Consider the following 41,959-nt stretch of genomic DNA (forward strand, 5'->3'; position numbering starts at 1 on the left):
TATCTACCACTTCTGGCAGATTGCTGCGCTGACGGATGCTCAACTGGCTACCCTCGAAGAGGAAGTTGGTACGTCCGGCAAAGGCGCTGAGTGGAAGGCCCAGTCGGAAGAACTGGCCAACGCCTGAGGCGGCTGATCCGGTCTCCGGATCAGTATTCTAAAATTGATGAAATGTTTGCGGCGGGGGCCTAGCGCTCCCGCCGCAAATGCGTTTAATATCAACGACATGCTGAAGTCCGAATTGATTGCAAAACTCGCTGTCGAATACAGTCACCTGCGCCAGGAAGATCTGGAGCGGGTGGTCAATGTTATTCTTGACGAGATCGGCTCTGCGCTCGCACGAGGGGATCGTGTCGAGCTCAGGGGCTTCGGTGCATTCTCGGTCCGGCAACGAGAGGCCCGCAAGGGGCGTAATCCCCGCACGGGTGAGTCTGTCGAAGTGCCGGCGAAATCGGTCCCGTTCTTCAAGGCTGGCAAGGAGCTTCGCGCCCGCGTGAATGGCGGCGAGGACCCCGAAGCGCGCTAAGCCCCATAGCAGCGTTAACTGAGTGTGGCGTCTTGACGCGCCCGGCAAATTCTCTGCCTATTTGCGTCTACGCTGAAATATCCAAGGCAAGGGAAAGGGGCGCACAATGCTTAAGGAATTCAAAGAGTTTGCCATGAAAGGCAATCTGGTCGACATGGCGGTTGGCTTCGTCATGGGCGGTGCATTCGCTACGGTTGTCACAGCTTTCATTCAGGGCGTGTTTCTGCCGATTCTGGCGCCGGTCATGGGCGGCATCGACCTGTCGGCTCTGACCTACACGATTTCCCCGGCCGAGCTGAACGAAGCTGGCGAAGTGGTCAAAGAGGCCGCGATCGTTGAGCTGGGCGCATTCATCGCCGCGCTGATCTCGTTCATCATCGTTGCGTTCGTCATGTTCCTTATTATCAAGGGCATGAACAGCATGCAGAAAAAGGAAGAGGAAGCTGCACCGGCTGCGCCACCGCGCCAGGAAGTGCTTCTGGAAGAAATTCGCAACCTGCTCGCCAAACAGAGCTAAGGGTTCGCGTTATCTCATTCATGAAGGGTTAAGCTCAGTATGCTTATCTTCATGGATAGTAGAGTACAGGTAGAGTAGTGAAGGGCGGCCTGATTGGTCGCCCTTCTTTTTTGCCTCCACGCCTTCGCACTCTAGATCCGACTGCATGAACGCAATTGTATTCGGATCGAATGGCGGGATCGGCCGCGCCCTGACAGAACAGCTTGTTCATCGAGGTCAGCACGACACGGTATTCGGCGTGTCCCGCACAGGCACCGCGCCGGATGGGGCGCTCGGGGTGACGGCTGACGCGCTGGACGAAGGCTCCCTGAGGACAGCCCTCAAGGAAATTGCAGGCGCAGGTGACATTCGACTCTGTATTGTCGCGATTGGCCTGCTTCATGCCGGGGAGGGGCTTCAGCCTGAAAAATCCTACCGCCATCAAAGCCGCGATGCGTTCGAGAAGATATTCGCCGCAAACACGATTGCGCCAGCGCTCATCGCCAAGCATGTGCTGGGCGAGATGCCGCGGTCGGGGCGATGGGTGTTTGCGCCCTTGTCTGCACGCGTCGGCTCCATCAGCGATAATCGCCTGGGAGGCTGGCATGCCTATCGTGCGTCGAAAGCGGCTCTGAACATGCTGATCCGGAACTATGCGATCGAGAGCGCCCGAAAGAATGACGAGTCCATCTGTGTCGGGCTGCATCCGGGTACGGTCGATACCGGACTTTCCGAACCGTTCCAGTCGAACGTGCCGGACACGCAACTATTTTCACCGGAACAGTGCGCAAGCTATTTGCTTAATGTCATCGAAGGCTTGCGCGCGCGTGACAGCGGGCATGTGTTCGACTGGGCGGGGAAGCGCATCGAGCCCTGAAGGGCGTCTCCCCCGCGAAAGGCAAAGTTAAGATCGTGCGGTCACACTGCTCCTATGGAAACGCTTGCTGCCTTCGTCGCCTATCTCACGGATGAACGCCGGATGGCTGACAAGACCGTCGAAGCCTACCAAAGCGACCTTGCAGGCTTTTTCGGCTTTCTGACGCAACATCTTGGGGAGCCGCCAACGCCGCAGCGGCTGGACAAATTGCGGGCGCGCGATGTGCGGTCGTTTCTGGCGCATCGCCGCCGGGATGGTCTGTCAGATGCCTCCATTGCGCGGCTGCTGTCGTCTATCAAGGCGCTCTATCGCTGGCTCGGCAGAACGTATGACATCGAGAATGCGGAGATCGCCTATCTGCAAGGTCCGAAACGTCCGCAGCGCCTGCCCCGTCCGGTGTCGGTTGAGGCGGCTAAGGACCTGATCGCAGAGGCGGGAACTGATCCGGATTCCGAAGCCTGGATCAATGCGCGTGATGCGGCCGTGCTGTCTCTGCTTTACGGGGCCGGGCTCCGCATCTCTGAGGCCCTCAGCCTGACGGGTGCAGACATTCCTCTGCCGGAGCGTTTGAGGATCACAGGCAAGGGCGGAAAGGTGCGTATCGTGCCGCTTATTCCAGCCGTGCGGGAAGCCGTGGACGCGTATGCCGGTTTGTGTCCCTACAATCTGGGTCGCAGCGATGCTCTGTTTCGCGGCGCGAAGGGAGGTGCGCTCAATCCACGTCTCATTCAGGGACTGGTCCAGAAGCTTCGCGCTGTTCTCGGGCTGCCATCGACGGCGACCCCGCATGCCCTGCGTCACGCTTTCGCGACACACCTGCTTGCGGCGGGGGCGGACCTTCGCGCGATCCAGACGCTGCTCGGGCACGCGTCGCTGTCTACCACGCAAGTGTATACGGGTGTGGATGCGACCCGCTTGAGGGATGTGCACTCTGCGGCGCACCCCCGGGCCTGAATAGCCTTAGTAAACTCATTCAAATTGCCCATTCCCGCCTTAATTCGCGGTAATCCTGTTCGTGTAGTGTGGGGAGGTATGCGGAAAGGATTGGCGCCATGGGTGTCAAAGGAAATGCAATTCTCGGCCTGATTACGCTTGCAGCGTTCATTGGCTGTGGGCTGATGGCACAAGCACAGGAAAGCCAGGTCGACTATGACGGTTTCCTCGGCCTGACTGCTGAGGTCTCCGAGTACCGCGCCTCGCGTCTGGTTGATCTCCATACGTTCAATGAGATGAAGACCGATCAGGACACAATCATTCTGGACACGCGCAGCGCTGACGCGTTCGAAATGGGTCACATCGACGGCGCGATCCACCTGAACTTTTCTGATTTTACGGACGACAAGCTCGCCAAGGTTATTCCATCCAGGGACACGCGCATCCTGATCTATTGCAATAACAACTTCACCGACAATGTGGCGCCCGTTCCTGTGAAGCGGATCGAACTTGCACTGAATGTTCCCACATTCATCAACCTCTACGGCTACGGGTATCAAGATATCTATGAGCTTGAGGGTGCGTATTCGCTGTCTGATCCAAAGATCGCGTGGGTCGCTGGTGACACACCATTCCAGACATCGCAGCGCTGAGACTCTTCAGTAAAACTCAATAGTTCATGTGCAGCATTGCATTCTTCGCAACCACACGTCATGTGACGCTGCGAACGAAATGCAAGAGCGAGATGCCCTGATATGACTGCAGATGCGACGCCTGTTGCCGCCAAAAAGGTAAGCCCCAACGCCCCGACCGAAGAAACGGTTCTGGAGGTGAAGCACTATACCGACCGGCTGTTCCGGTTCCGGCTGACCCGTCCGTCGAGCTTCCGTTTCCGGTCTGGTGAGTTTGTCATGATTGGGCTTTACAAGGATGACGGCCGTCCGCTTCTGCGCGCCTATTCAATCGCCAGCCCGAGCTGGGATGAAGAATTGGAGTTCTATTCGATCAAAGTGCCGGATGGTCCTCTGACGTCGCGCCTTCAGGCCATTCAACCGGGAGACAAGGTTCTGCTCGGCAAAAAGCCGACTGGCACGCTGGTGCATGACGCACTGGTACCAGGCAAACGGCTTTATTGTTTCTCCACCGGTACAGGCTTCGCGCCGTTTGCCAGCGTTGTGCGCGACCCGGAAACCTATGAGAAATTCGACGAAGTCATCGTCACACACACCTGCCGTGAAGCTGCTGAACTCGATTATTCCAAGGAGATTGTCGAAGAGACGCTGAACCACGAATTCCTCGGCGAACTCGCTCAAGGCAAGCTGCGCCGCTATGGCAGCTGCACGCGGGAAGACTATGAGTACAAGGGCCGCATCACGGATCTGATCGAAAGCGGGAAACTGTTCGAGGATCTCGGCGTGCCACCGCTGAATCCGGAAACGGATCGCGTCATGATCTGTGGCTCCATGGAAATGATCCAGGACGTGAAAGATCTGATGCTGAAGGCAGGCCTGACCGAAGGGTCGAATGCATCGCCGGCACAATTCGTGATCGAGAAGGCGTTCGCCGGCTAGCTCTTCCGAAAGCCGCATCTTGGCGGTTTCGCGCAGGCATGGTTAATCTTCCCACACGGGAGGACGTGACATGTTGCGTAGAGTTTCCAGTATCGTTGCGGGCAGTTTCGCCCTCTCTCTGGCATGCGGCCTCACCGCCACAGCCCAGGAGCGGGTGTGCCGCGTTGAGGACACGCCCACTGGCGCGAAAGTGGTTGGCGGCGTAAATGCCCACCTCGCAAACTGGCCCGGAATCGCGTCTATTCAGCTGCGCATGCAGCGCGGTACGTTCCACGTCTGTGGGGGCGCGGCCATTTCGAAGGAATGGGTGCTGACGGCAGCCCATTGTGTCGAAGGCTTTCGCGTATCCGAAGAGAGTGGGCGGGTCTTCGCCTATGAACCGGCTGGGGATGGCGGATCAGAGCGGAAAGTCGCTGCCATTCGCGTTCAGTTGGGAACGGGAGACCTGGGGCGCACGCCGGACGGTTCACAGGCCGCTTTTGTCACCGAGGTCATCACCCACCCCGCCTATGAAGGCGCGGAAGAGATCTACAAGGGCGCCGACATTGCACTGTTGAAGCTCGACACGCCTTGGGAGGGGCCGCACGCGACACTGTCCGCGGATGCGACGACAGATCGCCTGTCACAGGCCGGCGAAGAGGCATGGGTTGCAGGATTCGGCAATCTTGCAGAGCTCGAGCCCGGTCAGCGCACCAAGTGGCAGAATGCGCGCAATTTCGCCCTCGCCGCGCCAAGTCTCGTTCTGCAGGAGACATCAGCGCCGACCGTGAACGCATCGGTGTGTGAATCCCGCTTGCGGCGGGCGTCGATGCTGGAAGGCTATCCGGCGGAGTACCAGTCGCTGATCGTCGACGAAACATTGGTGTGTGCCGGTCTGGAAGAAGGCGGCCAGGATGCCTGTCAGGGTGATAGCGGCGGCCCGTTGGTCAAGTACGACAAGAATGGCTGCGCCTACCAGATCGGTGTTGTCAGCTGGGGCGTAGGTTGCGGTCGCTCCGCCAGTCCGGGCGCATACACACGCGTCTCTGCCTATGCCGACTGGGTACGCTCTTACGTGCCGGACGCGAACTTCATCGCCTACGCAGATGTTCCGCCGCCTACTCGCGGTGTCCCAGATCTGGTCTCGAGCGTTCAGCATGATTTCGACACGTTGGTGAAAGATATGCCCATCTCACTGGTCACACCGGCGGGGGACACTGTCAGCGTGGTGGAAAACGGCCAGATGGTGGATCTGAAAGTCACGCTGCCAGTGCGCGGCAAGCTCGTCCTGTTTGACTACAATGCCGACCAGATCCTTACCCAGCTTTATCCCAATCCGATTGAGGCCGCGGGACGCTGGCCGGTCCGAGAGGCAGGTGAGACGGTGTTGTTGGCCCGGGACATATTCGGCGAACCGGGTCTTAAGGCTGGCCCGCCGCTCGGCCCTCAATCCATGATCGCGATGGTCGTACCCGAGGATGCGAGACTGCCGGTTTCTCCGCAGCAGGGATTTCAACAGATAGATGCGCCGGTGGACTACATCACGCGACTCGTGCGCACCGCCTTGCGACAACAGCAACCCGTGCGCGGCTTGTTCCGGATCGCTGCGGCCACTGCCGCGCCAGAGGCCGAGCCGTCCGAGGTTGAAGAAATCGATGAACAGCCGCCGATCGAATCCCATCTGGCCATGGGCGTTTTGAACTATTGTATCGACTCCCGCATTTGCGGCAGCGACAGCGAGTAGACACCGGGCGACACACTGCGACAATAATCGATGAAATTTGCAACAACGTGTTCAGCGGGCGGTTACCGTACGCGTGCTACGCGAAGGAATGCTTCGCCGACTTATCGCAATCCTGCTGACAGTTTACGCGATCGCCTTTGCGTTTGGCGCGCTGACGGCTGTGCGCTGGCCTTCGATCATGATGGCGATGAGCTGGATTGTTCAGGATGACATTGCGGGCGGTCTGGAAAGCGTCGACTGGCGAGAGCTTGGTATCGCGCATGGAGGGCCTTACCTGCTGGCCGCGCTCTGTTTCTACTGTTCAGCTGCAATGATCGCCGCGAAACGCCCCGGCGGTGTGCTCTGGTATGTCATGGGCCTGTTTGCGGGCATCCCGTGCCTGTACCTCGTGACCTTTGAGCCGGGCTGGTGGAATGACCCGAGCGCCGCCGAAGGCGCAATTGCAGGTGTGTGTGCGGGGGCGTTCCTTTTGATGCTCGCAGTTTGGGAATTGAGATTGCGCCGAGTGCGCCCACAGGATGCCGCGGCAGAGAGTGCGCCCGTGCTTCTGTCTCAACCGATCCTGGTGAGCGATCCGACACCACAGGCAATCCAGAGGCCTGTGCCGATGAAACCCGCGCGTGTTCCCGCCGCAATAGCTCGCCAACGCGCCAGTTTTGCACTGCATGGCCGCAAGATTCAGGAAAAGCGGCGGCGCGCGGCTGAGCACTAATCATTTGCTGCAGCGTCCTGCCCGCCATACCCTCTGTTGAAAACAGAATGGGAGGAAATGGGATGAGCGTGAGGCGTGCTATTGGATTGATACTGGCACTGATTGGCGGTTGGCTATTCTGGGGCGGCGTGTCCGCAGTCAATATCTTGGTGAATCGGGGCAGCAGCCTGTCGGATGCCTTGATGCAGCCCCCCACCAGCCTGTTGAGGCTGCTGGCGACGGGTTTGGTTTTGATTGGCGGGTTGGCGGTTCTGGCGGGCAAGGGCATGGGGCGCTGGATCGCCCTGATCGGCATCTTGTTATTCAGCCTTCTGGGCGGCCTTATGATCCTTGCGGGTGCGGATTCGGTGATGTGGGCCGATGAGGCCGTGATCAGCGGGGTGCTGTGGGCGCTCTTTCTGGGCCTTGTGATAACGAAACGCAGCTAAACCAAACTTGCAGACCCCGCCGCATTGATTTCAGGGGCAAAATGCCTAGTTTGGCGGCTCATTCCTACTGGGCCCTCTAAGCAAGGCAGAATTCCCCATGGCTGAGACATACGACGTCGTCATTATCGGTGGCGGCCCCGGCGGCTACAATTGCGCAATCCGCGCTGGCCAACTTGGCCTGAAAACGGTCTGCATCGAAGATCGCGGTGTTCTGGGCGGTACATGCCTGAACGTTGGATGCATCCCGTCGAAGGCGCTGCTTCACGCGTCTGAACTCTACGCCACAGCGCAGAATGAATTCGAAGCGATGGGAATCAAGACCGGCAAGCTGGAAATCGATCTCGACAAGATGATGGCCCAGAAAACCGAGGCTGTGGACGGTCTGACGAAGGGTATCGAATTCCTCTTCAAGAAGAACAAGGTCGACTACATCAAGGGCCGCGGCAAGATCCTTGGAAAAGGCAAGGTCGAGGTCAAAGGTCTTGATGGCAAGATCCAGACGCTGGACACGAAGAACATCGTAATTGCGACCGGGTCTGAGCCGACCAATCTGCCGGGCATCGAGATTGATGAAGAGCGTGTTGTTACCAATACCGGCGCGCTGTCGCTGACCTCCATTCCGAAGCGCCTGGTTCTGATTGGCGCCGGTGTGATCGGCCTCGAAATGGGGTCCGTCTGGGCGCGTTTGGGCTCTGAGGTGACAGTTGTCGAATATCTGGATCGCATCATGCCCGGCGCCGATGCCGATGTGGCAAAGGAAGCGCAGAAGATCTTCAAGAAACAGGGTCTCAATTTCCGACTTGGCATGAAAGTGACTGGCGTTGAAAAGCTGAAGTCCAAGCTGAAGCTCAGCATGGAGCCTGCAGCAGGTGGCGACAGCGAGACGCTGGATGCGGACGTTGTAATCGTCGCAATTGGTCGCAAGCCATATACCGAAGGCCTGGGCCTGGAGGCAGTCGGTGGAACAACTGACAAGCGCGGTGTGGTGCAAACCACAGACGGCCATTTCAAGGTGGCTGACGGCGTTTGGGCGGTTGGTGACTGTATCCACGGACCAATGCTGGCCCACAAGGCAGAAGATGACGGTGTCGCGGTTGCCGAGCTGATCGCTGGCAAGGCCGGTCATGTGAATTACGAGCTTGTTCCAAGCGTGGTCTACACGAAACCTGAGATGGCCTGGGTCGGTCAGACCGAGGAACAGCTGAAAGAGGCTGGCGTGGACTATGTGAAAAGCAAGTTCCCCTTCATGGCCAATTCGCGCGCGCGGACGAACCACGAGACGGACGGTTTCGTCAAAATGCTGGCCGACAAGAAAACCGACAAGATCCTCGGTGTTCACATGGTTGGCGTGGGTGTCGGCGAATTGATCGCCGAGGTTTGCGTTGCGATGGAATTCGGCGCGGCGTCCGAGGACATCGCCCGCACCTGTCATGCGCACCCCACCCTGTCCGAAGCGGTCCGTCAGGCTGCAATGGGCATTGAGGGCTGGACGATGCAAATGTAGGCAACTGGCATTTCGTCAGATTGGATCTGAATTAAAGGGTGGACCCGGCTGCTGTTCGGGCCCACCCTTTTTTGCATGTACACACATTCTGGAGCTGGCTGGCATATCCGCGACTTCGAGCGCAGGGACTATCGTCCGTGCTATCAGGTGTTTCGGGAGTGTTTGAGGGAGTTCCCGTGGCGCGGGCCTGCCGCGCCCTATTTACGACAATTGTTCAATGCCCTGCCGACGGCCATGGCCCTTGTCGCGGAAGAGCCGCAAGCTGGCGTGATCGGGTTCATGACATTGCGTCCGGATACTGGCTATGTGGACCATTTGTTCGTCGCGAATGACTGGCGCTTGTGCGGTGTCGCGCGAGGCTTGCTACATGTTGGCCGCGACAGGATGGGGCAGGCATTGATCCTGGATGTGGACGCCCAGAACACAGCGGCGCGGGACGCGTATGAAAAGCTGGGCTGGAAAGTCTTCGCCCGCGCGGGTGAGGCAAGCGCAGAACAGATCCGCCTGATCGGGCCGTAGGACCTATTCCGCCGCCCGCATCAGGGCTTGCATCCTGTCGAGCCAGGCAAGCCATGCGGCTCGGCCGGACTTCGTCAGATGAATACGGGTCTGCGGCCTCCGGCCGACGAAACGCTTTTCCAGTTCGATGTATCCCGCCTCTTCCAGCTTCCGCAGATGTGTAGAGAGGTTTCCATCTGTCGCGCCGACCTTGTCGCGAAGTTCGCCAAAGATCGCCGGATTTACACTTGAGAGGTAGGCCATGATGCCAAGCCGCAAACGGCCGTGAATGACGTCATCAATGTCATTATGATCGAAGGGGTTTTCGCCTGACATTGCGTTTACACCGTCTCCGACGGTTCATTCCGCATCAGCAACATGCCTGGCAGGAACACACAGATGGCGGCAACGGCTGAGCCAAGCAGCACGATGTAAGGCGTATTCATAAGCAGGACGGCCGGCACCGTACTCGCGATGGCTGCGGTGCCGCTGATGGACAGAACCCTGTTCTGCGCCATCTCGCCAGACACGAATTGCGCAAGCCCATATAGACCAATCACCATTGGAACGGACCACATGAAGGCGCCAGTCCCTTGCCCCAGCAGAGCGGCGAGAAATGCACCTGTGAAGTACGCGCCGAGAAAGCATCCCGACGCCTGCCATACAATACGCGACACCTGATTCCCGACCGAAGCGGCGCCTGGCTTATGGCCGGAGAACCGCATTTGCATCAGGAACATGCCCCCCATACCGATCACGATATAGCCGACCCAGAGCGCGGCGAAGGCGACGGGTTGCAAACCGAACATGCCCGTCGAAATCGCGTAGTGACCCAAGTAAGCGAACGTCGTCAGGCCGCCCCACCACGCCAGGAAACGTCCGCCCAGCAGAGGGGCTTTCTGGCCCGCTTCGGCAAGGTCGCGCACGTAAGCGAGATCATCAGTCAGGGATTGAGGGCTCATTTTTTGTCTCCACAAATAACTTTGAAATACAAAGTATATTGATAAACAGAAAAGTCAAGCAGGCCATGATAGCTTCCGGCTTTAATGATTATCCTGTGGCAGAACTGGTGGGATCAGCTCTCGGCGAGGCGAGCAACTTCCGCTTCGGACAGTTCCGAATTGTCGTAAACGTTGGCGACATCATCAAGATCGTCGAGCACGTCCAACAGCTTCATCAGCGTGTCAGCGGCCTGTCCTTCGACCGGGATGGTATTCTGCGGTTTCCAGATCAGTTTGGTCGACTTGGCTTCGACCTCTTCCCCGAAATGTTCGACGAGTGCGTCCGCGACCGTCTGCAGGTCTTCGCGAGCAGTGTAGATCCAGTGGCCTTCATCATCGGACTCAACGTCCTGCGCGCCAGCCATGATGGCCGCTTCCATGATTTCATCGTCGGAGCCGGCCTCTGGCGAATAGTGGATCTCGCCAACCTGATCAAAGCTGAAAGAGACTGATCCCGTCTCACCGAGATTGCCGCCATTCTTGGAGAAAGCTGTACGGACTTCGGTTGCCGCCCGATTCTTGTTGTCGGTAGAGGCCTCGACAATGATGCCGACACCGCCAGGACCAAACCCTTCATAACGAATGTCGACATAATCTTCGCCGCCGCCGCCCTGGCCCTTATCGACCGCGCGCTGGATATTGTCCTTGGGCATCGACTGGCCCTTGGCGTTCTGAATGGCCAGGCGCAGGCGTGGATTGGCGTCCGGATCTGGCCCGCCCATTTTGGATGCGATCGTGATTTCCTTGGACAGTCGGGAAAACAGCGCGGCGCGCTTCTTGTCCTGTGCGCCTTTGCGGTGCTGGATGTTTGCCCATTTACTGTGGCCTGCCATGGCGCCCTCGTCGAATTTGGTCTGGTTCAGGAGAAGGGAGGCGTTTAGCGCAGGTTTGCATTTCGGCCAAGCTCCCCTTGTGCAGAGGGTGATCCAGGGCAAAGATTTGCGGTGCGGCGACGGAACACAGAGGCTTTTGCAAATTTTTCCGCGCCAAATTGACACTTACGTCAACGTCAACCTTGCGTCTTTGATTTGTCGGCGTTAGGCACACCCCACGCTAGTTTAATTCCAACAAATGTCTGGAGCGGTTGTATGAAGGTCCTGGTGCCCGTCAAACGCGTGATCGACTATAACGTCAAGGTTCGGGTGAAGCCCGATCAGACGGGCGTCGATCTCGCCAATGTCAAAATGTCGATGAACCCATTCGACGAAATTTCGGTCGAAGAAGCGGTTCGCATGAAGGAAGCCGGAACGGCAACTGAAGTCGTTATCGTGTCCATCGGCCCGAAACAGGCTCAGGAGACTATCCGCACCGCACTGGCCATGGGCGGCGACCGCGGAATCCTGATCAACACCGACGAAACCGTTGAGCCGCTGGCTGTCGCGAAAATTCTTGCAAAAGTCGTTGCCGACGAGAGCCCGGATCTCGTTCTTCTTGGCAAGCAAGCCATTGACGACGATTCCAACCAGACAGGCCAGATGCTGGCCGCTCTGCTGGATTGGCCGCAAGGCACCTTCGCTTACAAGATCGAGAAGGACGGCGACGCCCTTACGGTGACTCGTGAGGTCGATGGTGGTCTGCAGACAGTGAAGCTGGCAACGCCAGCGATTGTCACGGTAGACCTTCGTCTGAACGAACCGCGCTATGCATCGCTGCCAAACATCATGAAGGCCAAGAAGAAGCCGATCGATGAGAAGGCGCCTGGTGATTATGGCGTCGATATCTCGCCACGTCTGTCGGTTGTGAAAGTCACCGAGCCGCCGGTCCGTGAAGCCGGTGAAAAGGTCGAAGACGTTGCGACGCTTGTTTCGAAACTCAAATCAGCAGGAGCGATCTAATGGCTGTTCTGGTTATTGCTGAACATGACAATGCGGCCCTGAACGACGCAACCCATAAGGTGGTGACGGCTGCTGCCAAATTTGGCGGCGACGTTGATGTCCTGGTTGCCGGCGAAGGCGCTGGCGATGTTGCGGCTTCGGCTGCGAAAATCTCCGGTGTCCGCAAGGTGGTCCACGCTGATGGTGCGTCGGTTGCCAAACAACTGGCGGAAGCCATGGAAGCACTCGTGGTTCCGATGATGGATGGCTATGACGCCGTGTTCATTCCCGCCACGACGATGGGCAAGAACGTCGCGCCACGCATCGCTGCAAAGCTGGATGTGATGCAATTGTCCGACATCACCGACGTGATCGACTCTGAGACATTCGAGCGTCCAATCTATGCCGGCAACGCGATCCTGACCGTGAAGTCTTCCGACGCAAAGAAAGTCGTTACCGTTCGCGGAACGGCGTTTGACGCGGCAGGCGAAGATGGTTCCGCACCGGTGGAAACGGCCGAAGCGCCAGCTGGTCCTTTCAAATCCGAATTCGTGTCGGAGCAAATGGTCAAATCTGACCGTCCGGAACTGGCAGGCGCCAAGCGCGTCGTGTCCGGTGGCCGCGCTCTCGGATCGAAGGAAGAGTTTGATCGCCTGATTGTGCCACTGGCTGACAAGCTGGAAGCGGCTGTGGGTGCCTCCCGCGCTGCAGTGGATGCTGGTTACGCACCAAACGATTATCAGGTCGGCCAGACGGGCAAGATCGTTGCTCCGGAACTTTATGTTGCCGTCGGAATCTCCGGCGCGATCCAGCACCTTGCTGGCATGAAGGACTCCAAGATCATCGTGGCGATCAACAAGGATGAAGAGGCCCCGATCTTCCAGGTTGCCGATTACGGCCTGGTCGCAGACCTTTTCTCGGCTGTGCCCGAACTGACAGACGCCCTCTAGGCGCTCGTCTCACTCATGACAACAAGCCCGCAGTTCCGAGATGGATCTGCGGGCTTTTTCATGTCTGGTGCCGAGGCCGAACCGCTCTATAGACGTGTGATGAGTGCGGTGGGCGTGCCGCACGCGTATCGGACAATCGCTCGAGGGGCATCGTGACACCGGCTGAGCAAGAAACATCGTCAACGGCGAAAGCAGGCGTCAGATATTTTCTGGCCAGCCTCGTTGCGCTGGTGATTGACTATCTCGCTACGCTTTTCCTGCATCATGGGCTCGGCCTCGCTCTGTCAGTCGCTGCCGGATTGTCGCTTCTTGTCGTCGGTCTGATTTTCTACTTCGTGCATGAGTTCTGGACCTTCCAGCGGAGTACTTCCGCTCTGTCCGTAAGGCGGCTGGTGGCAAATCTGGTCGTACTGGTGATATCGGGGGCCCTGAGGGTCGCAGTTATCTTCGCGTTGGAGATATGGCGCGCCCCAGAGGGGATCTGGGTGACGCTCTACTTCTTGGCCGGTGTCGCTTGCTCTTTCACTGCCAATTTCGTGCTCAACAGGTTCGTTGTTTTTCGAGATTAGCAAGGTTCGTGTTTTGCAGCGGCGTTGGAGAAGCGCCGGAAATCCATGTTAGTCTGACTGCGTGTCGCACTTGTGTTTGACGCACTGCACAAACAGGATATGACTGCAGACTTTTACGACGTTCCGGACGAGATAGATGACAGACCTGAAGACGATTGGTGTGATTGGCGCGGGCCAGATGGGCAACGGTATTGCCCATGTCAGTGCGCTTGCAGGCTATAATGTTGTCCTGAGCGACATTTCGGAAGACGCGCTGGCAAACGGCATGCAGGCCATTGAGCGCAACATGGCCCGCCAAGTCAGTCGTGGGCAATTCGAGCCGGACGCAATGACTGCTGCAATCGCGCGCATCAAGCCAACAACTGTTCTCAAGGATCATGAAGCTGCAGACTTGGTCATCGAGGCCGCGACCGAGCGCCGTGAAGTCAAGGAACAGATTTTCAAGTCTCTCTGCGAGATCGTGCCAGCCAGCACATTTCTCGCGACCAACACGTCCTCCATTTCCATTACACGACTTGCTTCTGTCACGGATCGCCCCGAGCGCTTCATCGGCCTGCACTTCATGAATCCAGTGCCACTGATGAAGTTGGTCGAGGTTATTCGCGGTCTGGCCACAGATCAGCAGACCTATGACATGGCCATTGGATTTGCTGAGCGCCTGGAAAAAACCACGACGAATGCCGAAGACTATCCGGCTTTCATTGTGAACCGCATTCTCGTGCCAATGATCAACGAAGCCGTTTATGCGCTGTATGAGGGCGTAGGCACTGTCGAGAGCATTGATACGGCCATGCGCCTGGGGGCGAACCACCCGATGGGGCCGCTGACCCTCGCGGACTTCATTGGTCTGGATACGTGTTTGTCGATCATGCAGGTGCTGCATGATGGTCTGGCTGACACGAAGTATCGCCCGTGCCCACTTCTCGTGAAATATGTCGAGGCGGGTTGGGTCGGCAAGAAGGTCGGTAAGGGCTTCTACGACTATTCCGGCGATGTGCCGGTCCCGACGCGTTAACCGCCTGAAGGTTGAGTTCTGTAGCAAATACTGCAGGCCAGGGGACATCAAGGCGCTGTTTAGTACCTTGAAAAATGAGATATCTATTTTCGTTTCCTTAACCCCGGAGTGCTTTACTCTAGGGGAAGTATCCCGTCTTGGGATGAGGGGACACGTTCATGGTTTATTATGCAGCTGACGGGATAAACGCTTCCCATGAGCTCGAAACCTTCGAAACGTCGGCGAGACCGCAAGCCTTTATCGCCAGGCGGCAGGTCGGCTCACGTCTTCGGACAACAGCTGCGCGGTCTCTACTCCGATGTGCTCTCAGAGCCGGTGCCGCTGAGGCTGCAGCACTTGATAGAGACAATGCGACAAGCGGAAAAATCCAGAAAGAAATAATCGCGCGGGTGGGACTACGCTAATGACAGAGACAATCAACGAATCCTGGTCTTTCGTGGATGAGCTGGAAGCGCTCTTGCCGCAGATGCGAGCCTTCGCGCGTAGCCTGTGCAATGATGCAACGCTTGCCGATGACATTGTACAATCGGCCTGTCTAAAGGCGTGGAGCGCTGCGGATACGTTCGACCGCACTGCGCAGATGAGGCCCTGGATTCTGCGGATCGTCAGAAATGAATACCTTCAGCATTGTCGCCGTGCGTGGCGGAATGTGGACGTGGAGTCTGAATTCCTGGAAGAGACGCTCGTGGACTACACGTCTGCCGAACTTCAAAGCGAAGCGTCTCATGCAATTCAGGCTATCTACGCGCTACCGCTGAAGCAACGGGATGCCGTCATTCTGGTTCTCGCGGCTGGTCTCACCTATGAGGAAGCCGGCGCGATCATGAATTGTTCTCCGGGCACGATCAAAAGCCGGGTGAACAGAGCTCGTGCTGTACTGATGGACGGTCTCAATGGTCTCATACCGGTCATTTCCAATGATGGGGGCCAAGATGATATGGATCGCTCGACGCTCAACGGGTTGGTAATGTATGCTGAAGGCCTGATGGCTCGTGCGGCCTAGTGAGCTCAAGCGAGTAGCAAGAAGACGCTGACCGAATAAAGTGCCATGAGCGCCCCGGTCTTTATGCCGGCCGAAATCAGGAACGGACGCAAATCCGACCAGGTAGTATTCCGCGCAATTGCGGCGACTGAGCTTGCAATATCCTGCTCCAGACCTTCTCGCGATTGCCCTGCCAGCATCAGCATTATTTTCGAAGTGCGAGTCGCGGGCGCGGCTTGGGCTTCTGTGAGTACTCGTTGAAATACATGTCCCGCGACAACCTCGCTCAAGGCCAGCTTGGGGCGCCATCCATAGCGCGCTAACTCCGTAAGGCCCAGACGAACAAACGGCCACGACACCCAGATGTCCCTGATAAGGAACAGCCCGAGCACGACCGAGACGCTCAAGACAAAGTGCTGACGCTCCAGCGCTCCATAGTGCGCGAGCCCCCACAGTGCGATCAGCAGCGTGAGCTTGATACCTGTGGCAATTGCGAATGCCCGAAAGCTCCTCTTCAGGAAGTCGTCAGCATGACGCTTGATGCGTCGGCGTGTTTCGATTGCGGCAGCTTCGATTGCCTGATTTTTCTGCGACGACACTCCTTTTTCAAGGTAGCGGCGTCCGAATGCCAAGCCTGCGCCAACGGCAGAAGCTATGAGGAAGAATGATCTCATCTCTCCAATATAGGAAGAATTCGACAGCTTGTCTGAGTTTTATGTGAGCGATCTTTTATAGCAATCCGAGCAGAAGTCGTTGCGCATGCCGCGTCGCTGTTTTTGGATCTCTTACAAGGGTGTACCCAAGCAGCATTGCGCCAGCCGACACGGATACGGGATACTTTTGAACGAGTGACTTCAAGGTGTCGAATGGAAGATCTGCCAGGGCGTTTGCTGTCGTCTCTTCCAGATCATCGATCTCCTCGGAGGATTTCCGGTATGGCAGGAGAAAGATGTACAGCATGAGGGCGGCTATGCCGATCAGAAGGGCCGCGACCGTAAAGCAAGCCGCGATCAGTCCGATGACGGAAGATAAGGCGAGCACGCCTGCAACGGAAAGTGCAAGCATGCCGCCGAAACCGCTGACGATTCCGGCGACTGCCGCGAACAGCCTGAGCTTGGTCGCATCCATAGATTATTTGCCTCGCATCATCGCGAGGATCAGTCCAGCACCGAAGGCGATTCCAACAGCAGCAAACGGGTTCTTGCGAATTTCAGCTTCAACTTCGCCCCGTGTCTCCTTGAATTGTCCAGATGCCTTCTCGGCAAACTCCTTGCCTTTCTCCACTCCTGCTTGAGCTTTGACTTTTGCAAGTCCACGGACGTCTTCCATGACATTTTTGAGGTCACTGCGCAGCATCGCGATGTCGTCTTTTAGGGCTGCGTAGTCATTTTCGGTTTCAGCTTTGAGCGTACTCGCCGTCTTGGTGTTCACGATTAATCTCCTGTATTGGGATACATAACCCAAACGACCAGACGCCGAGTTTGTTCCTCTAACTGGGTCAGTTTTGTGAAGAGGAACAATTACACCACATCTACGTTCTGATCACATGGATGCTTTCAGAAACAGATTGTCGCGGTACGTTACCCTCCCGCCTGATGTGTGGGAGCAGTTTGACCATCTTGACCTGCGGTCGCGCGTCTTCCACGCGAATGAGGACATCATTCGCGTTGGGGAGAAACCCCGCAACATGTACTTCGTGAAAGATGGCTGGGCGATCCGGTACCGAACCCTGGACGACGGTCGCCGGCAAATTGTCAATTTCATGCTGCCTGGAGATGTCTTTGACTTGCAGGTTGTGGCGGGTGTGGAAGCCGATCATTCCGTGACTGCCTTGACTCGGATGGCGGTGCAGGCCGTAAGCGCAGAGCAATTTATTCACTGTCTGAGAAGCAATGCGGATATAGCATCCGCTTTCTGGTGGGCATCGGTCCAGGAGGAGTCGATCCTCAGGGAGCAGATTGTCCGCATCGGTCGCCGATCAGCCAAAGAACGCATTGCGCATCTCCTGCTGGAGCTACAGCGGCGCATGCATGCGGCGATGGGCGGTTCCGAAGTTCACTTGCCGATGCCCCTTACGCGCACGGACATGGCAGATGCACTGGGACTGACACCTGTGCATGTATCCCGAACCATGTCTGCGCTCCGCCGCGTGGGGCTGATCGATGAATCGCGGGGACAAATAACGATTTTGGACCGGGATCGCCTCACCGCCCTGTCGCAGTTCGACACAGACTATCTGCACATGCGGAAGCTGGATTTTGCTGCTCAACCTGAGCTGGCGGAACGCGCGTTGAATGGAACTCGAACGGAGAATGGTGTCGTCCGCTGAAGATTCAAAAGCCCTACTCGACGCCATTAGTCCTGATTTCAATTACTGGAGAATAAGATGCAAACCACTCACAACGAAAAAGAAGTATCAACAACAGAAGCCCGTCAGGGCCGCCGCCGAACCGGCTTGTTGAATGTCATGGCGATCGGCATCGTGATCGCTCTTATCGGAATGTTGCTCGCCTTCGCTATTACGGCCTAGACGATCTCCAATCACATACAAAAAAGGCCGCTCCNGACTTGTCNGGAGCGGCCTTTTATTGATCGCNAGATGTTGGGATCAAGCNTCTACCTTGTTGTGNGCAGGATGGAAAAAGAGCGCCTGNCCGATCGCGGCCTTCACNGTATTCTCCTGGAACGGCTTTGGAATCAGATAGGTTGGTTCTGGACGTTCGCCGGTGAGCAGTCGCTCGGGGAAGGCTGTAATGAAGATGATTGGAACATCGTGGTCGGCAAGAATATCGTGGGCCGCATCAATGCCTGAGGACCCATCGGCCAATTGGATGTCGCAAAGCACGAGCCCAGGCAGGTCGGCGCCGAAGAGAGAAAGCGCCTCACGGTGGGTCGTGGCAATGCCGGTGACGGTGTGACCGAGATCTTCGACAAGGCTTTCTAGGTCTGCCGCAATGATCGGCTCATCCTCGATGATGAGGACCTTCGTGGCCAGTTCGCTTTCGATCTCTTTTTGCGCGTCTTGCTCAAGCATGCGCTGCTCATCATCGGAAATTCCGAGAATGTAGGCCGCTTCGGAGGCAGAAAAGCCTTCGAGTGCTGTCAGCAGGAAAGCCTGACGCTGAATTGGGGCTAGCGATTGAAGGCGTGTGTCCGCCGGGTCGCTGGACGCAGCAGCTTTGCCTTCCAATTGTGCGCCTGTCGTTCCCCAGATAACATGGAAGAAACGATACAGGGAAAGTCGCGGATCTTCAGAATCCTCAACAATATCAGGATTTTCGACGAGTGCCTGCAGAGATGCGCGAATGTAAGCGTCGCCGCTATCTTGACTGCCGGTTAGTGCCCGCGCGTATCGCCGAAGAAACGGCAAATGGGGGGCGAAGGATTGTACCAAACTCATGGGAACCTCTCTTCTGGGACCNCATTAATAATTCCTGAAACCCGTCTAGGTTCCACCATAGTGCAAAAAACTGCACTTTGTTGGAACTTTTACGCTGCCTGTAGGTTTATGGATTAGACTCATATAGTAGGTATTTGGATCGTGAATCAGGATAGTTTAGACGGAATGGACAAGACCGGACGCACAAACGCCGTCAAATCCGACCTCGGAAGCAAGAGGCGGACGCAGCGCATTGGTGAACAATTGCGGCGCGTGTACGACGAAGTTGCGCAAGAAGATGTTCCGGACGAGTTCCTTCGGCTTCTCGAAGAAGCTGACAAGGCTCGCCCATCTTCAACCTCAGACAAATCCTGAGGGGGCGGCCATGACAGACAATAAGGAAAAGCTNAGCGACGCGGAATTCAAGCGCGAGCTNGCCGAGCTGATCCCGCACTTGCGCGCATTTGCNCGCAGCCTGTGCGGTGATGCAACCCTCGCCGACGACTTGGCCCAGGATGCAATGCTGAAAGCGTGGAATGCGCGTGAATCCTTCCAGGCCGGGACGAACATGAAGGCGTGGGCCTTCACCATTCTTCGCAACGTGTTTTATTCCGAAAAGCGCCGTTCCTGGCGGCGAACGCCGCTCGACCCCGAAGTTGCAGAAGCTACACTGGTCTCCAATAGCAATCCTTCAGACTCGATAGACCTTTTGGCCATGCGCAATGCGCTGGGCATGTTGCCGATCGACCAGCGTGAGGCGCTGATTCTCGTTGGAGCGGGCGGGCTGCCTTACGAAGAGGCTGCGGAAATTTGTGGTGTTGCTGTCGGAACTATCAAGAGCCGTGTTTCTCGTGCGCGCAAGGCGATCGTCGAGATCCTTGAGACGAATGGCGCAGGTTTCAGCGATGATTCCAACATGAAGGCAGAGGACGCATTCAACGACATCATGCGGCAGGCGGACGATATTGCCGGTGTCGGATGATCAAGAAGTAATAGAGTCAGATAGCGCACCCCCAAGTGCAGCGCCGCTCCGGAACAAGCTCGTCCTGACGCTTGCCGCGGCGCTAACGCCTGTCCTGCTCTTGTCCGCCTTTAAAGCCTACATCGACGCCAGCGACGTACGGGAGAGCCAGGCTCAGAACCTGGTGATCGTGGCTGGCGCAGCAATTGATGGCGTGAATCAATCGCTTCAGCAGGCGGAGTTGTTGCTATCTCTCTACGAGCCGCGGCTATCAGCCGGAGAATGTAGTGGGGTGTATAACGAGCTGATCGAGTATATTCCGTCTCTCACGAATGTTGTCGCATTCGACGAAAAGAGTGACGTGATCTGCGCCGCCGTCGGTTCTCCCAAACTTAGTCGTGAGAATCAGGTCTTGCATGATCGTCTCCGCTCTGGCGGAGATTCTTTTGCGCGAAGTGATGCCTTCTTTGGATCCGCAAGTGAAGAATGGTTGTTCGCCTTGAACAAGCGCGTCGAAAACGAAACGGGCGAGTTCACTGGAATAAACACATTTGCGCTGGGTGCAGTCGATCTGGCAAACCTTGTCCGCACGGGGTATTTGCCAGAATCCGTTTCGCTCGCGATTGCCGACGAAACAGGACGTGTGTTCGGAGATACGCCCATTACGTCCATTCCGGAAGAATGGATCGAAGCGGTGAACGAAACCCGCGATGCACAATTGTTCCGGGCGGACGAGACTGACGGAAGCACCGTTGACGTAGCCCTTCGACCCGTCGGAGACTCGAACATCTACGCGGTGATAGCGAGACCGTCATATGGCTTATGGAATGACCTTTTTGTACGCCCTGCAACATCCTTCGGTTTGCCCCTTCTGGCCTTTGCCGTAACGCTCTTGTCGGCGTGGCTGGCGATTGACGGGCTTGTACTTCGCTGGATTTCCAGACTGACGCGCACGGTCCGTATATACGGTGCGGGTAGATATCAGTTCAAAGCGGGCAACTCGTTCTCTGATGCGCCCTCTGAAATCCGAAGCCTGGCCCGCGCAATGGAAGTGATGGCGCAGGATATCGATCACCGGGACCGGGATCTGAAAGAAGCGATTGCGACCCGCGATGCAGCGGTGAAAGAGATTCACCATCGGGTGAAAAACAACCTCCAGATCGTAACGAGTTTCTTGAACCTTCAAGGGCGCCAGCTAAAAGATCCGCAAGCCAAAGAAGCCATTTCGGCAACGCGACATAGAATTGATGCCTTGGCAATTGTGCATCAGACACTTTACCAGAACGAGCGACTGGAGAGCGTGGACATGCGCCCATTCTTGACCGGGCTGCTGAACCATCTTTCGGATGCGTTGGGAATGACCGAATCTGGTATCAATCTTGTTCAGACCTATGATGATATTCAGCGTGACGCAGATGATGCAATTCCGATGGCTTTGTTCATTGTCGAGGCGGTCACAAATGCGATGAAGTATGCATTTGAGGAAGATGGCGGCGAAGTTGCAGTAAATCTGACCGCTGATTCTGAAACTGTTACTCTTGAGATAAGGGATACAGGGCTCGGATATGAGGTGAAGGATGGGAGCTCTGGTCTTGGGTCAAAGCTGATGGTTGCTTTTGCGAGACAGCTTTCGGCGGAGTTCACGACGGAAGCCAAACCAGGTCAAGGATGTTCCCACCGTTTGGTGATGGACCTTTAAGATCTTAACAAAAAGCCCGGACCATGTCCGGGCTTCGATTTTGGCGGTAGTTCGAAACTATTGTGGAATATCGGTAGATTCAGTCATCGATTCACCAGCGTCGTTGACCGCATTCTCAGCTTCTTCGCTGGCTGCTTCGATCTCCTCGGCTGCATTATCTGCAGCGTCCCGCAGGCTTTCGCCTGTCTCTTGCATTTCTTCCTCAACTGGGTTCGATACCTCTGCGCCTGGTGTTTCCACACCATCTGATTGGCTATCGTAATCGCATGCACTTAACATGCTTGCTGATAGAGCGGCGGCGGCAAAAATGGAGTTTCTCATATTTCTTCATCCTCGGTAGCTGAGGGTTCAACGCAGTAGTTGATCGCATGTTCCGTCGAGCTGAGATGGGAACCGTCAGCGAAGGGCGGCGTTTAAAGGGTATGAATTCCAATACGCCCCGCCCGATAATTGATGCTCCTTGTGCCAATCAAGGCCTTTCTGCGAATGTGAAAGTGTTGTTCCGACTCATTGGGATCGGTAAGGTAAGCGCGGTGTTGTCTATGGTGATCGTGGCGCTCAGTCAGGTTTGTTCCTGTGCCTGGAACAAATGCGGCCGGCTTCAGTGNCGNAGAGCATCCCGCGTCCTATTGCTGCCGTCTGGCAAGTAACGCCCATTGNCGGANAANTTCGGTTCAGGATTCTTATGAAAGTACGAAAAAAGCGCGCCCCTNGGAGCGCGCTTANTCAGGNAGTTAAGAACCAACTTAGTCGTTGATGTCTTCTTTAACTTCATTGGAAGCATCTTGGATCACTTCTCCACCTGCTTCAACGTCTTTGCCAACCCCGTCGACCGTGTTGCAAGCTGCAAGGAGGGTTGCGAGTGCGCCGAGAGCGCCGACGCTAGCGATTTTCATTGTATTTCTCATAATCTGTGTCCTTTCTAATTCGAACAGTCAAACAACGTCGATTTGCGATACGGGTTCCGCATCCGGTCGAAAAAATAGTGTGGAACTTATCTCGCGCTTTCCAAGTTGGTTAGGCATCGTATCGGCAACGCGCCGATCTGTTTCTACAAAGAAGGAGTAGTCATCATGCTCGGTTGGGCTATAGCATTTTTCGTTCTGGCACTTATTGCTGCTGTTCTGGGATTCGGCGGAATTGCCGGCGCTTCAGCAGGTATCGCCAAAATNCTGTTCTTCGTATTCCTTGTGCTTCTCGTGCTGTCATTCGTTGCAAGGGCTGTGCGTGGTCGAAACGTAACCTGATGGAGTGCGAGATAGAGTAGAAAGGCGTCACAGTTGTGGCGCCTTTTTTTATATGTCGCTCAGCTGAGGAACTTTGGCAGGCATTGACGCGTAGCTTATTCGTATCCCGAGGAGACGCGAGTGCCGGCAAACGACAACAAACTCGACCGGTCTGGCGCCGATGGCAAACACGACGTTGTTCGCAATTGGGCTGTTACCGGAATTTTTTGGATTCTTGCGCTCGGAACCCTCAGCGTAGCGCAAGGCGTCTTTGTGCCGATCATCACCGCATTGGTCTTGGCCTTGACGTTCTCTCCCGTGAGGAGAGCCTTAGGAGGGATTGGTATTCCGCCGAGCGCTGCGGCGGGNATCATCATGATAAGTCTCATGATCATACTCGGAACGCTGTTTTTCTTTATATCCGAAGCCTTGCAAGAATATGTCAGCGATGCGCCGACGTTCGCGGAAGAAGTTCGTCGAGAGCTTAGTGGTCTTTTCGGAACGATAGAGCCGGTGTTGAAAGCCGGAGATCAGATTGAGGCCCTGACAAAGCAGGGAGAGCAGCAGACTGTTGCGTTGCGCGAACCTGGGTTCGTCAGTGTAATGACGCAGGCGACTCCAGCAGTAATCAGTCAGCTGGTCATTACCATAACGCTGTGCTTCTTTTTCATCGCGTCAGGCGACATGTTCTACGAAAAGCTGGTTCAGGTGATGCCAAAGCTGAAGGATAAACGTAGAGCTCTTGCGGCGGCGCGTACAATAGAGAACCAGCTTTCAACTTATCTATTCACAATAACAGCCATTAACGCCGCTCTCGGAGTTCTCATTGGCTGCGTTATGTGGGCTCTTGGAATGCCGAACGCGGTATTATTCGGTCTCGGTGCATTCTTGCTGAACTACATTCCGTACATTGGTTCAATCGGTGGCATCGCAGTGACGCTCGTGACGGGACTTGTAACTTTCGACAACACCGCTCAAGCTCTGCTGCCAGCATTTATGTATTGGGTCCTCAATACAATCGAAGGCCAGTTGCTTACTCCCATACTGGTCGGAAAGCGTCTGAAACTCAACGCGGTTGTTGTATTCATTTCATTTGCGTTGTGGGCGTGGGTCTGGTCTTTCATGGGCATGCTGCTGTCGACGCCAATACTTCTCATGGCGAAAGTTGTGTCAGACAACGTCGAGGGGCTGGAGAGCTTCGGAAAGTTTCTCGGCGACCGGGATGATCTATCCAGTTCGGATTCTCGTTTGATGAAATTTGTGTTCAGGCAGAAGAAGGACTCCGTACCAGACCAGAGCTAACTTCTGGCGTCAGGTCCGCGGCATTTCTACGGCTAAATGGAGCATGGTCAATTGTGCGCCATCGCGTCCTGAGAATGCCAAAGCCTGCAAGCAAGTTAAATCTGTGCCGGCCTTTTGAAGATGCTGAAGCAATATTTCGAATACGATAAGTGTTTCATCGTCAGACCAGACCATGAGTTCGCCCAATGGGCCGATGTCAGACCATCTATCTCCAGACAAGGCTAGAAGTCTAATACTCTCATAATTAGTCGAGTCGCGCGATGCGATCAGAGTGAAGCCAAACCCTGCATTCAATTCACGTGAGAGATCCAGCGGTAAATGATAGAATGACAGGCAGGATTCGAACCCGTGCCACGTGCAATTGATGGCATTTTCCTGTTGTCCAACATCTGTGGTCTTTGCTGTTAGGGATTGATCTTCACTTGTTCTTCCGCCGCCGGTCCACGCTTGGGCTGGCCCGTCCTTTCCGAGTTTGATAGACCAATTCGGACCTGTTACGCCTTTCTGAAACACAGTCAGGTCATCGGCGGTGGAGAGCCCGCTGTGTTCATTCAAACTCGGGATGTCGCCGGGTTCACGCAGGCCGAGGCCGTAGCCCCAAGGGAACGTGAAAGATGAGCCCTTCTGACCATCGCGAGTCGCAGGCAGATTGGTGTCAGTAGGCCACGCAAAGGGTAGCTTTCCTGTGAAGTCGAGAACGCCATTGGAGAAAATGAGATCGGCCAAGGCGCCAGCCTGTGTGCCTGGGAGAAATCCGGCGATAAACGCATCAGAAGCGTTCAGATGAGGATTGGTCCAGAGCGGGCGCCCGGAAATGAACACCGATACCACGGGTATGCCGTCTTGGTTCAACTGTCTCAGGATCTCTAACTCTCGACTATCAGGCGCAGAGTATTCCAGACTATTCCTGTCGCCCCGAAACTCAGCATAGGGAGATTCACCGAAAACGAATATCGCAACATCCGGGCGCTCTGAAAATTCCCCACCGGTTGCATAGGTAACGTGTCCTCCAGCGGCCTTTGCAACCCGCCGAATGCCGTTGAGCAGAGTTTCAGCGTGAGGGTAATCGGATTGTTGAAGGCGTCCACCTTGCCATGACTGTGTCCAGCCGCCGCAAAGTGTTCCCAAGTCGTCTGCAGCTTCGCCGACAACCAGAACATGTTTCACGGGATTCAGTGGAAGTGTTTGGTGCCGGTTCTTCAGGAGCACGGCAGACTTCTGAACGGCCTCGGCAGCAAGCTTTGCGTGGTTCGCCAATGTTGGGCGACGTCCCATCGCAGCGCCGGGTCGTGCGCTGGGTTTAGGGGCCGAGAAAATGCCAGCCCGAAACTTGAGTCGGAGAACTCTCCGAACAGCATCGTCCAGTCTCTCCATGCTGATCTCACCGGAATTCAGCTGGCGCAGAAGCGATGCATGAAGTTCCTTCCAGCTGTCAGGCGCCATGTAGATATCGAGGCCAGCCATTAATGCGTCGGGACAATTGGTGGGAGTTGCTCCGACAATCTGTCCGTGACCGTTCCAGTCACCTATGATGACTCCATCGAAGCCCAGATGCGCTTTTAGTAGGTCGCTTAGAAGGGGCTTGTGGCCATGCATCTTCCGTCCGCCCCAACTGGAGAACGATGCCATGATTGTTTGCACACCCGCCTCAAGCGCAGAATAGTAGGCCCTGGCATGCACATCTCTCAGCTCTGCTTCCGTTGCTATTGTTTCGCCTTGATCCGTCCCATTCCGAGTGCCGCCATCTCCCAGAAAGTGCTTTGCTGTCGCAATGACTTTCTCAGGACCGAGAAATTCAGATTGATTGGGCAGACCCTGAAGTCCGCGCACAAGAGCAGCCCCCAAGTCGGCACAAAGCTGGGGACATTCAGAATAGGCCTCATACGTTCGTCCCCACCGGATATCTTGAGCCACCGCGATGGAAGGCGCAAAGGTCCAGTCCATGCCGGACGCGCGAATATCCAATGCGGTGGCGGCACCAATTCTTTCAACAAGGTCCGGATCTCTAGCCGCACCAAGATTGACGTTGTGAGGGAATATGGTCGCCCCTGCAATGTTGTTGTGTCCGTGAACGGCGTCGGTTCCCCATAGAATCGGTATTCTAGGGCCGTCGGCGCTCATGGAAGCTTCCCAGAATTCATCGGCCAGATTGAGCCAATCCGAAAGGGGCGTGTTCTGCCTTCGACCGGGTGCGGAGTTTCCGCCGTTCAGTACTGACCCCAGATGATACTTTGCCACATCGTCCGGTGAGACTGACGCGATGTCGGCCTGAATGATTTGACCCACTTTCTGGGCTGGAGTCAGCCATTCAACAATACTTGTTATCAGTCGTTCGGTTCGTGGACATTTCAGATTCGGNGCTCTGGATAACGGCCAGAGAGAGAGATCCAGCGATGCGGGATGAGCATCCGTCATGCTTGAGCCTCAGAGAGTGAAGTTGCCGGGCTTTCTGGGGGCGTAGCGTCGTCTTCCAGCCGATCGTACCAGTTTACTTTCAGGATTAAGCTGGTCGCAATGACGATGAGGGCTGAGATGGAGAGTTTCGTCCAATCCTGAATCACCAGGAATATCGGTGTGCAGATCAACGCTGTTTGCCAGATTATGCCAATGGCTACGTTCAGAAGGTCTCTTCCCATGTTCGAGTTCTCGGGTACGGACTGGCCCTTGGCGGCAAGTGAATCTGAAACGGGTTTCCAGAGACCCCAAGGGCGGGTCTTTCGATAAAACTCTTCCAGAGTTTCCATATTGGTTGCAGGTGTCATTAAGGATCCGACGATCACAGCAACCAAGCAGGCGGCAAAGAAGAATGGGAAGGCGTGGAGCGGGTTAATGTCGATCTGAGGAAGGCCCAACGCGAGCGCAGCAATAATTCCGGTCAGCATTCCCCAGAAATAGCCGTACCCGTTCATTCGCCACCAATACCATTTGACGACATTTGCAGCGGTGTACCCGCCATACAGGCCAGCGGTGATCCATTTGATGGACATATCTATGCTGGTTAGAAAGAGGCCGAAAACTGTCCCGAAAATGACGAATATCGTGGACGTGATATAGCTCATCCTCAGATAAGCCTTCTCCGGGGCGTTCGGACGGAAGTACTTTTTGTAAATGTCGTTGACGATGTATGCGGGAGCAGCGTTCAGCGGCGCCGCGAAGCTGGACATAAACGCCGCGAGGAGGCCGGCAAGCGTTAGGCCTAACAGACCAGCCGGGATAAACTCTTTCAGAGCAAAGGGCAGGACAGATTCGAAATCTGCATCTGGCCCCATTTCTCTCAGATACGGACTGAAATACACAAGCGCGAGAACCGTTAGGCCGGTGACGAAAAGATATCGAGGCAAGTTCAGGACCACACTTACGAGCGCGCTCATTTTGGCTGCATCGACGGGAGAGCGTGCGGATAGAATTCTTTGCATGTCGTAGTTTGGCGCAGGCCCTGCGAGCGATGTGAAGACGCCTTTCAGCAAAACCAGCATGAAGAATATTCCAAAAAGGGAGTAGCCTTCCGTTGCGATCTTCGCGTTCGCTGATGGCATCAACTCTGCCCAGTCCAGGCCAAGTTCCCAACCAAAGAACGGACTCGTCCAGCCTTCGGGAATGGCGGCTGCCAGCGTATCTGGCGAAACATGCATCATCGCGATCACCGCAACGCCGATACTCGCCAGTGTCATCACGACGAACTGAAGAACCTCTGTGAAGACCACCGAATACATCCCCCCCTTGATGACATAGAGTGAGGTCAGGATGATGAAGCAGACGCCGTAGGCTTTCTCGTTCAGCCCGCTCATCATGGCGTTTCGCTGGAGCAAGTCGTCGCCGGAAAGTCCCGCTACCCGAAGAGACCGTGGCAAAAAGACATCGAGATGCAGCGTGGTGGCTAGATCAAACGGGATGAATTGGGCGGCGAGCTTTCCGATGCCCAGAAATCCGTACGCCATGTAAGCCAAAACCAGAATAAGAGCGAAGAGGACGATGATGAGGTGGCTAAGCCGCGCGGCAGTTCCGTCTCCGAAGCGAAACGTAATCCATTCTGCCCCCGTCATGGCGCCCGAGCGCCTGAGCCATATCGACAGGAAGACCATCAGGAAGATCTGATTGAAAACTGGCCACAGCCAGGGGATCCATATGCTCTTGAGGCCATATACAAACAGGATGGAGACGAGCCACATTGTGCCAGCGACATCGAACATTCCTGAGGCGTTCGATAAGCCGAGCGCATACCAGGGCAGGCGGTTTCCCCCGAGAAAATAGCTCCGCATGCCAGCCTTGGCGCGGCTGGAAATCCAGAATCCGAGGATCAATGTCAAACCGATATAGGCCGCAATTACAGCGATATCGATCGCATGCAGAGCCATCTGTTGCTCCCCCGAGTGCAGACCAGCCCCGCTTTCTTTCAGGGCAGACACCGCGATCTCTTTCTTTCTTCCAGTCCGATGGACTGCCTACGGCATCATTCTGTGAACACCTTTACGACAGAGCATTCTATACAACCGGTTTCATTGCAAGGATCGATAGTGTTTGATGGAGGCTGGCTCTGCACGCGGCACGCCAGTTTCCGCGGTAGAGCGTGGTTAATTGAATGGTGTCCGGGGGAGGGCGCGCATGGCACAGATTCGAGATGTGGCCCGACGTGCAGGGGTTTCCCCGGCGACGGTATCGCGGGCGTTTTCTGATCCGGCAAAACTGTCAAAGGATACATTGGCGCGCGTATTGGCGGCAGCAACCGATCTCAAATACAAACCAAGTTCACTAGCGCAGCTGTTCCGAGAAAAGCGGACCAACACAGTTTTGGTCATGGTACCAGACATTGCCAACGTGTTTTTCGCGCGAGTGGTATCCGGAATCGAACGTGGCGCGGTCGAGTCAAAGCTCAATCTTGTCGTCTCTGACACTGGAGACGATATGGATATTGAGCGGGTCGGAATCGAAATGGTGCAGACCTATCGCGCCGATGGCGTGATCCAGTTGGGGGAGCGACCATTGAACGAACTTCTACCCAATGAAGAGCATGCTCAGATACCATTTGTGCAGGCGATTAGCGCTGATCCCCGTGGCGCGTATCCGACCGTGGGAATTGATGACCGATCATCCTCTGCCATGATGGCACGTCATCTCATCGCACAAGGACATCGTCGCATTGGGGTGATTGCTGGTCTTCAAAACCGCCTCGTCACGCAAGAGCGATTGAAGGGGATTAAGGATGCTATCGCAGATGCGGGCCTGGATTTCGATGATACGATCGTTGAGTACGCGCCATACTCCATGGGCGGGGGAGAGCAGGCGGCGCAGCGATTGCTCTCTCGAGCGCGACACCTGACGGCATTGTTCTGCATGAGCGACGAGATAGCGATTGGGGCGATCCGCGCAGCCCATGACCTCGGCTATGATTTGCCAGGAGACCTTTCGATTTCCGGGTTCGACAACATCGAGTTCGGGAAATACTGCACACCGCCGCTGACGACAGTGATGCAGCCGGCCGAAAAGATTGGAGAGGTTGCCATGGCTCTGATGTCGGACATGCTGACGGGACAGGACATGCCTGTTGTCCACGAGATGCTGCCAACCGAATTGGTTGTTCGAAGCAGTGTTCAGAACATTTGCGGCGAATAGACTTAGAACAAATTTGGCAGGGCCAGTGAGATCGCGGGAATGAATGTGATGATCATCAGCGCCAGCAGTAACGCGCCATAAAATGGCCAGATCGTTTTGACGGCCTCTTCTACCGGTACTTTGCCAACTGCGGATCCGACAAAGAGGACTGATCCCACGGGCGGTGTCACCAAGCCAATCCCCAAATTCAGCATCATGACGATACCAAAGTGAACGGGATCCACGCCCACTTCCATAACGACAGGCAACAGGATCGGGGTCGTTATGATGATTAGAGGCGACATATCCATGAATGTGCCGAGTACGAGCAGGATTACGTTGACGATCAACAGTACGAGGATCGGGTTACTAGTCGCTGATGTGATCATGTCGGCGAGCTGTGCGGGCGCTTCAAGGATTGCAAGCGCATAGCCAAAAGCTGTCGCCGCGCCGATTATCAACAATACCATGGCCGTAATCTTCACAGACTGCATCGCAGCCTCTGAAAATCGTTGCCAGCCCAGAGTGCGATAGACGAATGCGCCGACCGCAATTGTGTAGATTACCGCGATTGCAGACGATTCTGTTGCAGTGAAGATGCCAGACAGAATTCCACCCATGATGATAATGGCGGTGAGCAATCCTGGTACAGCAAACAAGAGGGCTCGCAAGAAACTGCGCCAGCCCGGAAACGCGCCGCTGGCATAGCCGCGTTTTACAGCCACGCGCCATGCAACAAACATCAGCANGGCTGCTGTCATGATGCCGGGNATGATGCCCGCAAGGAACAGGTCGCCGATAGAGACACCTATTCCACTCGCTGCGGAGTAGATGATCATGTTGTGCGATGGCGGAACAAGGAGGCCAACGATTGCGGCTGTGACCGTTACGTTCACGGTGTAGTCACCATCATAACCACGCTCGCGCATTAGCGGCATGAGAGTTGAGCCCATCGCGGATGCGCTGGCGATCGCAGACCCGGAAACAGCTCCGAACATGGTGGACGCNCCAACGTTGACGAGCCCAAGTCCGCCTCGNGTTCGTCCAAATGCGCCTTCTGCCACCTCTACCAGTCGCTTCGCGATGCCTGATCGGTACATCAGGTCTCCTGCGAAAATGAAGAAGGGGATTGCCATCAGTGTGAAAACACTGACGCCCGCCGCCATGCGCTGGAATACGACGACAAGGGGAATATCCAGTGCCAGGAACGTCGCCATAGCGGACCCCAGTAGCGAATAGGCCACTGGCACACCAAGCGCGAGCAGGACAACAAGTACACTGACCAGAATAATCAGCTCCATCTCGGATCCTCCTCGTCTTCGATTTTCTCGCCGGATATCTCTTCCAGCACCCGTTCCACCGAGAAGAGGGCCATCAACGCCCCCGCGATGGGAAGNCCCAGATAGGCCAAACCACGTGGAATGCCGAGCGATGGTATGACGTGCCCCCAAGTCTTGGTGACGAGCTGACCACCCCAGACCAGCATCGCAACCCCGCAGGCGCCGACGACGATGTTGGACGCGATACGCATCCACAGACGCGTTCTGGGGCCGACAGCATTTTCGAGGGCGACGATGCGTATGTGGAATCCCTCGCGCACGCCGGCCGCTGCGGCAAGTGAGACATACCAGATCATCAAGGCAAGCGATGCCTGTTCAGACCAGGAGGGCGTAGAGTTGAGGACGTAACGCCCGAACACCTGCCAGCCGATAATCAGTGTCATGAGGACAAGGCCCACAGCCGCAATGCGTACCAACCAGTCGGCTGCAATGTGAGTGGTTTTGGTCAAAAGGTGTATCACGAGGCTGGCCTCATCTTCTCGATTGCTGCGACCAGTTCCTTTTGCGCATCAGTTTTGACAAAACGGTCCCACACGGGGCGCATCTGTTCCTGAAAAGCGCTTAGATCCGAGACTTCGTTTACTTCAACGCCGGACGCCAAGATCGTGGCGCGGGATTGTTCGACGCGTGCGTCCCATAGCTGGCGCATGTAGGGNACGGAGTCNCGGGCNGCTTGTTTCACAAGGGTCTTGTCAGCGTCTGACAGTTTTCTCCAGCGGCTCGCCGACATTACCAAAACTTCCGGCGCGATGATGTGCCGGGTCAAACTGTAGTAGGGCGCCGCTTCGAAGTGGCGCCCGCTTTCAAATGATGGCCAGTTATTTTCAGCGCCGTCGATCACCCCNTGCACGAGCGCNTGGTAGACTTCGCCAAGCGACATNGGCGTGGCATCTGCGCCCAGCGCTTTGATCATTGCGACGTACAAGTCTGAGTTCGGCACCCGTATTTTCAGGCCGAGCATATCGTCCGGCGTCAGGATTGGTTTTCGAGTATTGTAAAAGCTGCGCTCCCCGGAATCATAAAAACACAGTCCGATCAGGTCGTGGGGAGCGAGGGAGTCTAGAATGCGATCCCCCACTGGTCCATCGAGCGCTGTTCGCATGTGCGCGGTCGAAGAAAACAGGAAGGGGAGGGCAGGAACGGTCGTCAGTGGCTCGATTGAGTTNAGCGGTGCAAGGTTGACNCGATTCAAGTCCAANCCGCCAAACGTCGTGATTTCCAGAGTATCCCGCTCTGACCCCAACTGACCGCCAGCATACATTTTGATGCGGAGGCGACCGCCACTGCGCTCATTCAGCAGGCGGCCCATTTCCCGTACGGCTTCGACAGTTGGATAACCGTCCGGATGAGAATCTGCGCTGAGCAGATCCCTGCCAGAGCGTTCGCCACATGCGGTGAGTGCGGCAGTGGCTCCGATAGCAAGCAGAGACTGCCTACGCGTCATATGGAACGTCGTTCCGCTCATCCGGCGCACCGGTCCGGCTGTGTGTTCGCCACTCGAACGCGTCTCATCATCTTCCTCCCCGCGGCAATTATCTCGCCCACATTCAATGGGGCAGCTCGCGCAACATTTGTCTATGGTAACCGGTGTCATTTATTCCGCAAGAGGGCACCGCCGGATTTAGTGGGGCCAGCGTTCCGCCAATACCTCTACCTGCCCGTCCGAAGTTTTGACCTCCATGGCCGGGTNACTTGGCTGGCCTTCGGCGAATAGTTCATAAATGATGCTTCCATCGGTCTGGACGCTTTCGATGATCCGGACCGGCTCGCCTGCGCCCGCTGACTGCGCGGCTTCGCGTACAGTCGCTGGAACATCAGGCCAGGCGAGGTCGCGCTGGATTTCTACCACTTCCGCCACGCCATCTGCGTACAAGATGTCGAGTTCAATTTCCGATCCGTCCGCGCGTTCACCTTCGACGTCGAAGTACACGCGTTCGTCTCGTTCCTTCCGCAGCACTTCCTGAACGGTCATGTCTGGCATGGCGGCTGACACGGCTGCCTGGACTGGTCCGGGCAGGTCATCCGGGGCGAATTCCGTCACGATGTCGCCTTGGCTCTGCAGGGTTTGAGCGGGCTCTTGAGAACAGGCGGCTAGGAGACCCGCAGCGATGGTGATGTAGATAACTGGTTTCATGGATCAGGTTCCCCATTGAGTGAAAGGTACTTTGGCGAAGAGTTCCCGCTCGCCTTGGCGAGGATCGCTCTCCTGACGAGTTGTCGTATCGAAGATCATGGTCTTGCGATCGGGCAGTGTGTACCGCGACCATTCAGGTATTCCGGTATGGTTAGGCTGGCCGGAGCGGGCCATAGAGATAAAGGCGCGGGAAAGTTCATCGGCAACACGCGCATAATCATCGGACGCCGGGACCCGCGTACCGGTGTATTCACCAGACATGCCGAGATTGTCGAACGCGAACGCGATATCGATCGTATGAGGCGCGCCCCATTTTCCGTCATCTTCTGGTGACCCCAGATCGAACTGGTACACCCAGGTCGGCCCGGCTTCTGCGGCGCGCGCATCTGCTTCCTCGACCTGACCGCGCCAAGAGCGACCCGCAGTTGTCGCGGCAAAGAATACGTCGCTCGGCGAATAGTCCGGATAAAGGGACTGATAGGTCGACAAGACTTCGATCGGACTGATGTCACAGCGCATATGTTTGGCCAGCAACGCTGGCAGATCTTCCCAACTAAGATCAAACGCTTCGGGTAGTTTGTTCCCGATGAGATTGCGTGTTTCGTCTTTCGTGTTCCCAAGAATCATTGGGATATGTGCAGACTGCTTGGGCGCGCTCGGCCAGAACGGATGGCGAGCCAGGAAGCGCCCATCCAGGACNGGACCGAAATAGAGGCCGCGTGACGGGTTCACCGGATCGTTGGTTGCGAGGCCTTCGACCAATCGTTCCATGGGGATGGATAGAAGGGCATGCGTATCAGACGGATCGATGCCCACGAACCCCAGCAAGCTCTCAGCTCGCGCCTTTGCGTTGAGCGGACCGCTTGCAGTTACTTGCTGGCCGCTCATCGTCGCAGCTGAATGAAACAGGCCCTCGGCAGAAGGTGCCGCCATCAACGTCGCAATCTTTGCTCCGCCGCCGGACTGGCCGAATACGAAGATGCGGTTTGGGTCTCCGCCAAAATTTTCCGCATTGTTCCGAACCCATTGCAAGGCCAGGACAAGGTCCCACATGCCACTATTGCCGGAATCCGGAAGATCGGGATTGAGAAGCCCGAGAGACAAATATCCAAAGGCGTTCAAGCGATGGTTCACGGTGATGACAACCACGTCGCCCTTTGTCGCAAGGTTGTGACCGTCATACAGAGGCGAAGATCCTGAACCGCTGGCGTAGGCGCCGCCATGGAAGTACACCATGATTGGGCGCTTTCCCTCATCTGCTACGCCCGGGGTCCAGACGTTCAGAAACAGGCAGTCTTCGCTGATAGATTCATTGCGGCCCAATTGCGGTGCTGACGATCCGTACTCGGTGGCTTCCTTTATATCTTTCCATCGTTCAGGGGGGCGGGGCATTGCAAAGCGTGTCTGCGCTGTATCGGTGCCATAGCGAATACCCTTGAAGATGTTGATTCCGTCCTTCCGCACCCCACGCACCGCGCCGTGGCGGGTTTGGGCGACTGGATCATCAGATGGGTGGCGGGAGAAGCCCATAAGCGGAGTCACGGATGCGGCAAGTCCAGCAGCGCCGCTTGCAAAGGCTCGGCGGGTCATGTCCATCAAATTTCCTCCTCGTGTGCGCGTCTTAGCGGCGCACATCCAGACCGTTTTGCGAAAGCAGGTCTTCCACTTCTTCTATACACGCTCGGTTGTAGTCCCCCGGCACTGAATGTTTGATCGCGGCAGCGGCAATGCCAAAATCCACAATGCGTTGAGGTGGCATATCTTCAATCAATCCATGAAGGATACCTGCGGCGAACGCATCGCCACCCCCAATACGGTCCACGATATTGGGCATATCCATCTCTACCGACATTGTGACATCCGTCCGTGTGGCGAGACGCCCGGTAATCATGTGATGATTGGCGCTGGCCTGCTGTCTTTGTGTCGATGCAATATAGGCCAGGGCTGGAAACCGTTCGAATGCGGCCTGTTCTGCGTCGGATCGATCCGTATATTGCGTTCCAAGGATGAGATTTATGTCGAGTTCATTGATGAACGCCAATGTCGCCTTATCGAGCAATTCCGCGAGAATCCGAGGACCGTCTCCGGACCATGACTTCCAGAGTTGTTCACGATAATTGCCATCGAAAGATACTTTGACGCCCCGCTCCTTCGCGACCGACGTAGCATTGAGGGCAGCCCTCGCCGCGTTCAGCCCGGTTGCGGGTGTAATGCCGGAAATGTGCAACCAGTCTGCCTCATCAAGTAGGCTGTCCCAATCATAAGACTCGGCAGGAGTGGTCGTGAACGTGCTGTCAGTCCGATCATACACAATCCTGGAAGGGCGCTGCACGGCACCTGTTTCCAAGAAGTACAGGCCCACGCGACCTTGGCCNCGAAGCACAGGCTCGGTTTGAATGCCATGGCTCTTCAAATCTCGAATAATTGCGTCGCCCAGAACATTGTCTGGTAGTGCGCTGACCATCTTCGTGTCGTGCTTGAATTGCGAAAGCGAAACCGCAACATTCGCTTCAGCTCCGCCAACGTGAACCCCGAATTGCGAAGACTGCATGATACGCTCGTTACCTGGCGCACTCATCCGCAAGAGGAGCTCTCCAAAACAGATGATTGAACCAGTCATATCGCGTTCGTCCGTTCTCGCGTTTTACCTGGCCAACCAGCCGCCATCGACCGGCAACGTGATTCCCTGAACATAGTCCGACGCANTGGAGGCGAGGAAAACCGCGGCACCTCCCAAATCAGATGGCTTGCCCCAGCGCCCGGATGGAATTCGGCCAAGAATTTCCTTGTTTCGCGTCTNNTCAGCTTGAAGGGCGGCTGTATTNTTGGTCGCAAAGTATCCTGGTGCAATCGCATTCACATTGATGCCATGCTTGGCCCATTCATTGGCGAGAATCTTTGTAAGGCCGGCCACGCCGCTCTTNGATGCCGTGTAGGANGGCACCCGAATGCCGCCCTGAAAACTCAGCATGCTGGCAATATTGATGATCTTTCCACCAGTGTCTGCTGCAATCATTTCCCGCGCAACGGCCTGACTGAGAAAGAAGAGAGTTCGGAGATTCACATTCATCACCGAGTCCCATTCGTCAAACGTGAAGTCGATGGAATCGTTTCGCTTGATGATACCAGCATTGTTCACAAGTATATCAATGCCGCCGAGCGCAGACTTGGCGTCAGATACGATCGCCTCGACACTGTCTGCNGAGCCGAGGTCTGCCAGGATGGAGTGCGACTTGCGGCCAGTCGCGGCAAGCTTGTCGAGCGTCTCGCTGGGCTCGCTTCGCCCGACAACGCAGACATCGGCCCCAGCTTCTGCGAGCGCAATTGCCATGCCTTGGCCAAGGCCAGTATTCGCGCCCGTTACGATGGCTGTCTTGCCCTCAAGACTGAACGGATTGATGCTCATCAACCTCTCCCAGAAAGTTATTGTACGTGAAGTCTGGTGTTGNGGCGNTTNAAGAGGCCAGCACGGACTTCACATATTCTGCGATGGCTTCNTCNTTTGCNTTNGCAAAGAAGTATTCNTGGAAGCGCTCGCCAGAGATCGCAGTTTTCAGCAAGTCCTGATCGACAGATTTCAGAACCGTCAGCATGTCATGGTGTGANGCGGCTTTTACTTCGCTTAGGATGTTGCGGTTCTTCGCCATGATGGCTGCGCGCTCTTTGGGATAACCGACACCCCGCTCAACTTCGAAAAGCTTGCGGTAACAGTCTTGCAGGTTCAGTTCAGCNGCCCANCCGAAGCCTTTTGCATANGGCATGGAAATGGCGTTGCCATCATTGATCTGACCGAAAAGGAACGCGTCAGTCGGATCAATCACCAAGCCGCAGATAACGCCNGGCATGGCGTTGCAGCCGAGCATGGAGCCCATNCCGGTNCCGCACCCTGTGACGACAAAATCNGCCGCTTNGGAATTCAGCAGAATGCCGGCCAGCAAACCATTCATGATGTAGGTCAGCTGCGTGTTATCCTCGGGGCTATACATCCCGTAATGGTGCACATTGTGTCCCAGCGGTTCGGCCACGGTTTTCAGNGCGTCGTGAACAATCTCGCTCTTCGCGGCCTGACTGTTTTCGATGATGAGTGCGATGTTCATAGGGGGTCCCTTTGATGGTTCTGGTTTCGCCTGCGTCTGGCNTGGCGCGCTTTACATGGTGATACAAAAANNNCGCGNAAATTTNATTTGGTAACCGGTGTCATAACATCTGCTCCAGAGGCTGACAACCGCATCATTTGCCTCNAATCAGACAGAGCGCGTGGATTCGCGCACGATCAATTCGAGTTGGAAGGATTGCAGTTCTTTGAGACTGTCAGAGCCGCTTCCGCGCTTCAGCAACAGGTCTGCAGCTGCGCGTCCAACCTCCCGGATNGGCGAACGGACAGTTGTCAGCGGCGGCCAGATGCGCGCNGAAATAGGNGTGTCGTCGAACCCGACGATGGACAAATCTTCCGGAATCCTNAGGCCAGCTTTACGGGCGGCCACATATACACCGACGGCCATTTCATCATTACCCGCAAAAATTGCGGTTGGTCGGTCGCGGCGATTCAGCAAGCGGGTCGCGCTGGAGACGCCGGAATCGAACGTGTAGGCGCCCTCGGCGGTGAGTTCGGGCGCAAGCTCAAGGCCATAGCTCTCCAAACCGCTTCTGAAACCAGACAAGCGCTCATGGGCAGACCGGAATGTTTTGGGACCGTGAATGTGTCCGATACGCTTGTGCCCCAGTTGGGCGAGGTGGGCCGCTGCCATCTCGGCGCCCTGCGCATCGTGCGTACGGATGCTGCGCGACGGAATGTCCAGTTCCAGCGACGCAATGCGAACATAATCGCACTCTTCTTCGCGCAGGATTTCGGCAAGAGTCTCATCTTCGGAGACAGATGGCGTCAGGATGATGCCGTGAGGCTTGTGCTGCAGGATGAAGGATCTTACCCGTTCACGATAATTGTCTTCGCCACGATCACATGGACGCAAAACGAGCTGAAAAGCCGTGTCGCCCAGCGTATCCAGGATGCCGCGCTGCATATTGACGACATATTGAGGGCTTGGATTGTCATAGACGAGCCCGATCAGGAACGATTTGCGGAAGGCGAGGGCACGCGCTTGCGGGTTCGGCGTGAACCCGGTCTCCGCGATGATTTCCTTCACTTTTTTGCGGGTCTCTTCACGTACAAGCGGCGACTCGTTGATCACGCGTGACACAGTCTTCTTCGAAACACCCGCCATGCGGGCAATGTCGATAATTGTCACCTGAGACCGGTCGCGGGCCGGTTTGGACTCTTGTTCGTCGTCACTCATAGAAAAGCCTTGCTGTCCAGCGAACCTTTTTCACCTGATTTGGAGCAGCTTCAAGTCCCCTTGGCCTTGAGACCGGAATCCAGGGCGTCTTGCGTGGCGGGCTTCATAGTGTCCAGATGCCATTGAGACGGATCAAATTCGCGATATGTCGCGTCCAGTTCCGGATAGCCGCCCACTTGTTCCTGACTGTCGATGATCTGCCCGCGGCCTTCGGCGGTGTCAGCAAGAATGCGCACATCTATGGCATCGCGATCCCAGGGCCGCGCGCCGGCATTCTTGAGAACGTAAGATTCCACCTGACCAGCAGAGAGAATAGGTAGATCTGTCATAATCGCTGAAGGTCCGGCCTCGCTCAATTCCGAGGCTGAATTGCTCGTATAGCTACCGGCATCTGGCAGGGCTGAACCCCATTGGTCTTGCGCGACATTGCCGGCCATGTGCAAATCCAGCGCCCCATCGCCTCCGATCATCAGCAGGGGAAGGCCGTCACTGGTCGAGGGGCCGGCGCGCATGACATTGCCGACCAAATCCATCCGGCCGGTTTCAGCAGGGACATCTCCCCACTCCAGACCCTGGAGATTGTAGTGCACCCCGCGCTGGCCTGGATTGTAGATGAAATTGTTCACGATCGCGCCGTGAACGCCCCCTTTGAACAGTGGGCTTCTTTCGAAATTGTGTGCGTACAGGTTTCCGTAGATCAGGATGTCGCTCACATTATCGTGGATAAGAGACCCTTTCGAATGCTCGCCCTTGGCGTGGGTCGAATGGGAAAGGCCTTCAGCAATGATATTGTTGGTGTAAGCGATTGTATGGGATGTGCCGTCGCGCCATTCGTCGGGCGTGTCGCCGGTGAATCGCGGACCTGATGCCGACAGGTTTTCGTCTGTCGCCCAGCTTAGCGAGCAGTGGTCAACAATCACATTGCGGGCAGAAATCGTTGTAATGGCGTCGATATCCCGACCACTGCGATAGGCCTCACCCAAATCTCCGGGACGAATGCGAAGATGCTGAACGATTATGTCGTCGCCGGTAATCACCATGCCGCCTTTGATCAGCGTTATGCCGGGGGAGGGGGCCGTTTGGCCCGCGATGGTGATATTCGATGTCGCGACATGTAGATTGTCGCCGTTGAGGTCGATGACGCCGCCAACTTCGAACACGATAATCTTCGGCCCTTCAGCCTGCAATGCTTCGCGCAGACTGCCGGGCCCAGCGGAATCCAGATTTGTGACTTTGACAATTTGACCGCCTTTGCCGCCGACAGTCGTGCTTGCTGGACCGAGTGGCCCCATCCAGGGCGCAGCAGGCGTTGCGGATACTGCGGTTTCGAATGTTGCAGGCGCAGTCGAGGCAGTTGTTGTCTGCGCAGTCGCGCAACCGGCCAGCGACATGATCGCGAGCAAAGCTAGTGTTCTGGAGGCTGTGTGTTGCGCCATGTCGGATTCCTCGCATTTGTCTGCAGAAATGGCGAGCCAAAAGACGCTGACAGCCTGTTTCCGCTAGAATTTATCATTATGAGGTTTGAAAATGACACCGGTTTCCTATACTGTCCACCCCAGTTCGAACAGGCCGAGGAAAAAGCGTGAGCGTCTTTGAAAATATTGCAAAAAAATTCGTTGAAGCGCGGCTTTCAGCTGGCAGTCTGAGTGAGTATCCGGGAGAGGCGCCTCTTACGTTGTCTGACGCGTATGCGATTCAGGATGAGGCTATAACGCTCTGGCCTGACGCAGTTGCTGGCTGGAAGGTGGGGCGGATCAATGGTGCAGATGTCGAGCGATTCGGAACGGATCGTCTGGCGGGCCCGGTCTTCAACAAACTGATCCGCCATCAGACAGCATCAGAGATGGACAGCCCGGTATTTGCGGAAGGGTTTGCTGCGGTCGAAGGTGAGTGTGTAATCATCGTCGCCGAAGACGCTGATCCGTCGAAAACAGGATACTCTACGCAAGAGGCTATCGCCCTCGTCGGGTCTGTCCATACGGGGGTGGAGATCGCGAGCAGTCCATTCAGCGGTATTAACGATCATGGACCTTTGGTGACTATTTCTGACTTCGGCAACAATTATGGCCTGATCATCGGTGACGAGTTACCGGATTGGGATACGCTTGAATTTGGTCGCTGGCCATTTGAAACGCTGATTGATGGACAGACAGTCGGCACAGGAGACGCTAGTGGAATTCCGGGGGGGCCGATCGAATCCTTCCGCTTCATGCTGGAGAATTCGGCGCGCCGAGGCATGCCTTTAAAAAAGGGTATGGCAATTACAACCGGTGCGGTGACCGGCGTACACGCTGCGCATGTGGGACAAAAAGCCGTGATTAAAACGCACGGTGCGCGTGACATTGATCTGCGACTGTCAGCCGTCGGAAAGTTCGTCGATTCACCGGCCTAGGAAAGCGACCTGTACTGAAACTGCTTGAAGCGGACATGCCCGGTTCCGGCAGACATCAATCCAGGGCGAAGACTCAGAAAGTCATAAGCTGTATTATGGTGGTATCCTGATACCTCCATCTGTACGTCGAACTTCTTCCATCTTTCGCCGGGTAGCCGGGTGAAGAAGGTTACAACGTGATGAGCGTTGCGAGCCTTTAAATCAAACTTGGTGAGCCCCGGTTTCAAGTCACCGGGGCGAGCCCGCTCCTGGCCGTACCGATGCATGACAAGACCCTCCGGTCCATAACTGATTCCGCAGTACAGGCCCGCATTGTAGAACAAGAGAAGACCTGCGCGCGCACCGGCCTCGAGTTCAATCTGTGTAGTGACTTCGTACGCGCGATCACCGGGGATTACGCAGAGTGGAGACGTATCGGCTGGTGTGCTGCCTTTCGCCGCCAGAGCCAGTCCCGAGCCATTCAGGGAGACACGGCCATATTCTTCAGGAGACGGATTGTAAAATGCCCATTGGGGACCGAGTGATGCAGACGTGAAGTCGTCTGACAGGGGAGTACCATGAGGCCGGTGCTCATCGGGCAGGGGCTTGGGGAACGGTCTGGACAAATCACCTCCAAGCGATTCGAACCAACCATCATCTCTCCAACGGATTGGCTCGAGAAGACATTGCCGTCCAAGTGTCCAGAACCCGTTCTCGTAGCCGTGTGAGATCATCCACCAATCGCCGCTCGGGCCTTCCACCAGTGTCGCGTGCCCTCGTGACCACCACGATTCGGACCGGTCAGTGGTTCGAACTTGAGGGTTGTTCGGTGCATGATGCCATGGTCCTTTCACAGAACGCGACCGCGCCGCAATAACCATATGCCCAGTCGGAGGGCCCGCGGTTCCGCCAACTGCGGTCAACATGTAAAACCAATCGTCCTTCCTCAGTATTTTGGGGCCTTCTGGACAAAAGCACTCAACATCCCAGTCTTCAGGATAGCGCCACGGGTCATATACATGTTCAACTTCGCCGACTGTAGACAGTCCGTCTTCGGATAGCTGA

47 protein-coding genes and 1 pseudogene are annotated in these 41,959 nt (G+C 55.9%); 25 read left to right on the forward strand and 23 right to left on the reverse strand.

The genetic code is table 11. The features are described 5' to 3' along the window. The first annotated feature begins 226 nt into the window (after nt 1–226). The 11 genes from CBB91_RS13250 (at nt 227) to CBB91_RS13300 (ending at nt 9,289) form a co-directional block, all read left to right on the forward strand. The gene (locus CBB91_RS13250; RefSeq protein ID WP_035547965.1) at nt 227–526 is read left to right on the forward strand and encodes an integration host factor subunit beta; all 300 of its coding nucleotides are present in this window, start codon (nt 227–229) and stop codon (nt 524–526) included. A 106-nt stretch (nt 527–632) separates the two neighbouring features. Beyond that, on the forward strand, nt 633–1,043 hold the full coding sequence (mscL, locus tag CBB91_RS13255) for a large conductance mechanosensitive channel protein MscL (protein ID WP_035547961.1): 411 nt from the start codon (nt 633–635) through the stop codon (nt 1,041–1,043). 145 nt (nt 1,044–1,188) lie between these two features. After that, complete coding sequence (locus CBB91_RS13260) at nt 1,189–1,899, forward strand: SDR family NAD(P)-dependent oxidoreductase (RefSeq protein ID WP_273014561.1); 711 nt, start codon at nt 1,189–1,191, stop codon at nt 1,897–1,899. A 54-nt stretch (nt 1,900–1,953) separates the two neighbouring features. Beyond that, nucleotides 1,954–2,853, forward strand: coding sequence for a tyrosine recombinase XerC (locus tag CBB91_RS13265; protein ID WP_273014563.1), 900 nt, complete (start codon nt 1,954–1,956; stop codon nt 2,851–2,853). A 98-nt stretch (nt 2,854–2,951) separates the two neighbouring features. Continuing rightward, nucleotides 2,952–3,485: a rhodanese-like domain-containing protein gene (locus tag CBB91_RS13270; protein WP_273014565.1), complete on the forward strand. Its 534-nt coding sequence runs from the start codon at nt 2,952–2,954 to the stop codon at nt 3,483–3,485. A gap of 102 nt (nt 3,486–3,587) precedes the next feature. Next, nucleotides 3,588–4,403 (forward strand): ferredoxin--NADP reductase, encoded by an 816-nt coding sequence (locus CBB91_RS13275; RefSeq protein WP_035547952.1) that lies wholly within the window; start codon nt 3,588–3,590, stop codon nt 4,401–4,403. Between the two features lie 70 nt (nt 4,404–4,473). After that, the gene (locus CBB91_RS13280; RefSeq protein WP_273014567.1) at nt 4,474–6,126 is read left to right on the forward strand and encodes a serine protease; all 1,653 of its coding nucleotides are present in this window, start codon (nt 4,474–4,476) and stop codon (nt 6,124–6,126) included. Nucleotides 6,127–6,199: 73 nt separating this feature from the next. Continuing rightward, nucleotides 6,200–6,838 (forward strand): hypothetical protein, encoded by a 639-nt coding sequence (locus CBB91_RS13285; RefSeq protein ID WP_273014569.1) that lies wholly within the window; start codon nt 6,200–6,202, stop codon nt 6,836–6,838. A 62-nt stretch (nt 6,839–6,900) separates the two neighbouring features. After that, nucleotides 6,901–7,266, forward strand: a complete 366-nt coding sequence (locus tag CBB91_RS13290) for a hypothetical protein (protein WP_273014570.1) — start codon at nt 6,901–6,903, stop codon at nt 7,264–7,266. Between the two features lie 97 nt (nt 7,267–7,363). Then, a complete protein-coding gene (gene lpdA / locus CBB91_RS13295) occupies nt 7,364–8,770 on the forward strand; it encodes a dihydrolipoyl dehydrogenase (protein WP_273014572.1) in 1,407 nt (468 codons plus the stop codon). Between the two features lie 75 nt (nt 8,771–8,845). Beyond that, nucleotides 8,846–9,289, forward strand: coding sequence for a GNAT family N-acetyltransferase (locus CBB91_RS13300; protein WP_273014574.1), 444 nt, complete (start codon nt 8,846–8,848; stop codon nt 9,287–9,289). Between the two features lie 3 nt (nt 9,290–9,292). Here the strand turns inward: CBB91_RS13300 and CBB91_RS13305 are convergent, their stop codons facing one another. The 3 genes from CBB91_RS13305 to CBB91_RS13315 all read right to left on the reverse strand — a co-directional run bounded on the left by CBB91_RS13305 (nt 9,293) and on the right by CBB91_RS13315 (nt 11,102). After that, nucleotides 9,293–9,604, reverse strand: coding sequence for a transcriptional regulator (locus CBB91_RS13305; protein WP_273014576.1), 312 nt, complete (start codon nt 9,602–9,604; stop codon nt 9,293–9,295). 5 nt (nt 9,605–9,609) lie between these two features. Then, nucleotides 9,610–10,230: a hypothetical protein gene (locus tag CBB91_RS13310; protein ID WP_273014578.1), complete on the reverse strand. Its 621-nt coding sequence runs from the start codon at nt 10,228–10,230 to the stop codon at nt 9,610–9,612. A 113-nt stretch (nt 10,231–10,343) separates the two neighbouring features. Then, entirely contained in the window at nt 10,344–11,102 is a 759-nt protein-coding gene (locus CBB91_RS13315; RefSeq protein ID WP_273014580.1) for a YebC/PmpR family DNA-binding transcriptional regulator, read from the reverse strand. A 255-nt stretch (nt 11,103–11,357) separates the two neighbouring features. On the opposite strand from CBB91_RS13315, the gene CBB91_RS13320 reads away from it, so the two are divergent. The 5 genes from CBB91_RS13320 (at nt 11,358) to CBB91_RS13340 (ending at nt 15,620) form a co-directional block, all read left to right on the forward strand. Further along, on the forward strand, nt 11,358–12,104 hold the full coding sequence (locus CBB91_RS13320; protein ID WP_035547930.1) for an electron transfer flavoprotein subunit beta/FixA family protein: 747 nt from the start codon (nt 11,358–11,360) through the stop codon (nt 12,102–12,104). Continuing rightward, nucleotides 12,104–13,033 (forward strand): electron transfer flavoprotein subunit alpha/FixB family protein, encoded by a 930-nt coding sequence (locus tag CBB91_RS13325; protein WP_273014582.1) that lies wholly within the window; start codon nt 12,104–12,106, stop codon nt 13,031–13,033. The genes CBB91_RS13320 and CBB91_RS13325 overlap by 1 nt, the downstream gene beginning before the upstream one ends. 152 nt (nt 13,034–13,185) lie before the next feature. Next, nucleotides 13,186–13,602 (forward strand): GtrA family protein, encoded by a 417-nt coding sequence (locus tag CBB91_RS13330; RefSeq protein WP_273014584.1) that lies wholly within the window; start codon nt 13,186–13,188, stop codon nt 13,600–13,602. Nucleotides 13,603–13,738: 136 nt separating this feature from the next. After that, nucleotides 13,739–14,617: a 3-hydroxybutyryl-CoA dehydrogenase gene (locus tag CBB91_RS13335; RefSeq protein ID WP_035547923.1), complete on the forward strand. Its 879-nt coding sequence runs from the start codon at nt 13,739–13,741 to the stop codon at nt 14,615–14,617. 403 nt (nt 14,618–15,020) lie between these two features. After that, a complete protein-coding gene (locus CBB91_RS13340; RefSeq protein WP_051602429.1) occupies nt 15,021–15,620 on the forward strand; it encodes a sigma-70 family RNA polymerase sigma factor in 600 nt (199 codons plus the stop codon). 5 nt (nt 15,621–15,625) lie between these two features. Here CBB91_RS13340 and CBB91_RS13345 read toward each other — a convergent pair whose 3' ends face one another. Genes CBB91_RS13345 through CBB91_RS13355 form a run of 3 tightly spaced genes read right to left on the reverse strand, consistent with a single transcriptional unit; the run spans nt 15,626 to nt 17,030 of the window. Continuing rightward, the gene (locus CBB91_RS13345; protein ID WP_273014587.1) at nt 15,626–16,273 is read right to left on the reverse strand and encodes a hypothetical protein; all 648 of its coding nucleotides are present in this window, start codon (nt 16,271–16,273) and stop codon (nt 15,626–15,628) included. A 55-nt stretch (nt 16,274–16,328) separates the two neighbouring features. After that, nucleotides 16,329–16,727 carry a hypothetical protein gene (locus CBB91_RS13350; protein WP_035547915.1) on the reverse strand — a complete coding sequence of 133 codons (399 nt, stop codon included), beginning with the start codon at nt 16,725–16,727 and terminating at the stop codon, nt 16,329–16,331. A 3-nt stretch (nt 16,728–16,730) separates the two neighbouring features. Next, nucleotides 16,731–17,030 (reverse strand): hypothetical protein, encoded by a 300-nt coding sequence (locus CBB91_RS13355; RefSeq protein WP_273014588.1) that lies wholly within the window; start codon nt 17,028–17,030, stop codon nt 16,731–16,733. A 166-nt stretch (nt 17,031–17,196) separates the two neighbouring features. Here CBB91_RS13355 and CBB91_RS13360 point away from each other — a divergent pair, with 166 nt between their 5' ends. Beyond that, nucleotides 17,197–17,928 carry a Crp/Fnr family transcriptional regulator gene (locus CBB91_RS13360; protein ID WP_345906881.1) on the forward strand — a complete coding sequence of 244 codons (732 nt, stop codon included), beginning with the start codon at nt 17,197–17,199 and terminating at the stop codon, nt 17,926–17,928. 57 nt (nt 17,929–17,985) lie between these two features. Beyond that, a complete protein-coding gene (locus CBB91_RS13365) occupies nt 17,986–18,129 on the forward strand; it encodes a hypothetical protein (protein ID WP_273014592.1) in 144 nt (47 codons plus the stop codon). A gap of 78 nt (nt 18,130–18,207) precedes the next feature. On the opposite strand, the gene CBB91_RS13370 is transcribed toward CBB91_RS13365, so the two are convergent. Beyond that, nucleotides 18,208–18,999: a response regulator gene (locus CBB91_RS13370; RefSeq protein ID WP_273014593.1), complete on the reverse strand. Its 792-nt coding sequence runs from the start codon at nt 18,997–18,999 to the stop codon at nt 18,208–18,210. Between the two features lie 165 nt (nt 19,000–19,164). Here CBB91_RS13370 and CBB91_RS13375 point away from each other — a divergent pair, with 165 nt between their 5' ends. The 3 genes from CBB91_RS13375 (at nt 19,165) to CBB91_RS13385 (ending at nt 21,638) form a co-directional block, all read left to right on the forward strand. After that, entirely contained in the window at nt 19,165–19,353 is a 189-nt protein-coding gene (locus CBB91_RS13375; protein WP_035547906.1) for a NepR family anti-sigma factor, read from the forward strand. A gap of 10 nt (nt 19,354–19,363) precedes the next feature. After that, nucleotides 19,364–19,960, forward strand: coding sequence for a sigma-70 family RNA polymerase sigma factor (locus CBB91_RS13380; protein WP_035547904.1), 597 nt, complete (start codon nt 19,364–19,366; stop codon nt 19,958–19,960). Further along, nucleotides 19,950–21,638 carry a sensor histidine kinase gene (locus CBB91_RS13385; RefSeq protein ID WP_273014595.1) on the forward strand — a complete coding sequence of 563 codons (1,689 nt, stop codon included), beginning with the start codon at nt 19,950–19,952 and terminating at the stop codon, nt 21,636–21,638. The genes CBB91_RS13380 and CBB91_RS13385 overlap by 11 nt, the downstream gene beginning before the upstream one ends. A gap of 57 nt (nt 21,639–21,695) precedes the next feature. Here CBB91_RS13385 and CBB91_RS13390 read toward each other — a convergent pair whose 3' ends face one another. Both CBB91_RS13390 and CBB91_RS13395 read right to left on the reverse strand, forming a co-directional pair. Then, nucleotides 21,696–21,959, reverse strand: coding sequence for a hypothetical protein (locus tag CBB91_RS13390; RefSeq protein ID WP_273014597.1), 264 nt, complete (start codon nt 21,957–21,959; stop codon nt 21,696–21,698). 425 nt (nt 21,960–22,384) lie between these two features. Further along, complete coding sequence (locus CBB91_RS13395; protein ID WP_081805988.1) at nt 22,385–22,546, reverse strand: entericidin A/B family lipoprotein; 162 nt, start codon at nt 22,544–22,546, stop codon at nt 22,385–22,387. Between the two features lie 165 nt (nt 22,547–22,711). Between CBB91_RS13395 and CBB91_RS13400 the strand changes: the two genes are divergently transcribed. Together CBB91_RS13400 and CBB91_RS13405 are read left to right on the forward strand one after the other, a co-directional pair. Further along, on the forward strand, nt 22,712–22,885 hold the full coding sequence (locus CBB91_RS13400; protein ID WP_273014599.1) for a DUF1328 domain-containing protein: 174 nt from the start codon (nt 22,712–22,714) through the stop codon (nt 22,883–22,885). Between the two features lie 120 nt (nt 22,886–23,005). Next, nucleotides 23,006–24,166: an AI-2E family transporter gene (locus tag CBB91_RS13405; protein WP_051602427.1), complete on the forward strand. Its 1,161-nt coding sequence runs from the start codon at nt 23,006–23,008 to the stop codon at nt 24,164–24,166. Between the two features lie 9 nt (nt 24,167–24,175). Here the strand turns inward: CBB91_RS13405 and CBB91_RS13410 are convergent, their stop codons facing one another. Together CBB91_RS13410 and CBB91_RS13415 are read right to left on the reverse strand one after the other, a co-directional pair. Beyond that, entirely contained in the window at nt 24,176–26,581 is a 2,406-nt protein-coding gene (locus CBB91_RS13410) for a glycoside hydrolase family 3 protein (RefSeq protein ID WP_273014602.1), read from the reverse strand. Beyond that, nucleotides 26,578–28,521 (reverse strand): sodium:solute symporter family protein, encoded by a 1,944-nt coding sequence (locus CBB91_RS13415; protein ID WP_273014604.1) that lies wholly within the window; start codon nt 28,519–28,521, stop codon nt 26,578–26,580. Before CBB91_RS13415 ends, CBB91_RS13410 begins: the two co-directional genes overlap by 4 nt. 247 nt (nt 28,522–28,768) lie before the next feature. Here CBB91_RS13415 and CBB91_RS13420 point away from each other — a divergent pair, with 247 nt between their 5' ends. Continuing rightward, nucleotides 28,769–29,776 (forward strand): LacI family DNA-binding transcriptional regulator, encoded by a 1,008-nt coding sequence (locus CBB91_RS13420; protein ID WP_273014605.1) that lies wholly within the window; start codon nt 28,769–28,771, stop codon nt 29,774–29,776. 2 nt (nt 29,777–29,778) lie between these two features. On the opposite strand, the gene CBB91_RS13425 is transcribed toward CBB91_RS13420, so the two are convergent. The 10 genes from CBB91_RS13425 to CBB91_RS13470 all read right to left on the reverse strand — a co-directional run bounded on the left by CBB91_RS13425 (nt 29,779) and on the right by CBB91_RS13470 (nt 39,959). Next, nucleotides 29,779–31,056 (reverse strand): TRAP transporter large permease, encoded by a 1,278-nt coding sequence (locus tag CBB91_RS13425; RefSeq protein WP_273014607.1) that lies wholly within the window; start codon nt 31,054–31,056, stop codon nt 29,779–29,781. After that, nucleotides 31,047–31,556 (reverse strand): TRAP transporter small permease, encoded by a 510-nt coding sequence (locus CBB91_RS13430; protein ID WP_273014609.1) that lies wholly within the window; start codon nt 31,554–31,556, stop codon nt 31,047–31,049. Before CBB91_RS13430 ends, CBB91_RS13425 begins: the two co-directional genes overlap by 10 nt. Next, nucleotides 31,553–32,560 (reverse strand): TRAP transporter substrate-binding protein, encoded by a 1,008-nt coding sequence (locus CBB91_RS13435; RefSeq protein WP_345906882.1) that lies wholly within the window; start codon nt 32,558–32,560, stop codon nt 31,553–31,555. Before CBB91_RS13435 ends, CBB91_RS13430 begins: the two co-directional genes overlap by 4 nt. Nucleotides 32,561–32,716: 156 nt before the next feature. Further along, complete coding sequence (locus tag CBB91_RS13440) at nt 32,717–33,229, reverse strand: hypothetical protein (RefSeq protein WP_273014612.1); 513 nt, start codon at nt 33,227–33,229, stop codon at nt 32,717–32,719. A 3-nt stretch (nt 33,230–33,232) separates the two neighbouring features. Continuing rightward, nucleotides 33,233–34,825 carry a carboxylesterase/lipase family protein gene (locus CBB91_RS13445; protein ID WP_273014614.1) on the reverse strand — a complete coding sequence of 531 codons (1,593 nt, stop codon included), beginning with the start codon at nt 34,823–34,825 and terminating at the stop codon, nt 33,233–33,235. A gap of 25 nt (nt 34,826–34,850) precedes the next feature. Further along, nucleotides 34,851–35,849: a sugar kinase gene (locus CBB91_RS13450; RefSeq protein ID WP_273014616.1), complete on the reverse strand. Its 999-nt coding sequence runs from the start codon at nt 35,847–35,849 to the stop codon at nt 34,851–34,853. A gap of 24 nt (nt 35,850–35,873) precedes the next feature. Beyond that, nucleotides 35,874–36,635, reverse strand: a complete 762-nt coding sequence (gene kduD / locus CBB91_RS13455) for a 2-dehydro-3-deoxy-D-gluconate 5-dehydrogenase KduD (RefSeq protein ID WP_273014617.1) — start codon at nt 36,633–36,635, stop codon at nt 35,874–35,876. Then, nucleotides 36,610–37,326 (reverse strand): RpiB/LacA/LacB family sugar-phosphate isomerase, encoded by a 717-nt coding sequence (locus CBB91_RS13460; RefSeq protein ID WP_273014619.1) that lies wholly within the window; start codon nt 37,324–37,326, stop codon nt 36,610–36,612. The genes kduD and CBB91_RS13460 overlap by 26 nt, the downstream gene beginning before the upstream one ends. A 147-nt stretch (nt 37,327–37,473) precedes the next feature. After that, on the reverse strand, nt 37,474–38,523 hold the full coding sequence (locus CBB91_RS13465) for a LacI family DNA-binding transcriptional regulator (protein ID WP_273014620.1): 1,050 nt from the start codon (nt 38,521–38,523) through the stop codon (nt 37,474–37,476). Nucleotides 38,524–38,573: 50 nt separating this feature from the next. Next, nucleotides 38,574–39,959, reverse strand: coding sequence for a pectate lyase (locus CBB91_RS13470; protein ID WP_273014622.1), 1,386 nt, complete (start codon nt 39,957–39,959; stop codon nt 38,574–38,576). 146 nt (nt 39,960–40,105) lie between these two features. Between CBB91_RS13470 and CBB91_RS13475 the strand changes: the two genes are divergently transcribed. Continuing rightward, entirely contained in the window at nt 40,106–40,915 is an 810-nt protein-coding gene (locus CBB91_RS13475; protein ID WP_273014624.1) for a hypothetical protein, read from the forward strand. Here the strand turns inward: CBB91_RS13475 and CBB91_RS13480 are convergent. Then, complete coding sequence (locus CBB91_RS13480) at nt 40,912–41,520, reverse strand: hypothetical protein (protein ID WP_273014626.1); 609 nt, start codon at nt 41,518–41,520, stop codon at nt 40,912–40,914. The genes CBB91_RS13475 and CBB91_RS13480 overlap by 4 nt on opposite strands. 30 nt (nt 41,521–41,550) lie before the next feature. Beyond that, nucleotides 41,551–41,959, reverse strand: a pseudogene (locus CBB91_RS13485) (family 43 glycosylhydrolase); the annotation flags it as partial.

This window comes from Hyphomonas sp. TMED31, assembly GCF_002172815.1.
GTDB lineage: Bacteria > Pseudomonadota > Alphaproteobacteria > Caulobacterales > Hyphomonadaceae > Hyphomonas > Hyphomonas atlantica.

Coding starts and splice junctions, on each gene's coding strand:
- CBB91_RS13335 (WP_035547923.1), top strand. CDS start 13,739: ATGACAGACCTGAAGACGATTGGTGTGATTGGCGCGGGCCAGATGGGC.
- CBB91_RS13320 (WP_035547930.1), top strand. CDS start 11,358: ATGAAGGTCCTGGTGCCCGTCAAACGCGTGATCGACTATAACGTCAAG.
- CBB91_RS13365 (WP_273014592.1), top strand. CDS start 17,986: ATGCAAACCACTCACAACGAAAAAGAAGTATCAACAACAGAAGCCCGT.
- CBB91_RS13470 (WP_273014622.1), bottom strand. CDS start 39,959: ATGGCGCAACACACAGCCTCCAGAACACTAGCTTTGCTCGCGATCATG.
- CBB91_RS13270 (WP_273014565.1), top strand. CDS start 2,952: ATGGGTGTCAAAGGAAATGCAATTCTCGGCCTGATTACGCTTGCAGCG.
- CBB91_RS13300 (WP_273014574.1), top strand. CDS start 8,846: ATGTACACACATTCTGGAGCTGGCTGGCATATCCGCGACTTCGAGCGC.
- CBB91_RS13420 (WP_273014605.1), top strand. CDS start 28,769: ATGGCACAGATTCGAGATGTGGCCCGACGTGCAGGGGTTTCCCCGGCG.
- CBB91_RS13305 (WP_273014576.1), bottom strand. CDS start 9,604: ATGTCAGGCGAAAACCCCTTCGATCATAATGACATTGATGACGTCATT.
- CBB91_RS13275 (WP_035547952.1), top strand. CDS start 3,588: ATGACTGCAGATGCGACGCCTGTTGCCGCCAAAAAGGTAAGCCCCAAC.
- CBB91_RS13310 (WP_273014578.1), bottom strand. CDS start 10,230: ATGAGCCCTCAATCCCTGACTGATGATCTCGCTTACGTGCGCGACCTT.
- CBB91_RS13390 (WP_273014597.1), bottom strand. CDS start 21,959: ATGAGAAACTCCATTTTTGCCGCCGCCGCTCTATCAGCAAGCATGTTA.
- CBB91_RS13340 (WP_051602429.1), top strand. CDS start 15,021: ATGACAGAGACAATCAACGAATCCTGGTCTTTCGTGGATGAGCTGGAA.
- CBB91_RS13290 (WP_273014570.1), top strand. CDS start 6,901: ATGAGCGTGAGGCGTGCTATTGGATTGATACTGGCACTGATTGGCGGT.
- mscL (WP_035547961.1), top strand. CDS start 633: ATGCTTAAGGAATTCAAAGAGTTTGCCATGAAAGGCAATCTGGTCGAC.
- CBB91_RS13375 (WP_035547906.1), top strand. CDS start 19,165: ATGGACAAGACCGGACGCACAAACGCCGTCAAATCCGACCTCGGAAGC.
- CBB91_RS13265 (WP_273014563.1), top strand. CDS start 1,954: ATGGAAACGCTTGCTGCCTTCGTCGCCTATCTCACGGATGAACGCCGG.
- CBB91_RS13250 (WP_035547965.1), top strand. CDS start 227: ATGCTGAAGTCCGAATTGATTGCAAAACTCGCTGTCGAATACAGTCAC.
- CBB91_RS13325 (WP_273014582.1), top strand. CDS start 12,104: ATGGCTGTTCTGGTTATTGCTGAACATGACAATGCGGCCCTGAACGAC.
- CBB91_RS13415 (WP_273014604.1), bottom strand. CDS start 28,521: ATGGCTCTGCATGCGATCGATATCGCTGTAATTGCGGCCTATATCGGT.
- CBB91_RS13350 (WP_035547915.1), bottom strand. CDS start 16,727: ATGGATGCGACCAAGCTCAGGCTGTTCGCGGCAGTCGCCGGAATCGTC.
- CBB91_RS13315 (WP_273014580.1), bottom strand. CDS start 11,102: ATGGCAGGCCACAGTAAATGGGCAAACATCCAGCACCGCAAAGGCGCA.
- CBB91_RS13395 (WP_081805988.1), bottom strand. CDS start 22,546: ATGAGAAATACAATGAAAATCGCTAGCGTCGGCGCTCTCGGCGCACTC.
- lpdA (WP_273014572.1), top strand. CDS start 7,364: ATGGCTGAGACATACGACGTCGTCATTATCGGTGGCGGCCCCGGCGGC.
- CBB91_RS13345 (WP_273014587.1), bottom strand. CDS start 16,273: ATGAGATCATTCTTCCTCATAGCTTCTGCCGTTGGCGCAGGCTTGGCA.
- CBB91_RS13280 (WP_273014567.1), top strand. CDS start 4,474: ATGTTGCGTAGAGTTTCCAGTATCGTTGCGGGCAGTTTCGCCCTCTCT.
- CBB91_RS13260 (WP_273014561.1), top strand. CDS start 1,189: ATGAACGCAATTGTATTCGGATCGAATGGCGGGATCGGCCGCGCCCTG.